Source organism: Roseivirga sp. (assembly GCF_034669765.1).
In the GTDB taxonomy this organism is placed as follows: domain Bacteria; phylum Bacteroidota; class Bacteroidia; order Cytophagales; family Cyclobacteriaceae; genus Roseivirga.
On record NZ_JAXMOQ010000010.1, the window covers coordinates 1 to 57671 of the forward strand.

The following is a 57671-nucleotide window of genomic DNA, read 5'->3' on the forward strand; positions in this document are numbered from 1 at the left end:
ACCTGATAATACATCTTGTACAACCTGCCATTTGAACTCTTCTGAGTAATAATCTGGCTTCTTGAGAATCCTGTTTTTAGTTGACTTTTCCATAAGATTATAGTCAACCTATTTCAGGACGATACAATGAACTCGGAACTTGCTTCCTGCCCCGAGGCTTCGGGGTCCTATTAACCGATCACTGATCCAATAATAACCAATGACTAATCATTTACGGCAATTGCCTTATTGAATGGCGTAGGCAAGCAAACTAAGTTTGGTTAATTATTTCTAAACTAATCACATCATTATGAAACGACATTTATTCTTCTTCGCACTCCTGCTTTTTATTGGCACTTCCGAGGTATTGGCCCAAGAGGTTCAGGAGTATAAGACAAAAATTTTAGGTCCTGCCAATTTAAACTATAGAAAAAGCCCTAAGCGGGTTGTTATTGCAGACTTTCAAGTGAATTACCAGACGGCATTGACCCTTGAAGATGAAAAGAAAGGTGGTAAAATGTTCAGGGGTGGCTTGAAGGGAGATGCCAAAGCAGCTTTAACTTTAGTGCTAGAAGGTTTAGATCAGGAAGCATTGCAAAAGCTTACCGATCAACTCTATGAAGATTATGTGAAGGAGTTGCAAGCGCAAGGCTATGAGATAGCACCCATTGAAGAAGTATGGGATCATAAAGCCTACAAAACTAGCCGTGACAAAAGGTGGGAATTAAAAGCTGGTAACGGGCCAGAGCGTGGTGAAAGATTTGGTATGTTACTCACCAGACCATCCACCCAAAAGTTTGTGGTTTCTCAAAAGGAATTTGATAAAACCAAAGCAGGTATTGCTACACTGGCGGATTATGAAACCAGTACGGAAAGAAAGATGGGCTCACAGAAGAACGATTTTATCTTCAACAAAGTGGTGGTAGTTGTCAATTCATTTGAAGACGGCCAAGGAGAAGGTTCTAAAGCCCTAGGTAGATTAGCAGGGACAGCGCAAGTGAAAGCTGAAACCAATTTTAAGGTCAGTGAATTCAGTGTGATCAAGTACAACATTGGAGAAGTAATGCCTAGAGGAGGAATTGAGGTTTCTGATGTTTTAGAGAAACAAAAATTCGATGCTTTTCAAAGGGCGGATATAGATAAACGTGGTACCGATTATGGGAATATTATGACGGTATGGAGCGTAGAAAACAGAGAGGATTCTGACTACATTACTGTTAAATGCGACCCTAAAAAATTTATTAAAGGGGCTCAGTTGGGAGTGAATGCCTTCTTGAAAAGTGCAGTGCAAGAGTTGGTAGACAAATCAAATTAAAATACTTTTTATGGTGATGTGCAAAAGCTCGTTGGGTTCTCAATTTATTTGGAGCTCACGGGCATTTGCCATTTATCTTTCATTACACAATTTGCGCTTTATTTAAGAAGGTGTATTTTTAGAACGATCATTTAATGCATATCAATATGGGCTATAATTTTTATTGGATGTCTTTTTTAAAGTCATTTTTAAGTCCATTTCTGGTCTTGTTTTTTCTTTTGTTGTTTCCAAATTCAGCTTTTTCTCAAACCAGTATTCAAGAAGAAATTCAGACACTTAAATCTTCGCTTCAGGATAAAAAAGAGGGAGACAAGGTGATTGCCCTAAAAGACATTGCCATGAAGTTTAGGTCTATCAGTTTAGATAGTGCCAAGTTTTATACGGATGAAGCTTTTAAGCAAGCTGAAGCCATGAATAGTGAGTTCTATAAGGCGAGGATTTGGATGGTCTATGGCATTTTAAGCTTTGATGCTGGCTTATTAGAGGATGCACAAGATTATTATCAAAAAGCATTGCCCGTCTTAGAAGCAGCTGATGATGCCTATTTGTTGGGGTCGGTTTATACCAACTTATCCAATCTTTATGGTAGAATTACTGAATTTGATAAAGCAGTAGCATCTCAATTAAAAGCACTTGAATATTTTCAAGTGGCCAAAGATACGGTTTGGATCGCTGGATCATTTTTGAATCTTGGCATTCGCTACTCGCAAATCAATCAAGAGGATTCAGCTCTAGCTTATTATTTAAAGGCCATGGAGCTCTATGAAAAACTTGGCAACCCATACTACCAAGCGACTTGTGCCAATGCCATTGCCTCGGTTTATGAACTAAAAAAGGAATATGATAAGGCGATAACTTACGCTCACCAATCAATAAAAGGTTTTGAAGCCATAGGGGCGGAGCTAGATCAGGCCTTTCCTTTAAGTACTTTGGCCATAGCTTACCGTGCTAAAGGAGATCTGATTCAATCCGAGAAATATTTTCTTCGCTCTTTGGAAATACATGAAAAACGTAATGAACGAACAGTACTGCTTTTTTTAAAAAATGACATTGCCAATGTTCAATTAGCACTTAATAAGGTCAAACAAGCAAAAGCTTTGGCCATTCAAACTTACGCAGAAGCGGATGCACTTAGTTTTAAGCCAGCCCAAGAGGTATTGGCCAAAACCCTCTCTCTTATATATAAACAAGAAGGAAACTTCAAGGAGGCCTATAAATATATTGTGATCAGTAACGAACTTAATGCCAGTTTAGAGATTGATGAACGGGCCAAAGAAGTGCTTAATCTTCGAGAAAAATATGAAACCGAACAGAAAGAGAATGAGATTCTTCGCCAGCAAAACGAGCTAGTGGAAAGTGAATTGACCTTGCAAAAGAGAAATGATTTATTGCTTGCAGGCGGAGGTTTAGTGGTTTTGATTCTTGTGGTGGCTTTTGCTTTGTTGAGAGAGCAGAGAATGAAAGCCGAGCGGATTAAAAATGAAATGGCATTAGAGCAGGCACTTGTCGAAGTAAAAGCCCAAGAAAACCTGAAGGAGCAACGTATTCGCATTGCACGCGATTTGCACGATAATATTGGTTCTCAATTGACATACATCACTTCGATTACCGATACGGCAATGCGCAATATTGATAAAGGAGAGGTCTTTATGGCCGAGAAACTAACTCAAATGAAGCAGTTTACCTTAGTAACCATTGCTGAATTGCGCGATACCATTTGGGCAATGAATAAAGATGAAATCAGTTTAGAAGATATTCAGGAGCGCACCAATCAATTGGCCGCTACAATTCACGATGCCACTGATGATGAAATCAGTGTTCGAACCATAAGTGATTCTAGCGACAAGATGCTCAGCGCTTTTGTGGGGATGAACCTTTTCAGGATTATCCAAGAATCAATCAACAATGCCGTCAAGCATTCTGGAACTTCAGAAGTGCTGGTGACTTTTAAAGACACTGAAAATAAGGTGGGAATCGTGGTGGAAGATTTCGGGAAAGGTTTTGATACCAAATTGCAATCTGCCGGCAACGGACTTTATATCATGAAGAGTAGGGCCGAAAAAGCTGGGGTAACATTTGAGCTAAGTAGTGAAATAGGTAAGGGAACCAAAGTGGAGTTGACTGTGGAAGCCTAAACATGTGGAAATTAAGAGTCCATTAAGACAATAGGAGTTATGAAAATAAGATTGGCCATAGTAGACGATAATACCTTTTTAGCGAGGGCTATTAATGAGAAACTGTCTCCTTTTAAGGATTTAGACATTAAGTACACTGTACATAATGGGAGTGAATTTTTGGCCAAGCTTGAGAAGAATCATAACCTAGATTTGGTGTTGATGGATATTGAAATGCCAGTACTCAATGGCATTGAAACAGTAAATATTGTCAAACAGAAATATCCTCATATTAAGGTACTTATGCTCACCGTTTTCGATAATGATGAAAATATTTTTAACGCCATTCGTGGGGGAGCCGATGGTTATTTATTGAAGGAAATTGAAGGAGATAAACTCCACAAATCCATTATAGAAACCATGGAGGGTGGCGCAGCCATGAGTCCATCCATTGCCGTAAAAACACTGAAACTACTTCGTTATCCCGAAAAACAGGAATCACTCCGAATCGAAGAAGATATTGTCGACCTAAGCGGGCGTGAACAAGAAGTATTAGAGCAGTTGGCAGAAGGGCTTAGCTATACTGTAATTGCTAATAACCTATTCCTATCTCCCAGTACAGTAAGAAAGCACATCGAAAACATCTACAAAAAACTACAAGTGCACAACAAGCTAGAGGCTGTTCAAAAGGCCAGAAGACAAAGCTTGATTTGAGCCTTATATCAATTAATAATGGATAACTGCTAATCCATTCCCCATCTGCATAAGACGTTCGATTTTTTTGTAAAGAATTTAAGTCCCCGTTTTGGATAGGCTACCTTCTATAATTACGCAATATTGAGAAGTGAAATTCCATGACAACTGACACCTGTTAGTATGACGCATATCATACAAAATGCAATCTTATTTGACCTAATTTGTTTACAAGCTTTAAAAAAAAACATGCAGGCTTCAATTCCAGTAATAGATTCGGACAATACCAGTGGCGCTGGCTGGTAAGAAGCACAAGGATCAATATGAAAACAAAGACTAAGAGAAGATCAAGATAAAATCAAAAAGAAGAAACTATGAAAATTCAATTTAATACAGACAAGACCATTCAAGGAGACGAAAGACATGAGGGGTATTTTACTGATCAAATCGCAAAAGAGCTCGATAGATTTCAGTCTCATATTACTAGAATAGAAGTTCATATCTCTGATGAAAATGGCAAAAAAGAAGGAATAAAAGACATTCGATGTTTATTGGAAGCTCGCATCGAAGGCAGGCAACCAATTGCTGTCTCAGATCAGGCAAATACTATTGAACAGGCAGTATCGGGCGCTATTCATAAATTAAAGGCCTCTTTAGGTACAATACTCGGACGTTTACAAAATCACTAATCTTATGGACTATTTCAATTCAAGAACTTTTGCAGGAACAACGGTAACAGACATTCGACCTAAAGTGGAGGATGCCTTAAAATCAGAAGGGTTTGGCATACTCACAGAAATTAATATTCAAGCTACCATGAAGAAAAAATTGGATAAGGATTATTTGCCTCATCTTATTTTGGGCGCCTGCAATCCTGTGTTTGCAGATAAAGTACTTTCTGTAGACCAACATATCAGTTTGATGCTACCCTGTAATGTAACTATTCGTGAGGTAGAAAATGGAGAGGTAGAAGTCGCAATTGTTAATCCACTGGAAGCGATGAAGGCCATTAATAACCCTAAGGTTGAAGCCTACGCTAAGGAAGTAAGCGAAAAGTTAAATAGTGCTTTATTGAGTATTTAATTAAGTATTTAGACAAGATAGGCATGAATATTAAAGATCTACTCCCGCATACAAAAGCCGTCTCAACAGAAGTGCTTTTAAGGTCGGAACATGCAACTGCCACAGCTATTCAGATTTTGGAAGGCAAACAATTAAAAGAACACATAACCCAAGTGCCAGCGCTTTTGATCTGTGTTCTCGGGAAGGTGGTATTTGAAAACGAAAAGGGGTTGAAAGAAATATTAGTACCAGGCGACTATATTAGGATTGAGCCCATGATTAAGCATTGGGTAACTGCTATTACCAATAGCCAGCTGATACTTTTCAAATAATACGGCTAATTCGAATCGGGGTATAGATATAGTCAAATTTTAAATTAACAAATCATATGTCCGAGTCCATAGATGATTATTTAGATAACCATTTCATCAACAGAAGTAATTGGCTCAGAGCGGCAGTGCTTGGTGCAAATGATGGAATTTTATCCACAGCAAGTCTCGCCATAGGGGTTGCAGCCGCCAGTGATTTCAGAGAACCGGTGGTGTTGGCAACGTTAGCAGGCTTGGTGGCAGGAGCCTTATCAATGGCTGCCGGTGAATACGTTTCTGTGAGCTCCCAAACTGACATTGAAACAGCTGATGTTGAGCGAGAGAAAATAGAATTAGCAGAAATGCCCGAAATTGAGCTTCAACGTTTAGCCGAAATTTATGTGAGTCGAGGTTTGAAAAGTGAAACTGCCTTGGTTGTCGCCAAGGAACTTACAGCGCATGACGCCCTAGGCGCTCACGTTAGAGATGAATTGGGTATAAACGACATTAGCCAAGCTAAGCCTATTCAAGCAGCATTAGCCTCGGGTACGGCATTTACTGTGGGAGGTGTACTTCCTCTTATCGTCACGCTATTTTTGCCTTTAAAAAGTATGGAGTATTCTCTTTACGGATTTGCGCTTTTCTTCTTAATTATTTTGGGTGCCTTGGCGGCTAAAACGGGAGGTTCAAGCATTGTTAAAGCAATTGCAAGAATCACTTTTTGGGGAACTGTGGCCATGGGCTTAACCGCAGTGGTGGGCTATCTATTTGGCGTTAACCTAAGTTGAAAGTCAATTAAAAATCAATCTTGATCTACTATCAACAGGAAGGGAAATAAAAAACGCGAGGAAGCCTCGCGTTAGTGATCAAACCTTAATAGTGATGAAACTATCCGATAAGGAATGTTATAGGTAAGCTAAATAGTACATCTACAGCTTTTCCATTTTGAAGTCCTGGTGTCCAATCTGGCATCATATTCACAACACGGAGCGCTTCTTCCATAAACATCACATCTACATCTGAATAGGTGTGGTTGGATACTTTAACTTCGGTAACCTTGCCGCTTTCTGACACTACGAAATTCACAAAAACAGTTCCTTCCATTTCTTCCTTTTCTGCAACAGAAGGAAATTTCAGATTCTCTTTCATGAATTTTTTCATTGCTTTTTCTCCCCCAACGTATTGTGGGCTAACTTCCGCCATGTAATAGATTTGCTTTCCATTGGCGTTCTCATAGTACTTTGCTTCTAAAATTAATGCTGCAAGCTCTGCTTTTCGCAGTTCTGCCAAGTCAGCGCGTTCTTTCTCCACTAGTGCATGTCGTTCTGCGATGGTCATTGAAGTTTCAACGGTCTCAGTATTCTTGCTCTCTGTTCCGCAAGACTGTACAAATACAAAGGTCAAAGCCAAAGCACATATGCTTAGATATTTTTTCATGTTTCAATATTTTAGTTAAAGATTTAATTAACTCCTGGTTAAAGAGGAGGGTAAATAAGAAGGGAAGGGACTTCCATATACTATAGAGTGAAATCTACAGCTCCAGTATTTTAGGTAAAGTAAAAAGCCATCCGACAATGAGCAGGATGGCTTTTTGTATCAATTAATTATCGTTTTGTAACCGCATTCGAGTCAAGAATTACAGCAGTTTGTGCCAATAAACGTCCGTTTATGGTAGCGCCTGTTTGCATTGTAATGCCTGTCATCGATAAGATTACTCCTTCAAAATGTGAGGTGGTTCCTAAAGTTACTGAACCAGCTACTTGCCAGAAAATGTTCTTCGCTTGTGCTCCGCCAGTCAAAGTGATTCTCTTTGCAGAACTCATGATCATGTCACCAGCAATTTGGAAGATCCAAACATCATCGGCACTACCCGTTAGCGTTACATCAGAAGCCATATTAACGGTGTTGGTCCATTTGTAAAGGCCTGCTTCCAAAGTCATTCCACCAATACTTCCGGTGCCTAACTCTAAGAAATCAGGCGTTGGGCGACCAGCAGCATCATTATAGGCTGTAATCATATTTTCAACAGCCGTAGTAAGATTAGTATTGGTAGGAGGCACCATATCGGCTGCATATACTTTCCCCGTTACTTGAGGAGTAGTAGCATAACCAGTGGCATCCGTTAACCCGAAACCAGTAATAAACGAAGTGGCTGCTGGACTAAGTCCCAAATCGCCTTTTATGTCTGAAGTAGGAGAGTTATTGATGGCTGTTTTAGCTAAAATAACGTAGTTAGCGGAAGCACCAAGGTTTACTGTTTTCAAACCAGTTTTTACGCCAGTAGTAAAGCTCCATACCTTATTATTAGTGATTGAATTTCCAGCCAAATCTTTTACATCAGTATTTACGGTAGCCGTATACACCAAGCCTGCACTTAGGGTGTTGATGGGGATAAATCGGGCGGTGCTATCAGTGTATTCAACCGATCCTAGCACTGGTGTTGTTCCCTGTTTTAGTGTAAATGAAGTAGAAGTGAATGAAGATAAACTCATTTCTTCATTAAAAGAGATAGAGATCACCTTGTTTAGGGCCACGTTAGTCGCATTGTCTTGCGGAGCCGTTGATGTTATATTGGGTGAAGTCTCATCCCCTGGTGTTGGTTCATCGTCATTGCTACAGCCCAGAAACAACATAAATGGAAGCATAGCTAAGATTTGTATTCTTTTTAAAAATTTCATTTCAGTATTCTTTAGTGATATTGTTAATTATGAGCAAAGGTGAGGCGCTTTAAAACCCCAAACGCTACATACAAAAAGTTAAGACTTACATATATCACATTGATCTGAACAAAATGGAGAATGCTGTTTCTGAGGTTTAATGGGCTTTTTTGGAATAATTGACGGTAAGACGAAAGTCTGGATAAAATGAAACCCCAGTCTGTTTTAACCCAATAACTTGTACTGACGCGCTTTATGCCTATGTCATTTGAATTTCTGTCTCGTCTAAGAAGCTTAGGAGAGCAAGATATTGTTCAAGCTTTTTAAAATGATCAGTTGTGGCAAAGGATGTTATCCCTAGTTGAAAATCATCGTTCAGGTAAATATCTAGCGTGTTTTATGTTTTACCTATTATCAATAGTAGACCTATAAATAATAAAACGACCCATCCCGGATGTTTTCCTTTAGTAGCAACAAGAACCAAAATTGAAGAAGTTAACATGGTGTATCTGGCAGAAGTGATTAAAAAGTCTGTGAGTTCAGTGACTTGTCTGTTTTTTTCAATGGCTATTTTCACTAGTAATGCTCCGATACACCAGCCGAAAAGAGAAGTTAAATGCCAAGTGGCCCAGATGATTCGTAAATGTCTTTCTTTTAATCCAGTACCCGTTTTGGATGGGATTAACTGGCCTTTGTTCCGTTTTTCTTTGAAAATCAGGTATTCGCCAAGTATTGAGTGACCAAGCCCCAATACAAAACATAGAATTCCAGCAACTAAAAAATATGTATTCATAAATCAATTTAACCGTCTCTATTTTGGGCTTGTGATGTTTTTTCTGTTGAGAAATTATACTTCTTTTTTCTCTGTATGTAATACAACTCTAAGTAACTATTACCTCCACTAGAGATATAGTCCTCAGTTAAATATCCTGAGAAGAAATTGGGGTTTGATCCAAAGGCATCGAAAATGAAGCCTCCTGAAACCTCTCAACCGAATAACAGGCGTTCCTGATTGGTTCTAAACCCTTTATCTAAGGTGGGAATTAACTCTTGCTCTAAAAATTGATTGAATTTTTCAGATTCGTTAAAGTACCAGTTTCTTTGAGTGCTTGTATTTTCTATCTCTACTATGATTAAGTCTGGCGTAATTTTATAACGAGAGAAATGTGTTTGCAAAGCAGCCCCCTGAGAGAAGAACCATTTACCATCTAATATATACAACACCAGGTATGTTGCTTTTGAGTTCGTGTAATTTTCAAGCAAACTGATAGCTAGTTTTACAGTGTCATTTAATATTACCGATTCAATGTTTGTATGAACATAATCAAAGCTTGAATGATTTTTTGTTTGGCTAACGAGTTCAGTACTGATGAATATTGAAGTTATTAGAAGCAGCTTTTTCATGTTTGTTCTATTTTCTAGATTCAGTTTACAGCCCCACCAGTAAGGTAGAATGCTGTCAGACTAATGGTGTTTATTATCATATGAGCAAGTATTACGGGCAAAAGTCTCTTTTTTGATATCAAATACATTGTTCCAAAAATGAGTGCTATAAAAGCTGTCGTAATTATACCGGCTAATCCTTGATAGCTATGCAGTATTCCAAAGAAAGTAGAATGTATAACTAGAGAGACAAACCAGCCTAGCTTATTTTTACCGAAAAAGTCGGATAAACGATTGAGTAAAAAGCCTCGCATAAGTAGCTCCTCTCCAAGCGCAGCTCCAATCCAAACTACGGTAACAAGGTATAAAATGAAGTAGACTGGTTTGCCAAGAAAGAATTGAAATCTATCGGCCACATCTGCAGGTTTTTCTAGTCCGTAATGTGAGAGGATAGGATCAAGAACAAATCCCATGACCAGAAAAACGACTATTACGGCCAATAAAGCCAATCCAATATTGATAGCCCAATCACGTATACCTTTTGGAAGAATCAGACCGTAATTCCGCCATTTTTCTTTGGGCCGTTTCATAATAATAGAGGCAACAATTATCCCACTCCAAATGCCAATTGAGCCAGCTCCATTAATTCCAAAATAGTCGGAAACTGACTTGACTGTAATCATGATCATTAACACGAGAATGATTTCTAGTAAGGTTTTGATGTTGAATAAACTTTTGGGTGCTGGGGTCATTGATTTTTGATTTACTGCGTTAGTACCGGAAGGATTAAATGATTTGTGACGAATTATTTTCTGTTTGCTGTTAGGCGTTCTTTTCCATTGAAATAAACAAAGCTATTCTTCGCCATATTGAAAGTCAGGTGTTTGCTCGGGAACTGCCCTTTTAAATGAAACTGAGTTTGAGATAGGGGAACGATTTCAAATATATAGGCTCCTTCACTTCGTAAGATCAGTTTACCTTGCTCCAAGATAATCTCATCAACTTGCCCGTTTTCATACTGATAAAGGCCTTCGTAATGCTTCAGTTTGTTTTTTGAAATAGGAACGTCAGAGATTAAATCAACTGAAATTGTTTTGTTAATGGTTCTTATTATTGACTGACTTAGAGCATTTTTGCCATCGTTGAAAATCGTGCTCAGATGAATGATTTGCTGATCATTAGCAATTTCTTCAGGTGTCTTATTGGCCTCATGGAGCTCAGTAATTCTATTGATCCAGTTTTGAGAGTTTTCTTTATAAACCGTTAGGTCGTTTTTGTTGGAACTAAGATGGCCATGAGCTGAAATTATGGTTGTTTTTGGGTTTCCAAGGGATAGCGCTTTATCTAAAATCTCAATATGACCTTCGCTGCCACCACCATAGTAAAAATGCGGAAACGAGTTGGTCATAAAGGTATCCCCCATAAATACGGCATTACTGTTTTTAAAGTAGATCAAAGCATCGTCAAAGGTATGAGCAGTAATGTGAAGCAGTTCGATAGTTTCATTTCCCATGTCCAAGGTAAAAGTGTCGTTGAAAGTGAGGGCGTGTTTTGCTTGTGAGTATTTGGCATTCTCATGCGATATTATGGTAGCGCCTAATTCAGCAAAAAAGGCGTTTGCTCCACTGTGATCAGGATGACTATGTGTATTAAGAATGTATTTGATTGGCTTTTCTGAGAGCTGCCGTATTGCCTGTAGTAAGTTTTGATGGTTATTAATACCAGACATTGGGTCAACCAAAAGCAACTCATTTTCGCCTATGAAAACTCCGGTGTTTGTGTTGTAATTGGGCGACTTTAAAACATAAAGGTGATCTGTTATCTTTTCTTGAATAAAGTCTCCCTGAAGCGTCTGTTGATTGGCTTTTGGCTTGTTACAGGCTGTATCCAGTAGTATTATAAAAAATAAAAGGTACTTCATGTTTTCTTTCTTTTATAGTTAATAGGAAGAAGTGGATAGGTCTAGAGTTTAATTTATTTCCCAATCATAATCTCGTATTCACTTGGTATTTCAATTCCAGTAAAGCCGTTCGTTAGGCCGTAGAGTATGGTTATTGATAATAATATTCCGAAACTCAAAATGATGATGGATTGACTAGATGATTTCATTCCAAAAGGAGAATGCTTAAATTTTTGGGCGTGAATTGCAGCGATGTGACCAAAAAAGGAAATGATGGCCAATCCGTAATAGGGAAGGAAGAAAAGGTTAAACGGAAAGGTATTCAAGCCTGCAACTCCAAAATAGATATTCGTGTCGAGTTCTAACACCAATCTTCCTACAAACACAGCAGCAAGGTGAAATACGAAGAAAACAGCCAAGTATAAGCCACTCCATAATTGCAGCTTCTCCCAAAGGCCATTCACAATTCTCCTCTTTTTTAAAAACAGTTTTAAGCCAGAAATGACTTGTACAAGTACGGACAGTAATAAAATGGTTTCCGCAAAAGCATTTCTATATACCAAACGGAAACTGTCCATAAGCTCTATGTGCTTTTCAACTCCAAAGAGACTATAAATATGATTGATGAGGTGGAAAACAATAAAAACTGTAATTGTTAGTCCTGATATGAAATGTATTCGCCTTGTCATTTTTCAAATGTCAGACTAAATACCCGTGCGGCATTTGATTTAAATCAAATTCGACTATGCGATTTACGGATTCGGCTTAAAGTTTCAAGTGTAATTCCGATATAGGAGGCAATATGCGTTAACGGTATTCTTTGGGTAATGTCTGTGCGAAGCGATAAGATGTTTTGATACCTCTGTTCTGCAGACTGAAACTGGATTGCAACGATTCTTTCTTGTTGCTGTAGCATTGTTTTAATGGCGACATTTTTAGTGAGTCTTTCAAAATCGTGATGTTCGTTGCTTAACCCTTCAGCGTTTTCTCTTGATATTTCTAGTAGAACGGAGTCTTCCAACACTTCTATATAATGAGGGCTTGGAACACCTAGAAAGAAGCTTTGAATGGAGCTTATAAAATCACCTTCGAATGCAAACCAGTCGGAAATGTCTTTTCCGTCATTTAGATAATAAGCTCTTGCACAGCCTTTTACAATATAAAACGACTTATCGGAGTATTGTTTTTCTTTTACTAAGATGGTGTTTTTTTTAGGTGTTATCAGCCTTGATTTATTCAATAAATCACCTTTGCATGCTTGAGTCAAAGGGGAATAGGAATTACATATGTTGTTAATAATTTCTACTTTATTCATAGCGTATAGACTATTTTAAATAAAAAGCCAATCAAACCCCTCTGTGGGTGATAGATTGATTTCTAAAACTAGTATTTGTTTTCAATTCATTTAGACTTCAGACGATGCCAAATACAATTTATAGTCATTATAATTGCGAAAATTTGGTAAAACATAAGGGTCGCAATAAGGCAAGTGAAATGAAATACCCTAATCAATGGATTGAATGATTTTTTGATTGTAAATTCGGCTACGGCATGATTTGCTAACTTAGAAGCCAAATCACGATTAAAATTTTTTGAGATGAAAAGAAGATCCTTACTTCAGAAACTCGCAGTTGGCGCAATTTCACTACCCTTCATTGGTCGCTCCTTAGACGAATACTTGCCCAAAGAAAGTATCGCTGAGTGGAAAGGAGAGTTCAACCAGAGTAAAATTCAGGATGAAGCCTTTTGGAAAGCCTTTAAGAAAACCCATTATGATGTCACCGACAAGTGGATCAATCTTGAGAACGGTTATTTTGGGGTGCAGCCAAAAATGGTCGTTGACGCCTATGTGGAGTCCATTAAAAAAGTAAATAGGGAAAGTTCTGGCTATGCCCGTAAAAGCTTTAATCAGGATATGACGGCTGTGATGAACACGCTGGCCAAGTTTTCTGGAGCAGAACGAGAAGAATTGCTAATTACCAGAAATGCTACGGAGGCTTTGAACATTCTCATTCAAGGTATTGATTTTCAACCGGGTGATGAAGTGATTTTCAACGAACAGGACTACCCAAGCATGATTGAGGCCTTTGAAATGCTTGAAAAAACAAAGGGTATTACAATCAAGCGTATAGAGCTGCCGATGATTCCGGAAAGTGATGCGCAAATCGTGAACCTCTACAAGGCGGCCATGACGAACAAAACACGCTGTATTCTAGTCACGCACCTGATTCATTTAACAGGTCAGGTGATGCCCGTAAAAGCCATTGCGGATATGGCCCGACCGAAAGGAGTGGAGGTCATTGTAGATGCTGCGCACAGTTTCGCGCATCTCGACTTTAAAATTCCAGATTTGGGTTGTGATTTTGTGGGTGTCAACCTGCACAAATGGTTTAGTGCGCCCGTAGGAATGGGGCTCATGTATGTGAAGAAAAACAGAATTAAAGACCTAAGTCCGATGTTTGGGGATGTAGGCCAGCGCGAAGACAATATTAACAAATTAGGCCACTTCGGAACGCTGTCATTCCCCACTTTGCTTACAGTTCCCAAGGCAGCGGAATTTAATAATATGGTGACCATCCCCGTGAAAGAAGCCCGACTTCGGTACTTACAAAACTACTGGACCAAGGAGATAGGAGGGATTGCGAATGCGGAATTACTAACTCCTATGGAAGCCAAAAGAAGCTGCGCCATTGCCACCTTTAAGCTTCACAACCTAGATGCCGATGATGTAATCAAAAAGCTCTATGACGACTTTGGCGTATTTACTGTTAAGCGAAACTTACCAGAGAATGAAGAAGCTATCCGTGTAACCCCAAACCTATATAGCTCAACTTCTGATGTAGACCGACTACTGGAAGGTATTCAGCAGTTAAGTAAGGTGTAACAGGGTTTAACTGCAAAGTGAACAAAGTGTATACCATACCTCAATCGCTCGGTTGTACCGAGTGATGGTTAGCGTTTTGATCTTCCATTTTACACAGTCACTCGGCAAAGCCAAGCGACTGTGGAGCACACCAGTAGTCCACTTGAAGTCACCCTGCTCCGAAGCTTCGGAGTGTTTCAGGATCGGTTTGCTATTACGGTCTAAAAGCAAAATTGGGTAGCTTGTTGGTGAATAACACCAACAAGGGCAGAACAATTGTAGGGCTTCTGCAATCGCACCCAATTCTTTTCAAAAAAAAGAGTTGCCATTTCGGAAATGCATTTTACCTTTGGGGCAATGTTACATAGCAGCGCACATCATTACTACTATTATTACCCGAACGATCGGAACGGCAGCGCTATGTGAATTGTATAGAAACAATTAATCAAACATATAAGACCCGATTCCGCAAGAATCGGGTTTTTTGTTTTTAACCCATTCCAGCGGAGTCTTTAAAAAGGAAAGAATGAAACAGATTTACGAGAATTACACAGCAGAAGATCAGAAAGTGTGGGGCATCCTCTTCGACCGACAGTTTCCGAGTTTACCCAAAGCAGCAACCGTTGAATTTACCAAGGGTTTAAAGCAGGTAAACTTCACGAATGAAGGCATTCCAAACTTTGAGAAAACCAATGAGATACTTCGTGGGTTAACAGGTTGGGAAATTTATGCAGTGCCCGGAATTGTGGAAGATGGTCTTTTCTTTGAGCTGATGGCCAATAAGAAATTCCCTGCTACTACTTGGGTAAGAAAAATGAGTCAGTTGGACTATTTGGAAGAGCCTGATATGTTTCACGATGTATTTGCGCACATTCCGCTGTTGGCCAATCAGGCTTTTGTAGACTTCCTTCAGGCCATCAGTCAGTTTGGTCACGAATGGATTGAGGACGAATGGGCAATTCATTTACTGTCAAGGATTTACTGGTATACCATTGAGTTTGGTTTGATCAGAGAGGAAGGTCAAGTGAAAATATACGGAGCAGGGATATTGTCATCTGCGGGCGAAACAAAATACTCGTTAAGCGATGAGCCCAACCACTATGAGTATGACGTAGATAAGATTTTGGACACACCTTACAGAAAAGATAAAATGCAGGAAAATTACTTTATTATTGAGTCTTACGAGCAATTGTATAAGTCATTGCCTGAGATTAAATCTAAAATTGAAGCGAAATTAAAACAAGGAAAAGAAGCGGTGGTTTAAGCCGCTTTTTTCATTCAAAAATATGAGTGTAGTTATTGTAGATTATAATGCGGGCAATGTGCAGTCGGTCACTTACGCTTTGGAGCGTTTGGGTGTTTCTCCAGTGCTGAGTGCCGATCCTGAGGTGATTCGTTCGGCAGACCGTGTCATTTTTCCAGGCGTGGGAGAAGCCAGTACTGCCATGCGATTTCTGAAGGAAAGAAAGCTGGACGAAGTAATTAAAGACTTAAAGCAACCCGTTTTTGGCGTTTGCTTAGGTTTGCAGCTGATGTGCGCTCATTCTGAGGAAAACAATACTGATTGCCTTGGGATTTTTGATGTGCAGGTAAAGAAGTTTGAGCCCACTTTAAAAGTGCCTCAGATGGGTTGGAATAACCTTGAGCACACCACTGGGCCATTATTTGAAGGAATAGAAGCCGATAGTTATGTGTATTACGTGCATAGCTATTATGCAGAAACAAGTCCGTATACCATCGCCACTACCGATTACGTGAATACGTTCAGTGCGGCTTTGAACAAGGATAACTTCTATGCTTTACAGGCGCACCCTGAAAAAAGTGGAAAAATAGGAGAGCGGATCCTTCAGAATTTTCTTGATATCTGAAAAGAGTATATCAGGGAAACAGTAAATCAGTAAAAAGGCAACCCTATCTCTGGATTTGAGTTTCCCCAAATACCAAATACCAAATACCAAATACCAAATACCAAATACCAAATACCAAATACCAAATACCAAATACCAAATACCAAATACTAGAAACTAAACAATGCACATCATACCAGCCATAGATATTATAGATGGAAAATGCGTTCGGCTAACGCAGGGCGATTACGCTCAAAAAACCGAATACGCTTCCGATCCACTTATTGTCGCTCAAAAATTTGAAGTAGCAGGCATCAAAAGACTTCATGTAGTGGATTTAGATGGCGCCAAAGCCAGCAAGATTGTAAATGAGCCTACGCTCAAGAGAATCGCGTCAAATACGAATCTGCATGTCGATTTTGGTGGTGGCGTAAAGTCTGATGAAGCGATTGATATGGCTTTTGCAGCTGGAGCAGCACAAATAACGGCTGGAAGTATTGCGGTAAAAGACAAGGCTTTGGTGTTGAGCTGGCTAAAGAAATATGGTGCCGATAAAATCATTCTCGGTGCCGATGTTCATCATAGCGAAGTGCGCATTAACGGTTGGCAAGAAGGTTCGGGAATGAATATTTTCGATTTTCTTGAAGATTATGTGGCCGCAGGAATAGAATACGTGATTTGTACCGATGTAAGCAAGGATGGTCTGCTACAAGGGCCTTCATTCGATTTGTATGATAACATTCTGAAGCGTTATCCGAAGCTAAAGCTGATTGCAAGTGGAGGAGTGGCTGAATTAGACGACCTCAAAAGGCTGAAGCAAGCCGGCATGTTCGGCACCATTGTAGGGAAGGCGTATTACGAAGGGCGAATTAGTCTGGAGGAACTGGCCTCATTTTGAATAAACAAAGAACTTAAAAACCAAAAGGTGTTAACAAAACGAATCATACCCTGTCTAGATATCAAAAACGGACGCACGGTGAAAGGAGTCAACTTTGTTGATTTACGCGATGCAGGCGACCCAGTGGAGCTTGCGGCTATATATGCAGCAGAAGGAGCCGATGAATTGGTGTTTTTGGACATTACCGCAACGGTAGAGAAACGAAAGACGCTGATAGAATTAGTGAAGCGTGTGGCAGCCGAAATCAATATTCCATTTACGGTAGGTGGCGGAATTTCTTCCATTGCCGATGTGTCGGCTTTGCTAAACGCAGGAGCGGATAAAATTTCGATTAACTCATCAGCTGTGATACGTCCCGAATTGGTCAGTGAACTAGCTGGCGAATTTGGAAGTCAGTGTGTGGTGGTGGCGATCGACTCTCGGTTTGTGGAAGGGGAACACATCGTTCATGTGAATGGTGGACGTACTGCTACCGAAAGAAGAACTTTACTTTGGGCGAAGGAAGTAGAGGAGCGAGGCGCGGGTGAAATACTGCTTACCTCAATGGACCATGACGGAACCAAAGCGGGGTTTGCGAATGAACTTACGGCCAAAGTTTCGGGCTCAGTGTCTATCCCTGTTATCGCTTCGGGCGGGGCGGGCAACCAAGAACACTTCCTCGATAGCTTCACCATCGGTCTTGCCGATGCTGCTTTGGCCGCTAGTATTTTCCACTTCAAAGAGGTGTCAATTCCAGATTTAAAAAATTATTTAAAGGGCTATAATATCCCAGTAAGAATAGAAAAATGAGAGTACTAAAAAATACAAACGAAGTAGACTTTTCAAAAGGGGATGGCTTGGTTCCTGTTATCATTCAAGACCAAGTTTCGAACAAAGTTTTGATGCTTGGTTATATGAATGCTGAAGCCTTAGAGAAAACCTTATCCGAAGGAAAGGTGACCTTCTTTAGTCGTTCTAAAAACAGACTATGGACAAAAGGAGAGACTTCTAATAATTACATTAATGCCAAAGAGGTTTTGATCGATTGCGATAGTGATACCTTATTAATTAAAGCAAAACCAGAAGGCCCAACTTGTCATACAGGAGATGATACATGTTTCCAAGAAAGTAACGAAATTGGCGTTGAGTTTTTAGACCAATTAACGCAAGTGATTAAAGAGCGCAGAACAAAATCACCTGAAGAATCGTATGTGTCTCATCTGTTTTCTAAGGGCATGAATAAGATCGCGCAGAAGGTAGGAGAGGAAGCCGTTGAGTTGGTGATTGAAGCAAAAGACAATGATGAGTCACTGTTTTTAAATGAAGGAGCGGACCTATTATTTCACTACATGGTGCTCTTAGAAGCTAAAGGCTACACTTTAAAAGATGTGACCTCAATACTTAAAGAAAGACATAAGTAGATAGTATTTAAAATATTGATTAATAAGAGTTAATGTTAAATTTTTAGACGAGTCGAAAAATGAAAAAGAATGTTTTTTTTACCTTGGTGCTATTCTCTTTGATGGCCAATGGAGTGTGGGCTCAAGAATCCAATGAAGGATCGGTGGGAGCGTTAATTACGGATCGGCCTACGCAGACTTACTCTTCATTTGTAGTACCAAAAGGTGTTTTTCAAATTGAATCTGGGATTGGGTATACAAGGATTGACTTTCCTGGGAATGCAGCTCTAAGTAACAAATTCATAATGGAGACTTTCACTTTGAATTTCCTTCAGACTAGATATGGGTTGAGTGACAAGGTGGAATTGAGATTGGCCCAGAATGTTTATGTAAACCGTGGGAAAGTCGGTGGTGATGTAGTCAGTAATGGGGATGTTCAATTTGCTCCAACTTGGATAGGTGCAAAGTTTCATATTTTAAAAGAAGATGGATTTGTTCCTCAAACTTCATTTTTAGCAGAGTATGTTACTGATGTTTTTGACGAAAATGGAGGGCAAGATTTGATGAATCTTCGACTGAATTTCTCCAATACCTTGAACGAAAAATTGACCTTGGGTTACGGTCTTGGTGGCTTCGTTCCTGTTAAAAACGGGACTTTTAATTTGGAATATTCTGTCGTGGGATCATATGCTTTTGAACCTGAATGGGCAGCCTTTCTTGAGCTTTATGGTACGTTCCGAAGTGGGTTCAGTAGCCATAATGTAGACATGGGTTTAAGCTATTTAGTGAATAACAATCTTCAATTGGATGTGTATACTGGATTCGATTTGACGAATAATCCCGGTGACACAGATTTTATTTTCGGACTAGGTTTTTCTACTCGGATTCTCAAAAAATAATGTTTCCTTGCGGCATGTCTAAACAAGCTGCCAAACGAATCATGATGATGAGGCCGAAACACTTCGGCTTTGATCCTTCTACTGCTCGTTCAAATTCTTTCCAAAATAAAGATGGGGCAAATGAAATTGCAGCCATTGAGAGTAAAGCTAAACTTGAATTCGAAGAGGCTGTGAGTAAACTTCGCTCAGAGGGAATTGATGTTATTGCCTTAGATGATTCGGACAGCCCAGTGAAACCCAATGCTGTTTTCCCTAACAACTGGGTTTCTTTTCATGACGATGGGAGAGTACTCCTCTATCCAATGATGACGGAGAGCAGAAGGTCGGAGAGGAGGGAAGAGGTATTGACTCAGCTCGCTGAAGAAGGGATTAAGGTTGAAGAGGTTATCGATCTTTCAGGATTTGAGGAGGAGGATAAATTTTTAGAGAGTACCGGCAGTATCATCCTCGATTATGACCACAAACTTCTGTATGCATGTATTTCCACAAGAACTCATCCAGTGGTATTAGATAAGTTTTGCGAATTAATGGGTTATGAAGCCATTGTTTTTGAGGCTTTTAATAAAACCGATGAGGCCATCTACCATACCAATGTGTTGATGTGCTTGGCTGCTAAGTATGCTGTAATTTGCCTGGATGCGATTCCTCTTATTCAACGCGAGGATGTAACAAGTGCTTTAGAGCGCACATATCACGAAGTGATTGAGATCACCATGGATCAAATGTATGCTTTTGCTGGTAATATGTTAGAAGTACTCAATACAGAAGGAGAGTCTGTACTGGTAATGTCCCAAACCGCATATGAATCACTCTCTGCCCTTCAAAAATCAAAGCTCTCCAGCTATTCGAAGTTGATTTCTATTTCAATTCCAACCATTGAAAAGTATGGTGGTGGGAGTATTCGATGCATGATGTGTAAGGTGGAATAATTCTGTTTTTTATTGTCTAAAAAACGAAAGAGGTTATTTTTGTATTTATGTTATCGGTTGATTATGTGATGTGAACGGTAGTTTTTCAATTTTATATTTGGTGTATCTCTGATTGACAATAGGTTCATTTTGTTGTTTAGATTATCTTTAGAATTAATTATAACTCTCTGATTATGAGTGTATATACATTGATTGTAATTCGTTTTACCTTACCTTTGTTGACTTAAAATAGGGGAAAGTGTATGCTGTTGATGGTTGGGTATGATGATGAGTTGAATCACGTGTTTGGAAAGATAGAGGGGGCTTTGACAAAGGAAATTGCATCTAGCTATCTATCTAAAGTGGCAGAAATTGCCCGAGAGAATAAGTGTCGTAAAGTAATTACAGATCTTCGGGAAGCAGAGTTGTTTGCTAACCAGAGGGAAATTGAAATCTTGAGTAAGGAACTAAAGGGAATTGGTATTGAATTTGGCCTTAAACGGGCAGTTATAATCTCTAAAAACATAAATGATTATAAAGTCTGGGAAAATTTTAACTTCCGCAATGGCTTTAAAGAGATACGTTTATTCTCTGACGAGGAAGTTGCTTTGGAATGGATGAAATTATAAAGGGCTAGATATTATTGAATAAAATAAAGGCCGTGTGAATCAGTTCACACGGCCTTTTTCATTAGTTCCCTTTTTTGGCAGGTGTTGGATATGGAGGAGGAGTGACTTTCTTCGATCCCTGTGTATTCAAGAGTTTTAACACTTCTTGCACCGCCCTTTCTAATTGCGGGTCGTTGCCTTGAGATAATGCTTTGGCATCCTGCCTTACAGCAATATCTGGTGCTACCCCTTTATTTTCGGCTACCCATTCATTTTTAATGGGGTCGAAAACAGCGTTGTCTGGCGCAGTAAGTGAACCACCATCTACTAAAGCATAATGCGTTGAAGATTTAACCAGTCCACCCCAAGTGGTCGCCCCAATCAATTGCCCTGCTTTTTGCTGGCGGAATACCCAAGGGAAGAAGTCCCCTCCAGAACCAGCCATTTCGTTGATCAATAACACTTTTGGTCCCAAAATACCTGCTGGTAGCTGAAATGGTCTACCATTTGGTACTTCATTGGTAAGTCCTGCTCGTAGTTCTCGCGTCATCAGATCCACCATATAATCATCGAGCAAACCACCGCCATTAAAACGTTCGTCAATTACAGCTCCTTCTTTGTGCTGCTGAGCGAAGTAATAACGATTAAAGGATACGTAACCAGGGCCGCTGGTGTTGGGGATCCACACATAAGCTAAACGGCCTTTTGAAAGCTCATCTACTTTACGTCTATTGTCTTCTACCCAAGCCCTCTGCCTTAATGCATTCTCACTACTGATGGGTTCAGCAATTTCTGTCCATGAATCTTCAAAGCTTGGTTTGTCATTGAAGTGCAATAGGGTTTGCTGGCCTAATGTACCGTCCAGAAATTCAAAAGGGTTTTCTGAAGTGGTCAGTTCTTTTCCATTAATTCCGACCAAATAATAGCCTTCTTTTACTTTCATGCCGGGCCTGTCTAATGGACTGGTAAGTCCAGGGTTCCAGCTTTCTGTGGTAAAGATTCTAGTGATCTTCCAGTAGTTTTTATCCGCTACGAGGTTAGCGCCAAGCAGCCCTACTTTAGAGCGATCAACAGAAGGAAAATCTCCACCGCCAACAAAACTGTGGCCTACTGACATTTCTCCATTGACTTGGTCTAAGATGTAATTCAAGTCGGTTCTGTGACGGATGTACGGAACAAGTGGAGCATATCTTTCATATACTTTTTGCCAATCACGACCGTGCATGTTTGGATCATAGAAATAGTCTCTTTCATAGCGCCAGGCTTCTTCAAACATCTGCTTCCATTCCTGTCCACGGTCGAGTTTCATTTGAAGATCTACTTTGACCGATTTTCCACCTTTTCCACTTGAACCAGACGGGCTGGTTACCTGCCAACTGCCATTCACCTGAACTAACATTTTTTTGCCGTCTGCCGAAATGGAGTATTGACCGACTCCTGTAAGGAATTCTTCAGATTCTCTTTTTTCTAGGGAGAATTTGTTGAGGGTTAAACTCCAACTTCCAGCTTTTCTTTCACTAATGAAAACGCTTCCTTTTGGACCAGCCATTGTTGATAAATAACCAGAAACAGGAAGAGGGAGGGCAATGGTACGTCTCTCAATGTTTTGAACATCAATTCTTAATGCCTCATCTTTCTTCTCATCAGTAACTTCCTTGTCCTTATCTTTCTCTTCTTCCTCTTTCTTTTTCACTTCTTCTTCATCGCTGCGCGGAACAAATGGAGATATGGCATCTTCTTGAAGTAGCATTACATAGGCCGCATATTGAGGGTCAGCAGACATTGAGCTGGTATTTGCCCAGCCGGAAGCTAGGGCCAAATCAGTACTGGCCAAGAAATACATATGTTTTCCATCTAAATCCCAAGCAGGAGAGAAGGAATCCGCCATTTCGTTGGTAACGGTTTTAATGCTTTTGTCAACTGATGACCATACCATGATTCTTCGAAGGTTATTAAAACCTGATTTGGCATAGGCCAGATACTTTGAATCAGGAGACCAAGTAATGCCCGTTGAACCTCGCTCTAAATTACTTCCGCCAACATCAGCAGTGATTATCGTTTTGCTTTCTAAGTCTAGCACTCTAATCCTTACATCATCGTCCACAAAAGCGATTTTTTTACCGTCAGGCGACCAAGTAGGTTCCCAAGCCATTTTTGATTCTCCAATGCTTATGCTTTCTGCTTCAGAAAGACCGTCTTGGTTGGCGAGCATTAATGCGTACCCTTTTCCGTTAGCGTCTGAAAACCAAGCAATTTGATCTCCATTAGGCGACCATATTGGTGCACGATCAGCTGTATTCGAACTTTGTGTAATATTTCGGGCATCACCAAATTCGGTAGGGACCGTAAAAATCTCACCTCTTGCTTCCATGATTACTCTTTTTCCCGAAGCAGAAAGTGAAACTGAACGAGCCCTTCTGCTAACATCTTCCCATTGGGTTTCGAACCAAGGAAAATCGCCAACCACATTAATGTTTAGTTGTGTTGTTTTTCCGCTGGTAGGGTTCAGCTTATGCAAATACCCCTCTCTCTCAATAATCAATTCATTGTCACCTTTGCTTAACCATTTAACATCGGTGTCTTTGAACTTGGTAATCTGTTTGAATTGACCAGAACGCGTTTCGTAAGCCCATACATTCATAATCCAGTCTCTGTCTGAAAGGAAGTAGATGGTTTCGCCCATCCATACAGGCAAAATGTCTATAGTCTTTTCGTTAGAAAGTAGCGTTTCGTTTTGGCTATTCAAATCAAGAATAATAAGGGGAGTGTTCTGTCCGCCCCGGTAATTTCTAAATTCACTTTCCCAACGGCTCATTCGATCTAGAATGATTTGTTTTCCATTCGGAGAGTAGTCTCCATTATTTCCCCACTGGGCACTTACTTGGGTAGAAGGGCCTCCGTCTTTAGGGATAGTCCATAAATGATTGATTGGAGTAGGAGCACTTTCTCTGGAACTCGCGTAAAGCACCTTTTTACCATCAGGTGTCCAGCCTCTCGCGATGGCTCCTGAAGGATGGAATGTAAGTCGTTTGGGCATACCACCGGTTACAGGGATGGTAAACACCGAGTTGCCTCCAGAGCGATTCGAGGTGAAGGCAATTAAGCTACCATCGGGTGAAAAGTGTGGGTCGCTTTCAACAGCGGGAGTACTGGTTAGGCGTACTAGGTTTTGACCATTGCTATCGGTAAGCCATAGGTCTCCTCCATAAATAAAAGCGATGTGCTGTTTACTCATGGTGGGTTGGCGTAGTAGTCTTGTTCCTTGTGCTTTTAGATTAAGGCCAGTGCAGCAGAGCAGCAAAAGCGCTAAAAAGTAATTTTTGAATTGTTTGATGTGTTGCATGATTGAGTTGACGGTTTTAGATTTTGATAAAAAATGGACATCGTGTTCCAATGGGTATTGAATGTTTAGATGACATTCCGTACCAAAAGGTAACAAATCTTTAGCGTTTTGAAGAATTTAGGGTAGGATGGAGTCTGATAAATCGTTCAAATGAACATACTTATAAGCCTCATGGAGTTGAGCTTACGTGAAAAAGGGATAAAAGGGAAGTGCTTAATTAGCGGGTTGACTTATAGTCGATTCTGAGCTCTCTGTCGTTCAATTGATCAGATGCACCTTTGAATACTTGCATTCCGCCTCTATAGTAACCCGTGTTTCTCTTGACTTCAATCAGGACACAATACTCAAGGTCACCCAAATCGAACTGATAAAATCCAGTCTTGTTTGGAATCACTGTTAACTTTGGATTGATGTCCATTTTCTCAAGCTTCTTCAGGTCATAAAACGTAGTTCCATTGCTTTGATAAGCAACTCCTTCTATGGCTTCTTTATGCGTGATGTCATAAAGCAGTATGTTATTTTGAACAGGGACTCCAACACTATCTTGACCGACAAACTCCTTCAAATGGCCATAAAAACCACTTATGATGGTAGCGTCATTGATCCTTTTAGACATTTTCACCTTAAAACTGAAGTCTATTGGTTTTTGGGGAACGCTTTCTTTTTTACAGCTTACTGCTACTGCGAAAATTAAAAGGGCTGAAAGGATAATCTTAATGCGCATTGAATACTGATTTTTGAGATCACGAAGTAAACAAAATTATTTGAGCAATCCGTTTTCTTTGTTTTAAGACTTGTTAAATCTTTCTCATGAATGTTGATAACCCCTATAAAGCAAAAGAGGTTGACCATTTATAGTCAACCTCTTTATTATTTTATTTAAAAACGATTCTTATTTATACCAGATGTCTTGAAGTACTCTGGTGTCTTTACTTTGTGTCTTTCCATTCATTTCAAGAATAACAGTAAATTCACCTGGCTGAGTCGGCTTAGTGATATATCTCGACTGAGCAACTCTTTCTTCTAGCTCTTCAGCACTCAAACCAAAACGTCCAAAACGCTGTCTCATTTGCTGCAATTGTTCTGCAGTTCTTTCGCTTGTGATTTCATCCATTCCCCAGATCATTTGATTTAATCCAGCCTTGGCATTAACCTCCGTTTTGTAAATCTCTCTTGTGCCTTTAAGAATTTTAATGGTTGCTTTGCCAGCGTTCTTGGCGTGGAAATTAATATGAACACCTGCTTGACGGCTTTCTCCATTAAAATTAATAGAAGGAGAGGTGTTGCCTAAACCACGTACCCACTGTACAGCAGGCTGCACATCGAATAAAGTAACGTCTGAATTAAACGCATCAGAAGTCAAACCTTGAAGCGGAGTAATATCTGCAATGAAAATACCTCTACCATGTGTAGCCACAACAAGTTCGTTCTCTCTTGGGTGAATCACCATGTCATAAGCAGGGTTAGTAGGGTAGTTATTACTGAGTTTCGCCCAGTTTTTACCGCCATCAACACTTGCATAAACAGAAAGCTCAGTACCTACAAATAACAAGTTAGGGTTTTTGTGGTCTTCACGAATTACGTTTACAGGCTCATTTGGAAGACCAGATGCTAATGAAGTCCATGTTTTTCCGTAGTCTGTTGTTTTATAAAGGTATGGGGTGAAAACATCTCTACGCATTCCGTTATAAGAAAGGTAAGCCGTACCCGGTGTATGAGCAGAAGCTTCAATTCTAGTTACCCAGTATTCAGGGTTGTTTGGAACGTTGGCGTTTAGGTTGGTCCATGTTTTGCCACCATCACGTGTTACGTGCACGTTTCCATCATCCGTCCCAGCCCAAAGTTCATTGACATCGATAGGTGATTCTTCTAAGGTAGTAATTGTACCGTACTGGATATTACCTGTTCCGTTTGCTTTAACTGGATCATTTTTAGACAAGTCACCGCTAATCTCTGTCCAGCTTTCGCCTCTAAAGTTAGATTTAACAACCTTGTTACCAGCATGATAAATAACATCGCTATCGTGTTGAGATACTAATATTGGAGCATTCCAGTTCCAACGCATGTTACGGTCACCACTATAACGAATGCCTTTGCTTTCACCAGTTTCCATATCAAGTCTAGAAAGCGGTCCGAATTGAGACTCGTTATACAGATATCTGTTTGTTGTTCTGTCTACCGCATTGTACATTCCATCTCCACCGCCAGTACGGTTCCAATCTTCTAAACCGATAGATCCGCTTCTTTTAGAACTAGGGCCTCTTACAGAACCGTTGTCTTGTAAACCGCCATATACATTGTATGGGTACTTCATATCTACATCTACTGCGTAGAACTGAGCCAATGGAATTTCGTCAGGGTGATACCAAGTTTTTCCTGCATCATAAGTAATTCCCATTCCGTGGTCATAACCTAAAAGCATATGCTCTGGGTCTGCTGGGTCAATCCACATGGCGTGGTTATCTCCACCAAACCTGAAAGGGGTCTCCCAAGTTTTTCCACCGTTTCTTGATTCCCACATTCCAATACCAATTACATAAACATGGTCTGGATCTTTAGGGTTAACTCTCACTTGCTGATAGTAATATGAAGGAGCACCACCAATATCTTCCCCATCAGGACTGATTTTCTTCCATGATTCTCCACCATCGTCAGAACGGTACATCTCGACTCCATCTACTGATTGGCCTCTTTCCAAAGGGATACCAATCTCTAACATTCTTCTTCTTTCTTCTGTAGAAATACCGTCAACGTTCACGTTTTCAATATTGGCATAAATAACTTTAGAGTTACTTGGTGCATAAGCCACACCAATTCTACCTAAGAAACCACCAGGAAGACCTTTTGAAAGTTTTTTCCAAGTTTTACCTCCATTGGTTGATTTGTATAATCCACTACCTTCACCACCTTCGTTAAAGGTCCAAGGGGTTCTGATTTTATCATAAGCAGCTGCAATTAGCGTGTTTGGATCGTTAGGGCTCATGGCCACGTCAACTACACCAATGAATTTTCCATCATCCTTTTTAACCTCAAGAACTTTTGTCCAGCTTTTACCACCATTGGTAGTTTTGTATAAGCCTCTTTCTGGGTTATCTGAATAAAGCTTACCCAATGCTGCAACATATACAACGTCTGAGTTTTTAGGATCAATAAGGATTCTTCCAATGTGATGAGATTCAGGAAGCCCCATGTTTGTCCATGTCTTTCCTGCATCTGTAGACTTATAAATACCATTTCCCCAGTATGAACTTCTAGAGTTGTTGGCTTCACCTGAACCTACCCAAACAACATCATTGTTGCGTTGGTCCACGGCAATGGCGCCTACTGAAATAATGTTTTCTTTGTCAAAAAGCGATTCCCATGAAATTCCGTTATTCACAGATTTCCACACACCACCCGATGCTGTTGCGGCATAGATGATTTTGGTTGATTTGTCTACTACTGCAAAGTCCACATATCGTCCACCTTGTCGGGTTGGGCCGATGTCTCTAAAGTGAATTCTGTCGGCTACGTTGGCCGGAATCTTTTGCGCTTGGGCAAACGGAGCTGCAAAGCACAATAAGACAAGCAAAAAGCTAGCGATCTTAATGTTTTTTGTAAATCTAAATTTCATAGTTATTGATTTGAATCCCGTTAAATTACTTCAATTTAGACCGTGGGCAAAAAACGGGTGCAAAGATTACATGAATGGTTTGATCTAGATAGAATTTAATAAAGTATCAATAGGTCTGGTAAGGTATCATTTGGTAAATATGTCTCATGGCCAAATAAACAATCAGATTAGCCCCGGTCTTTTAATCGGAAAACAAATTTCAACCCCGACCAAACCTCATCTACTGCACAAACCTTTACATCCACTAAACCGCTTTCTAAGCCAGTTTTTCGGACAATGCTATCGTCAACATCCGTTGGGACTTTCGATGCTTTTTTAGGCCAAGAGACCCAAATCATTCCAGTTGGTTTGAGTTTTGATTTTAAGTCTAGAATTTTGCCTTGAAGCTCTTGTTCAGATTTTGTGAAAAAATGAATGAAATCAACTTGATCTTCACTTTGAAGATCAATTAACTCAATGTTGTTGGGTAAACCCTCGAACAGATTCCTATAATAATCAGGTTGATTTAAAAGGATGATTTTGAAACCTTCTTTAATCCCTAATTTCTTGGCCAATGGAGTTCCAGAGTATCCGCTCATAACATGATAAATTTGGATAGGTTTTGATGCCGTATTATTGATATTGACTTATGAAAGTTGTTTTCGATTGCTAACACAGACTGTCATTGGTTAATTTAATCTTTTCTACTTAAAAGATGCTACACAATTACTTGTTATTTATTAGTGATTAGTCGACTTGAATATTATTTTTGCGCATGGCTGAACAGATACTTATTCTGGATTTCGGTTCTCAGTACACTCAACTAATCGCCCGTAGAGTAAGAGAACTCAATGTCTATTGCGAAATCCACCCTTTTAACAACATTCCACCCATTACAGACGACATTAAAGGAGTCATTCTCTCAGGAAGTCCTTGCTCTGTAAGAGATGCAGGGTCGCCTGATTTAGACCTTAGTCAGTTCAGAGGTAAATTGCCTTTATTAGGTGTTTGCTATGGTGCACAGCTTATGGCACAGAAGTTTGGCGGCAATGTATTGCCCTCTGAAATCAGAGAATATGGACGTGCTAAGCTGAACCATGTTGACATGCACTCTGATTTGATGAAAGAAATCAATTTGGGTTCGCAGGTTTGGATGTCGCATGGAGATACAATCTCTGACCTTCCAGCTGATTTTGTGGTTATAGCCAGCACACCAAGTGTTAAGGTGGCCGCTTATAAAATTCAGAATGAAGATACTTACGGCATTCAATTTCACCCTGAGGTAACGCATTCAACCGAAGGAAAGGAGTTACTAAGAAATTTTGTAGTTCACATTGCTGGTTGTAGTCAAGATTGGACCCCAGATGTATTCGTGGAATCTACCATTGCTGAACTCAAAGAAAAATTGGGCAACGATAAGGTGGTTTTAGGTCTTTCTGGAGGAGTAGATTCTTCTGTTGCCGCTGTGCTTATTCATAAGGCGATTGGTGCAAACCTGCATTGTATTTTCGTTGATAACGGACTACTGAGAAAGAATGAGTTTGAAAGCGTTTTGGAGTCCTACCAAGGTATGGGCTTGAACGTAAAAGGTGTGAATGCCAAAGATCAGTTTTACAAAGCACTCGAAGGAATTTCAGACCCTGAAGGAAAGCGAAAGGCCATTGGCCGCGTCTTCATTGAAGTATTTGATCAAGAAGCCCAGAAGATACAGGGCGTTAAATGGTTAGGTCAAGGCACTATTTACCCAGATATTATTGAATCGGTTTCGGTTAATGGCCCATCGGCTACAATAAAATCGCATCACAACGTTGGTGGTTTGCCCGATAAAATGAATTTGAAAGTGGTTGAGCCATTGAACACACTTTTCAAGGATGGTGTAAGACTTGTAGGTAAAACTTTGGAGATTGACCAAAGTATTTTGGGGAGACATCCTTTCCCCGGCCCAGGTTTAGGTATCCGTATTTTAGGCGATATTACCGCTCAAAAAGTGGCTATTCTTCAAGAAGTAGATTACATCTTTATCAATGGCTTGAAAGAAGCTGGTTTGTATGATGATGTATGGCAAGCAGGAGCAATGTTACTTCCGGTACAATCGGTTGGCGTTATGGGAGATGAGCGTACTTATGAAAAAGTAGTAGCACTTAGGGCCGTAAGCAGTGTGGATGGTATGACAGCCGACTGGTGTAATTTGCCGTATGAGTTCTTGCAGGATGTTTCGAATAAAATTATCAATCAAGTAAAAGGAGTAAATAGAGTGGTTTATGACATCAGTTCTAAACCGCCCGCTACAATAGAATGGGAGTAAACATGACGATAAAGACCCGCTGTTTTATAGTACTAATTTTCTTGCCCTTTGTTGGTCATTCATCTTTTGCTCAAGACATTAAAATAATGTTTGATGAAGCAAAAGCTTTGTTAGATAGGCAACAGTATGCCTTGGCAATGGGGAGGTTTAATCAAATCAGTGCTTTAGAACAGGATAATGATTTGGTCAGATATGCCAATTTTTACCATGCGATTTCAGCATATCATTCAGGTGATGCTACTATGGCGCAAGGGCTGTTTACCCAGATTGAAGAGAAATACCCTGATTGGTCCGAGTCTGCAAATGAGATTAACTTTTGGCAGGCAAAGATTGCCTTTGAAAACGGTGAGCTTGAAAATGGCTTGAATCATTTAGAAACGATTAATGATGACAATTTCAAGGAAGAAATTGCGGCACTGAAAATAGAGCACTTGACGAAAGAAAGGGACAGGGATCGACTAAAAACCTTGTTGCAAAATTATCCAGACCCAATTATTGCATCCAATTTATTGACATCCTTACTCACAGAGAATGTGATGGATCGAAATTTTGTCTTGATTGATAGTTTGATCACTACTTTCAAAATCACACCCAAAGTGAATATCGAAGGTGTGAATTTCTCCCCAAAAAAGGAAGTCTATAACATTGGTTTGTTCTTTCCATTTCAATACAATGGTGATTCTGCAAACCTAGTTCGTATGATGAACGATTGGCCAGTTCGATTTTTACAGGGGATGAAATTAGGCCTAGAGAAATTGGCAGAAGAGAATATCAATATCAATTTAATGACCTTCGATACCAAAACTAGTGCGACTACTACGCGGGCTATTTTGGCTGATCCAAAACTCAAAGAACTTGATTTGATTGTTGGTCCAGCATATCCGGGCCCTATTGGCGAAGTGGTAAGGTTTTCTAAAGAGCATAAAATCAATTTTATTAACCCTTTATCATCCAATGGCGAAATTTTGATCGATAACCCATTTGCTTTTTTATATTATCCTAGCAACGAATCTTTGGCCATTAGTGCTGCTGAGTACACTCGAAAGCACCTGACCAAAAACAAGAATGTGGCAATTTTCTATGCCAGTGAAGCGGATAAGCCAAGAGCACTGCTCTACAGAAAACTCATTGAAAAGGATTCTTTCAATGTAGTGATTGAACAAATGATTAGACCGAATGAATCGGTGAAAATTCAGCAAATGTTGGTAGAGAAAATCAAAGTAGATAAAGACTCTTCTGAGCGCGCTAGAATGATTGCTGAGATGGATTCTTTATTAGATGCTGGGGTTAAGAAGTGGGAAAAGTACTCGAAAGATGATTTTCTGAATGAAGAATTAGGGATCATGCCCGATAGTATTGGTCATGTCTTTATCGCTTCAGATATACCCTCGTTGTCTGCTAGTGTAATAAGTGGTATCGATGCCAGAGAGGATACAATCTATTATGTTGGTTCATCACGTTGGTTGAGTTCAGAGCAATCCATCTCTTTCCAGCAATTAGAGAGGGTAGAAGCTGTTTTTACGGGTTCAAATTGGATTGATTATGAAAAGCCTTCAGTAAAAGAGTTTAGAGAGCGCTTTTTACAGAAGTTTTCCGCTGTGCCTAAAAAGGAAGACAGACTTGGTGATGCCTACATCGGCTATGATATCATGGTTACTTATGGGAGGCTGTTGTCTCAATACGGGAAATACTTCCAGTTTGGACTAAAAACGAAGAAAATGGTGTCAGGCGAATTGACAGATAATTTCAGTTATCAACTGTCCAATGACAATAGATACACCCCGATTTTGAGGATGGTGGATTCTAAAGTAAAACAATCAAATAATTAATTTCAGATGCTCAATACTTCTCGCAGTCAAAAGCTATTTGACCAAGCTCAAAAATCTATTCCAGGTGGTGTAAACTCTCCTGTTCGTGCTTTTAAATCTGTAGGTGGAAATCCGCTATTTATTAAAAGGGCGAAAGGGGCATTTATGTACGATGAAGATGACAATGCCTTTATTGAGCTGATCAATTCTTGGGGGCCAATGCTCTTTGGTCATGCCAATGAGAAAATTGAAGCGGCTGTAATAGAAGCAGTTAAGACATCTCTTTCCTTTGGTGCGCCAACCAATGCTGAAATTGAAATGGCAGAAATGATTTGCAGCATGTTCCCTTCCATTGAAAAAGTGAGAATGGTAAACTCAGGCACCGAAGCAACAATGTCGGCTGTGCGTTTGGCAAGAGGGTTTACAGGCAGAGATAAGATTATAAAGTTTGAAGGCTGCTACCACGGTCATGGCGATTCATTTTTGATCGCAGCTGGCTCAGGAGCTATGACAATGGGGGCACCTGATAGTCCAGGTGTAACCAAAGGCACCGCTGCTGATACACTTACGCTTCCTTTTAATGACCTTGAAAAAGCAAAAGAATTGCTTTCCAAAGTAGGGAATGAAATTGCGGCTATTATTCTTGAGCCAGTAGCTGGCAATATGGGTTGTATTCTACCTAAGGAAGGCTATTTACAAGGCTTAAGAACGCTGTGCGACCAGTATGGCATTATACTCATTTTTGATGAAGTGATGACGGGCTTCCGTTTGTCAATGTCAGGTGCGCAGGGTGTTTTTGGTGTGCAGGCTGACTTAACCACCCTAGGGAAAATCATTGGAGGTGGAATGCCTGTGGGTGCCTATGGTGGCAAGAAGGAATTAATGGACTTTGTCTCTCCTGTAGGGCCAGTATATCAGGCTGGAACACTTTCAGGAAACCCTGTGGCCATGGCTGCTGGTTTGGCAATGCTTCGCCAAATTAAAAACGAAAATAGCTTGTATGAGCGTTTGGCCAATATTACTCAGCGAATAGAAGAGGGCTTCCAAAAGAATCTGGATACCCTTGGGCTGCCTTATACCATGAACCGAATAGGCTCTATGATCAGTATATTCTTTACGGATCAGAAAGTAACTGATTTTGTATCAGCTAAAACATGCGATACCGCCTTGTTTGGTAAATACTTTAGAGAAATGCTTAATAATGGTGTTTATTTAGCACCTTCTCAATTCGAAACCCTGTTTATTTCAGATTCGATTACAGAAGCATTAGCCGATAAGGTTATTGAGGCCAATTACAAATCCTTAAAAGCCATTCACTAGTAATACCAGAAGCTCATAAAGATTTCAAAACTGAAGAAAGTCTGTAGGAGAAGAAGGTAGATAAAACCTACAATGTTAAACTTGACAAGGGTTTTAAACCAGCCTTGCTTGTAAACATTTAAGAAGGAAACATACACATATGTACTTACACCAATAAAGGTAAATACTCCTACCGCAGTCTGCCAGCCAGTGTGGCCAACGAGTAGTTTAAAGATCACGAGTAAACTGATGCCATATATAAAATAAGCAAAGGAGTGTACATGAAGCGCATGTACTATATGTTTTATATAGAGGTGATTACGTCTTGCGTACACTACTTTAAGTACCAATGCAAAGAGTGGAATAAGTAAGAACATCATAATAGGAAGGTTGCCAAGGATAAAGCCTTTAAAACCTTCTTCATTTTTAAAAACCTTTCTTACCTGAGACTTGAGGTGCTGACCGTTTTCGCTGGTAGTTGTATCGGTGATGTTGAAAACTTTATAATTACCATTACCTCCCGTCAATGAATCCATAAAAGCATCATCACTGAGGTGTCTATCTCTTGCCCATCGGTTGGTTTTATCAAGGAAATGTTCGTTTTCATTGGTGGCAATAAGGTCCACCGCATTCAGCGCTACCTCAGTATTGTTAATAATAGCGGAATCATACTTACTAACCAGTGAATCATAAAGCGCATTGAAATTGCTGATGCCAGCAAACTGCCTTACAAGAGAATCATTTAAGGCCTCGATTTTTAACGAATCCGTTAGTATAGCAAAATCAGGGTCGTTGCGGAGTTCTTCTATGTCAGCGCTGGTTGGGAGACTGAAATTATCATTCCCTAAGGATCTTAGGTCAAAACTGAGGAGGTATGAGATCACAAAGAAGTAAAATACACTGAGTACCAGATAGAGTCTTACTGGGTGAATAAAATGCTTGATTTTCCCATCCTGAAATCTATTTGTCAATTTCCCTGGGCTGAATAAAAATGGCATTATGCTGTTAGCCATCTTAGAGTCAACGCCAAGGTAGTTGTCCAAAAACTCCCTAATAAGAATTGAAAAGGTAATATTATTGTCGGTATTGGACTGACCGCAAGTAGGGCAGAAGTTATAACTCTCGTCCAGTGGGCTATCGCAATTACTACAATGCGTACTTCTACGCTTTTTGGTTTTCATCAAAAAAAATGTTTTCAGGAAAGTTAAAGATAGTGGCTAAATACCATTCCCCAAACAGGGGGAAAGAAAAAGAGCCTGAAAATCTCCAGGCCCTTCTATTGAGTAGTGTATAGATGTGAGGTTTTTAGGTTCTGATTTAACTCAGCCTATTTCCCTTTTGTCAAAATAATTCTTTAAAGCACTATAAAATCAATTGAGAAAACTGTTTGATCCCATATCAGCTGGATAACGCCACCATTATCTGATTCTTCAACATTAATAGTAAAAGGTTCAGTGATTTCGTTTTGCTTACTAATCTTCATTGGAATACGCCCTAAATCTCGCTCTTGGTTATAGGATTGGCCATTTTGACCTGTTTGCTTGTTAATAATCAGGGTTCCGCCATTAGGCTCAGGAATGGTGAAGAAGGTATATTCACCAGCAGGTACGTTTAGATCCCCAATTTTAAGATCTTTTGAAGTCTTGAAATGGGTAGCTCTGTTGGCACCAGTTCTCCAAAGCTGTCCCCAAGGCACTATACCACCAAAAATTTCTCTTCCTCTTTTTTGAGGTGAGCCATAAGAGATATCAAATTCTGCACCCTTAAATTCAAAATGCCCTTCGGGGGCGCTAGATAATTCACCAAAGGTTTTTCCGTTTCTATCGGCTTCTGCAAAAGATGTCGCAACCTTGTCAATATCTACACTTTTAACCCTACGCACTTTTAGTTTCCTTGTGGTAAGTGCTGCATCTAATAATAGGATATCTCCATTCTCTTCAATATCCACACCCATAACGCCACGTGACGGATGACGAATAGTTAGACTATCAGGACCTTCTTTAGCTATAATAAAAGTAGAGAAGCTTCTGCCCGTCCAAAGCCTTTGGTTAATGCTGTCGCTTTGACTTTTAACAGCCTCGTTGAAAGCTAAGTCGAAAGGCCAATGTACCATATCTATAAAAGGAAGCATGTCTTTTTCAAATGCAACCGTTCTACTGGTCATGCCGTCTCTACCTTCAGATTCTACCACAAGGCTGTCTTGCTGTTTGGTCATTCTTTGCACCAAAGTTCCTGCTCCACCGAAGCCTTGAGCTGGATCGAAATCGATTACTTCGAGTGTAGCAAAGTCGCCATTAGCATAAGTCAGATCATATTTTCGCAAGGATATACTAGGTGAGCGTAAAACCACTTTGGCTGAAAAGAGATCACTTGATTTGGTAAACGATTCCACAGCTAAGGTGTCATTTCCCAATAAGGTAATGAATCCAGCTTCGTTTGATGTGTTAGGGGATTTACATGAGGCAACAACAGTGGCTACCAATAAGGCAAGGAATATCTTTTTCATAAGGCTTGTCTAGTTTCTAATATGAGAAAGATAAACTAAAGCACTAATGCTACAAACTGCCTTTATATCAGTGGTTAAGCTTTCGTTTTAACCTTGTTCCATGCTTTTATTTGCCAATAAATATTGCCCGTAGTGAGGTGATTCCCCTCGCTATCATGGGTTTTTACTTCGCAGTTTACCACAATTGATTCTTGCGTTTCTAAAGGTTTGATTACTTCGTTTTCAAGCCATTCTTCGGTTACAGAAAACTCAGCAAACGAATTCATCTTACCTTGATAATGGTAATTCATTTCCATTTTCTGCATAATAATTCGGTACTGCTTCGCATCTAAAGTGGAAAGTAAAACAATACCTGTAGTAAATTCCGATACGGTGGCCAAGCCGCAAGCATGCAAACCTTTAATGTGATTGAAATTCCTTCGTTTGTAGGGGAAAAGGGTTTTTACCGATTTATCGCCAATGGCTACAATCTTGATACCGTGGGGTTTATTGAAAGGAATCATTCGTGCAAGCCCGAAATTGAGTAGCGCTAAATGGCGTTTTGAGTTTTTTGCTTTTTCTAAGAGTTGGGCTGGATCGAACATGGTAGATATTTTTCAATTAATTTAGGCAAGTTTCTTTAAATACATAGGATATGCTCAGTTTTTGGGAAAGACAATCATTTATAAATTTCGATCATATAATTATAGGAGGGGGGATTGTTGGGCTTTCTACTGCCGTGGCCATCAAAGAGAAATTCCCGAATCAGTCCGTTGCAATTTTGGAACGAGGTACTTTTCCGACTGGTGCCAGTACTAAAAATGCTGGTTTTGCCTGTTTTGGTAGTCTTACTGAAATCATGAATGATTTGAAGGGGATGACAGAAACGGAAGTACAAGAACTCGTTGAATTCCGCTGGAAAGGCTTAGAACTTCTCCGTTCTCGTTTGGGGGATAATCATATTGGCTTCAAGAATTACGGTGGATACGAACTGCTCTTTCAGAAGGACTTATTGGCTTTGGATGCTGTTGAAAAAGTGAATCAATTATTAAGGCCACTTTTTAACAGAAAAGTCTATTCAGAAAGAAGTGACTTGATTAAAACTTTTGGGTTTAGCTCATCGCATATCAAAGCCTTGATTGAAAATCCGATGGAAGCGCAAATCGACACGGGTAAAATGATGAAGAGCCTCGAAGGTCTTGCTCAACAATTGGGCATTAAGCTATTCACCAATTGCGAAGTGCTCTCTTTTGAAGAAACCCCAGAAGGCGTAACCGTAAATACACCCGAATTAAGTTTTAATGCTAGAAAACTGGCCGTTTGTAGCAATGCTTTCACAAGAAAACTATTGCCTGAAACTGAGCTTAAACCGGGGCGTGGAGTGGTGCTAGTAACCAAACCAATTGCTGGTCTTCCTTTTAAAGGTACTTTCCATTATGAAGAAGGGTATTACTATTTCCGTAACTATGAAGACCGAATCATTTTTGGTGGAGGAAGAAACCTAGATATTGGAGGCGAGGAGAGTACCGAGTTTGAAGTGAGAGAATTGATTTTGGATAAACTGAAGTCTGACCTAAAAACCATCATTCTTCCCAATCAAAAATTTGAAGTAGATATGGCTTGGGCGGGCATTATGGCTTTTGGAAAAACCAAACAACCCATCGTTCAGAAACACAGCGAAAATATTGTGTTAGGCGTGAGGTTAGGAGGCATGGGAGTTGCCGTTGGAAGCAAAGTTGGGCAGCGTTTAGCATCTCTAATGCTTGAATAAAATAAATCTTCTTATCTTCAAATTCTGACTTCAAAAGAACTATGACGAATACTCACAGTAAGCCTACTCTTTTCCAGGCTTTTATCCCCATTATTTTTTTAGTAATAGCCCTTTTTATCAATGTTCGAATCTTTGGGGATTCGTCTCTTGATGGCTCAAATCAAATTATTTTAATCCTTTCTGCTGGCGTTGCTACTTTAGTTGCGCTCAAGCTGGGTTATAAATGGGAAACTATTCAAAACGGAATTGTAAAAAGTATCAGTTCAGCAATGGCCTCTATAATCATTCTACTTTTAATAGGTTGTTTGGCGGGAACTTGGCTTTTAAGCGGAATTGTACCGGCCATGATTTATTATGGTTTACAAATTCTTAACCCCACCATTTTTCTATTTGCCGCTTGTATCATTTGCTCCATTGTTTCTATGGCCACCGGTAGCTCTTGGACCACCGCAGCCACTGTCGGTATTGCTCTAATTGGTATTGGTCAAGCTTTGGGATTGAACGAAGGGATGGTTGCTGGAGCGATCTTGTCAGGTGCTTATTTCGGTGATAAAATGTCGCCTTTGTCTGATACCACCAATTTGGCGCCAGCCATGGCGGGAACAGATTTGTTTACCCATATCAGGTATATGACTTTAACTACTGTGCCGTCAATTGTTATTGCTTTAATTCTGTTTTTAATCTTAGGTTTTACCAGTTCTGGCAGCGGTGAGATTACTGAAACGGGAGAGATTTTAACGGCCATCACTTCACGATTCAATATTAATGGATGGTTGTTTTTAGTGCCTTTGGCCGTAATAGGGATGATTTTAAAGAAAGTGCCAGCGATTCCAGCCATTCTAATTGGAGCATTGTTAGGCGCTGTTTTTGCATTGATTTTTCAACCTGACGTTGTTACCTCGGTAGCGGGTTGGGAAGGGGCTAACTGGGAAGTGACCTTTGTAGGTATTATGAAGTCGCTTTACGGAGATATTAGTGTAGTTACTGGGAACGCCATGGTAGACGAATTATTAACTTCTGGGGGAATGGCAGGAATGCTTAACACTGTTTGGTTAATTATGTCGGCCATGATTTTCGGTGGGGTAATGGAAAGAACAGGTTTACTAAAGCGAATTGCAGCTGCAGTAATTTCAAAAGTAAGCTCAACGGGTTCTTTGGTGGCTGCAACAGCTGGAACGACCATATTCTTCAACGGTACAGCATCTGACCAATATTTGGCCATTGTGGTACCAGGCAGAATGTATGCTGATATTTATAAACAAAAAGGGCTGGCTCCAGAAAACCTGTCTAGAACTTTAGAAGATTCAGGAACGGTGACTTCGGTACTCATTCCTTGGAATACCTGTGGAGCCTATCATTCAAGTGTTTTAGGTGTGGCAACTGGTGCTTATTTGCCTTATGCGTTCTTCAATTTAATAAGCCCGTTAATGACTGTGGCCTTTGCTTACCTTAATATTAAAATAAGAAAAATAGATCCTTCAAAAGCTGAAGAGACCGAAGAAGCCCTAGCTGAAGAATGAGTTTTACCAAATCAATAACCAAGCAAGAAATTATGGAATTGCCACTTTCTGGCTATAAAGGGAAGGTGGTCATCGCAAGTACAGAGGAGTCCATTAAAAAAGCGATGGATGAAATCAATGAGTTCACAGCAGTTGGTTTCGATACTGAGGCAAGGCCTACTTTTAAGAAAGGGCAAGTCAGGTATATTTCATTAATCCAGATTGGTACACCAGAAAAGGTATATCTACTGAGAATTATGCATACAGGGCTTTTACCTTGTATTATTGATTTTATGGAAAACCCTGAAATCACTAAAATCGGAATTGGGTTGGACGATGATTTCAATCTTTTGAATAACCTCAAAACGTTCAATCATCAAGGCTTTTTAGACTTGAATAAGAAGTTCGTTGAGATTGGAGCTGAAAATATTGGCGCTAGAAATCTGGCCGGAATGATCATGGGGATTCGTATTTCAAAATCTGCCCAGACTTCTAACTGGGAGCTAGAGCAATTGACTGAAAAGCAAATTCGGTACGCTGCCACCGATGCTTGGATTTGCTTAGAAATTTACGAGAAGCTCTATACATGGGGTTTTGTAGAATAGATAATCTGTCAACAATCGTATTTAATAAATTGAAAATGAAAAGAACACTTATTTTGTTTTTGGGGCTTGCGTTGTCTGTATTTCAGGTAACTGCCCAGCAGTTAGACTCTTTTATTGAGGATTACTACACAATGGCCGATGCCGAATTCAATCAAGAATCTGCTTTCGAAACTGTGGATTATGTGCAGCAATATTGGCGATTGGCTGGAAACGAAGGTTTCAACAATAGTATTTACCATGTGGTAGAGAAGCTGAAAAAGGCGGGCTATGTGTTGGAAGAAAACGCAAAAGCAACTGATCGACTTACGTACAGAATTGAGAAGCGTGCAATGGAAAGACCTACTTGGGAACCCGTTTCGGGATCTTTGAAAATTGGAAATCAAGAGTTGCTCAACCTCAAAACCAATTTCAATATGATTGCTTCTTACTCTTATAGTACTGGTGGTGAAAAAGAATTTGAAGTTGTATATGTTGAAAAGGTTTCTGCGGAAAGTCTGGATGGAATGGATTTGAAGGGCAAGGTCGTAATGACTGAAGGCAGTCCGAGCCGTACTTTCAACGAGGCGGTTAAAAAACACGGGGCAGCAGGCGTAATTACATACGGTTTGCCAGCCTATAACCAACCGGAGAAACACCAAAATTCTATTTCGTTTACTGGAATTCCTAGAGATGAGGAAGCCAAAGCTTTTGGTGTGTTGCTTTCTTATAGAGCACATGAAATATTGAAAAAAGCAGTTTTAGCGGGTCAGACTAAAGTAAAGATCAACCTAGAAACGAAGATTTACGAATCAGAAGAATTGACACTGGTGGCCGAAGTAAAAGGAAGCGCATTACCGAATGAACGCTTTGTATTTAGTGCGCACGTGCAAGAGCCAGGCGCCAATGATAACGCAACTGGAGTAGGGGCTTTAGGTGAAGTGGCTTCTTCTACTGCCCGACTTTTAAAAGCAGGTAAAGTGAACCCTGAACGTACCATTACCTACCTTTTTGGTGATGAAATTGTATCAACACGTAGATATGTGCAAGAAGATGCTGAACGCGCAAAAGGTATTAAATGGGGAATGAGTTTGGACATGGTGGGAGAGAATACTGCCATCACTGGTGGTTCTTTCTTAATCGAAAAAATGCCTGATCCGGGAGCCATTTGGACCCGTGGAAAAGAGAAACATTCAGAGTGGGGTGGAAGACCATTAAAGAAGGAACAGTTGAAACCACACTACTTCAACGACCTAACCATTGGTGTTTTCGATATGATTGGGGAGGAGAAGAATTGGGAAGTGAACTACAACCCATTTGAAGGAGGTAGCGATCATACGCCATTCCTTCAAGCCAATATTCCAGGTTTATTGCTTTGGCATTTCACCGATCAATTCTACCATACGGATCAAGATAGAATCGATAAGGTATCGCCTGTGACTTTGAAGAATGTTGGGATTGGTGCTATGATCATCTCTTTTGTTTTAACCGAAAATAACGATCGCCTAGCACACGTAATGCTTTTGGAAGCTTCAATGGCGGCTACAATGCGTTTACAAGCAGAATTGAAACTGAGCCAAGACGCCCTTGCCAACGGAGGTGACCTTGCCGAACAGAAAGATATTATCAATACTTGGGCAGACTATTACAGAGATGTTTTTAATGCTACGCTGGATATTGAGCCTAAAGGCATGGCCGCATTCAAAGAGAACCTTCAAGCCACGCAAGATGCCTTAATGGGCTATCGCAACATGATTATGGGGCAATTGAAATAGATTTGTACTGTCTGAAAGAAACAAAAAAGCCTCGGTCTGAATTTTCAAACCGAGGCTTTTATATGATAATGCTTCTTAAGCTTCGCTTACAACGATCTTATTGATTTTATCACCCTCTTTGATTTCATCAACAATATCTATACCCTCTACCACTTTACCAAAGCAAGTATGGTTTCTGTCTAAGTGAGCTGTATTGTCTCTGCTGTGGCAAACAAAGAATTGAGAACCACCAGTGTTTCTACCCGCATGTGCCATAGAAAGCACTCCACGATCGTGGTACTGGTTGTCACCGTCTAACTCACAGTCGATTTTGTAACCAGGACCACCAGCGCCAGTACCATTAGGGCAACCGCCTTGAATTACGAAGTTTGGAAGTACACGATGGAAAGTAAGACCATCATAAAAGCCTTTTTTAGCCAAGTCAGTAAAATTCTTTACTGTGTTTGGGGCGTCCTTTTCAAAGAACTCAACTTTCATTACCCCTTTTTCGGTTTGTATTTCTGCTGTCATGAAATGTTATGATAAATTTGAACTGCAAAGCTAAGGGTTTCAGAACAAAACACGTTTCACCTTTTAAAAAGAATAAACATTATGCCGCTACTTTCCCGAAAACAAAAAGTGAAAATGATCAATTGGTACCCTCCATTTATGGGAGCAGGTATTAAACTCACTTATTTGTCTGATGATTTTATGAAGGCCGAAGTGCAATTGAAACTTCGTTGGTGGAACAAAAACCTTGTAGGAGTTCATTTTGGGGGTTCTTTGTTAGCGATGTGCGATCCGTTCTATATGCTTCTGTTAATGAACACCTTGGGTCGAGATTACATTGTATGGGACAAGGCCGCTTCCATTCGTTTTAAGAAGCCAGGAAGAGGAACCGTAAAATGTGTTTTTGAATTGACAGAGCCACTTTTGGCCCAAATACGGGAAGAAGTGACTTTGGCTGGTAAGAAAGATTATTTCTTCGATTTACAAATTATTGATGAGCAAGGTGAGGTGGTTTGCGAAGTACATAAAACGATTTACGTAAGGAAGAAATAGCTGAATTACTGCTCTGGTGTATAGTCAATCTGCACAATCTCAAAAACCCGATCTTCTTTTGCCAACTTTAATATGGCTTTCTCTCCAACCTTCTTGTTTGTCAATATTTGAGCAATGGGTGAAATGAATGAGATCTTTCCTTTAGCAATATCAGCCTCGTCTACACCCACAATTTGGTAGCGTTGGAGTTTGGTTTGGCTGCCAATTTTTAAAGTTACCCAAGCGCCAAACCGTACCTCATGTTTTGGCTGTTCTTCTAGTTCTATAAGCTTTGCGGTAGAAATTCTGTTGTTCAGCAATTGCAGTTTTGCATTGATATGATTGACCGCAATTCGCCTTTCATTTTCACTCGTAAGCTCTAGTTGGTCTTTCTCATCGATAAGCTTCTGTTTTTCTTCCAAAAGTTCATCCATACCTACCTGAGTAACATAATTTGTTACGCCTTCCGGTAAGTTGACTCTTGCGGGTACAAGAGGTATTTCTTCCTGATCGTCTTCTTTAACAAATCCTCTGCTCATATTTCAATTTACGAATTCCATAGATAGGGTTGCCATCCTGATTTTGAAGTTATGGAGTAATGCACTTGTTAAACTAACCGCAAAGTACGCGGAGAAGCATGGGGTTTATGTCTCGTCCTTACAGGACTTCTTTAAAGGCATGGTTCGGTTTCCGAAGGGTTGCACCCTTCGTTTTGTTATTACGCCCTTTCAGGGCTGGTTAAAGCGAGATTTCTTTGTTCAATAAATATTGACAGGCTAAATAATAGCAAGCCAAAAGCCCCAACGGGGCGAAATATCCTAGGAATGGGTGCAACCCATTCCTGATTCCATATAAAGTAAATTAAGCCCTGAAAGGGCGTAATAGTAGGCCCTTTATGCAAAACAGACCACCAAAAGCTAGCTATAAGTCACCCTGCTCCGAGACTTCGGAGCTTTCTTACTTGTGCCTTGTCTCCGAAACTTCGGAGAGAATGAAGATTTGAAAAGAGCTATTACCTATTAACCCAGGTGCATAAGGCTTCGGTAGTTTGCGAATTGGTCAGACCAATGGTTCAAGCTAAGTCAACCAGAAGCTCCCCAAAAAAGGGGCGTATCGAGCCTCCCACAAAGCCCTTAATAGTTATGATCTAGACAATCATATTGACATTATTTCACTGTGGACAGCTCTTTCTCTGTAAATACACGGAAGGCAAATTTATAACCCTCGTACCCTGCAAATGCATAGAAAAGAATATCCATTGCGCTAAAAGTCTCCGTCATTACGGGAATAAGAAAAGAGTAATCGAATCGCGTTAAAGTTTCAAAATACCCAAGCCCTTCTGCCTGTGCTACAAAGCCCATTACACTTAAGAAGTTGCCTACTGCGCAGCTAAGAATTGCAATGAGGCCTCCAGAGATGCCAAATATTTGATCCACTCCTTTACCAAAATATCTCATCGAAAACCCAACCCCAGCACCGATTGCAATGGCCATATAACCAATTTGATAATTGGTGGCTACCGTAATGACTCCCCATAAAATTGCACCAATTAGTCCCGCAATTGACCCACTGATAATGGCCATAGGTAAGTTTTGCTCAATTCGAAGTCTTTCATATGCATCTGTTGAGAGTTTGGCTCTTATGTCTTGGTTCTCTAAGGGTTCAGTATCATTTAACTCCACTTTGACTGTAGGATCGAGAATGAAATCAGGGCATTCATTGGTGAAAGTTGCCTTTTCACCCGTTAGATTACAGAGGAGTCCTTGCTGTACATCCATTTTACGATTGGAGCATTTTTTACAAAATGCCAACTGTTCATCTCTTCTCATACTTTTTGATTTAAGGTTATATGTGCCAACACATTGGTTAGGGGAATTTGCTTAAAACTACCTAAATAACCTACTGTTTTGTGATGATGTGATGATGGGGTAGTGTAATTCTATGTGCATGCCTGAATAAAAGGTTTTGAAAGGATATGATATTATTTATTCAATGGCAAAGACAACTCTAAGACTTACACGACCAACAGGAAGCTTAATCTATATTTATCAAAGTTCCCGAGACAGTGATCTTATCCCTGTCTCTGATCAATCTTTTTCAACAGTTCTAGTTGTAGCGCTTGACTTTCAAACAGTGTTTGTATTTGTTCTTCCATCAAAAGGTCAATTTTTTCGTTCAGCGCCTTAATTTCTAACTCAGCTTTTAAGTTAATGAGGTAGTCATTTTCACCGCGTTTCCTGTCTTTTTCCTCCTGTCTGTTTTGGCTCATCATAATCACCGGAGCTTGCAATGCCGCAATACATGAAAGAATAAGGTTCATCAAAATGAATGGATAGGGATCGAAATTATCACGGATGGGAGTCAGTGTATTAAAGAGAATCCAAACAATGAGTATAGCAAAGAATGTAATAATGAATGCCCAACTGCCGCCAAACTTGGCGACTTTATCTGAAATGCTTTGCCCTGTAGAGAGAATCTCTTTAGGTGGATTTAAAAGGTTAGTGGTAATTAAGGTTTCATCTTCGATTGCCTTTTTTACAATGCTCTGAAGCTTCCTGATGTGTTCTGATTTGGCGGTTAACAGGTTGGTGATGTCGTTGTCCATTTGATTTTTTAATAAATGTATCAAAATGGTTTTAGTAAATGTATGGCAGGGCGCGGACGTTCCTTATAGAGATATTCTATTCGGCTATTTTCTTGACTTCACCAGTGATAGAGCAAGCTAATTTCACAGTGTTAAATATCGTCCCGAATTTTTCAATATTCCTTTTGAGTAAATCAATATTCAAACTCTCGTCTTGACTGTAAACTCTCAATTCATAATTGATTTCGTCCATTCTTGGCGGCTTTTCTAGTCGTGTTGCGTTCACGGTTATTTCCGCATGGCTGTATTCAAACTTCATCATCACAGAAAAACGCTCTACATTTTTAAGAATGCAGGCGGAAAAGGAGCCCAAAAATAATTCAGCTGGGTTAGGTAAACTATCGGCTGATTCAGGAGTTATGCCAAAAGCGATTTCCGATTGTTTCACCTTTATCGAGGCCTTATTTTTTGAAGAAGAGTCTGCTTTGATTGAATACTTCATAAATGAGTGTTGTTGTTATCTCGCACCCCTAAAAACTTCAGAGATGAGATGTGTAAAAGGTAAGAAGACTTTATGGATTATTGCACACCGCTAAGAACAGTCATCCCTGTAGGTTCCGAGACTTCGGAATTTTCCCGAAACACAAATGGTTGGTGGCTTGTTGGTGAAAGTACGCTGAGTTATGCATCGTCCTTACAGGACTTCTGTAAAGGTATGGGTCGGTTTACGAAGGTTGCACCCTTCGTTTAGTTATTATGCCATTTCAGGGCTGGTTCAAGTGAAGTCCCTCAGTTTATAAAACAGGGATAAACTAAATAATAGCAAGCCAAAAGCCCCAACGGGGCGAAATATCCTAGGAATGGGTGCAACCCATTCCTAATTCAATATAAAGCAAATTAAGCCCTGAAAGGGCGTAATAGGTTTAGACGCTTCACTGCTCGATTATGATAAAATCCGAGCATCAAGCGCTTGCTATAAGTCACCCTGCTCCGAGACTTCGGAGGTCTTTTTCAGTAACACAGATAACCAGCTTGAATTACCAAACTAACCACAGAGAACGCAGCGAAACGCAAAGCGTTAATTTGAGGGATAGCGAGTACCCCGAAGCTTCACGGGCGGCATGACGCTCCGATTGGGCTTTTTTAAACAGTCATCCTCTCCGAAGTTTCGGAGACGAGGTACGAGGAAGAAAGCTCCGAAGCTTCGGAGCGTCTGCTACTCCGAATAAACAGCAGAACCCTAAACCCGCGCAACAGAAAGTAACTACTCCTTATCCCTTTTAAATAGGTTGAGAAACTTTCTAAGTAGGGTAGTAATTCTAGCCATATCCTTATTGATCGAGTCCTTTTCAAACTGACTTGTCATGCCTTTAAATTGCACCCAATGGGTTTTTAAGGTAGCTATATCAGATTTGATCGAATCTTTTTCGAACTGACTTACTTTCCCTTTGAGCTCATCCAATAAGCCAGACATTTGAATATGGATCTTCTTTGTTTGAGCAGAGTTCACCCATATGTCTTTTAATTCCTCCCAATCGAATTTTTGTTCTTTATTAGCCATCTTATTTTAATTTAGTAGTGATACAGTTGAGTAGTATTTTTCTGATTCTTTTCATTTTGACAGCAATGTGATTTGCTGTCAATCCAGTGATCTTCGCTATTTCTTTATACGACAGTTCATCCAAGGATAAAATGACAATAGACTGATCTACAGTATTCAATACATGGATACAGTCATGCAGCGCTTTATATTTTTCTTGGTGCTCAGTATCTGGAACAGAAGCCACAGGTTCAAATTGTATGGCCTCTAATTGGATCGTTTTTTCGTTGGCATTTGCCAGTTTGTCTTTCGCATTCATGCAGACATTTAAGGCAATTCTATAGATCCATGTGCTTACATTAGATCTCCCCTTAAACGTTGGAAAAGCCCGCCAAATGTGAAGTGTTACTTCCTGAAAAAGGTCCTCTGCTTCAATCGGAGCAACAGCATAGATCTTACAAATTCTATAAATTCTGACCTTGTTGTCCTCGAGGATTTGGTCAAAAGTGGGTTTTACCTTTCTCTGCATTTTATGTTTTTTTAGCACTCTACTCGGTTAGTGGGCTGGATTGAAAAAATATGACAGCAGAATTGTGATTTATTTTAAAAAGGGCTGTGGAAAAGGTAAGAAGACTTTATGGATTATTGCCCACCGCTAAGGACAGTAATCCCTGTAGGTTCCGAGGCTTCGGAATTTTCCCGAAACACAAATCGTTGGCGGCTTGTTGGTGAAAGTACGCTGAGTTATGTATCGTCCTTACAGGACTTCTGTAAAGGTGTGGGTCGGTTTACGAAGGGTTGCACCCTTCGTTTAGTTATTACGCCCTTTCAGGGCTGGTTGAAGTGAAGTCCCTCAGTTCATAAAACAGGGATAAGCTAAATAATAGCAAGCCAAAAGCCCCAACGGGGCGAAATACCGTAGGAATGGGTGCAACCCATTCCTGATTCAGTATAAGGTTAATTAAGCCCTGAAAGGGCGTAATAGGTTTAGAAGCTTCACAGCTCAATTATGATAAAAACTGAGCACCATTGCTTGCTATAAGTCACTCTACTTCGTAACCTCTTTAGCCCTTTTGAAATACTTATCCGCTTCAACCTTGTTGCCCAAAGCCAAATAAGCATTTCCTGTTCTTGTTAGAAGTGACTCCGAATCTGGGGAGTCTATCAGCAGAGACTTATATATTTCGATGGCCTTATTGTACGCTGCATGGGCTTCGTAATAATTCACAATGTCCAATGCTCGATTCCCTAAATCTCTGATGAATTCATCCGAAACAAAGGTGTTTGCAAAGCTTTCGAAATAGGGATAATCCTCCGCTCTAATGGCACTGCGGATAATGGTATACTTAGACCATGTGGGTAGTTCGGGTGGCGTTCCATAAATAAGCGCCCGCTGCTTGGTATGTGCATAAGCATATTCTAAGCCCCCATTGTCTATAAAGGTTTGAAGGTTGTTTACTTGAAATTCTGGGTAATACTTAAAGTATGTCCTAAGACTGTGGTAAAGTGTTGGGTAAGCAGTAGACTGATGTTCTTCATTGACAAGTTCAAAGTATGACCAGTCTAAGCCACTAATTTTTTTGCTGGAAAGCAGTGAGTCTAACTTATTGGTACCATGATTTACTTCGTATTCATTTGGGCTCACAGCGAAATAAAGGGCCTTGTTTGTAATTGAAATGCTATCCAAGGCAGCCACTTTATCTTTAATGGGGAAGGGGCTTGCGATGAAATAAGCATCAAATGGTATCGCCTTGTTGAGCATAATATCGAATCCGAGACTTCCTGCATATTGCCAACCAAAAAGGAGTTTTTCATCATTTACGCGAAAGCTTTTCTCAACATAGGGGATTAGCTCTTTCCCCATAAATCCAATGAAGTTATCCGTTCCATTGATATAATTGGCATAACGCTGACGGTAGGGGATGTTGATACCCACGATGATAAAATCAGGGGTTAAATCGAACTGCTTGAAAGTGTTACTTAAGCTCACGGCATAAGTGAAAAGCTGTTGACCATCTAGTAAATAGAGAACGGGGTAGTCTTTGTCTGTTTCGGAATAGCCTGGAGGAAGGTAGACTTGGATTTGCTTTGTTTCTTCTAAAATCTCAGAGTCGATAAAATGATTCGTCCCAACGATGTTATTTGTTTCTGCCTTTTGCGCTTGTAAATGTAGAACGGTGAATAGACTGATGATTACTATGATGGTTTTTTTCATGTCCACCCTAGTAACGGTCTCCTAACTTAAGGGTTACGGGCTTATGTTTCGTCCTTACAGGACTTCTGTAAGGGTATGGCTCGGTTTACTAAGGGTTGCACTCTTCGTTTAGTTATTAGGCCCTTTCAGAGTTGGTTAAAGTGAAGTCCCTCAGTTCATAAAACAGGGGTAAGCTAAATAATTGCAAGCCAAAAGCCTCAACGGGGCGAAATATCCTAGGAATGGGTGCAACCCATTCCTAATTCAATATAAGGTTAATTAAGCCCTGAAGGGGCGTAATAGGTTTAGACGCTTCACTGCTCGATTATGATAAAAGCAGAGCATCAAGCACTCACACTAAGTCACCCCGTAGGGGTCTTTTTCAGTAATACAGATTGCCAAAACTAACCGTCATTCTGAAATTTTAGCCCGATGATAATCGGGCTAAAATGAAAGAATCTGTCTGTGCAAGACAGCAGGACGCTTCGAAGCTTCGGAGCTTTCTTCCTCCTACCTTGTCTCCGAAACTTCGGAGAGAATGAAGCTCGGATTAGGCTTTTTCAGTAACACAAATGACTGTTACCCCAACGGATTATACTCAAACACCTTAAAATCAGGGTGGGTTAGGTCTATAAAGAAGTGATGGATCTTATCTTTCTTATCAAATTCGCCATTCTTATCAATGTCTTCTAAAGTGCGGAAGTACAAGCGTTTATTGACGATCAAAATCCTCCAATCTAGTAGTTCCTGAAGCTCAAGGGTCAGCTTCTTGAAATTCTGGCCACTCAAATGTGATATGTAAAGCGACTCAATATCATCATTCGTAAGTTTGCCATCATTGTTGGTGTCTCTATCCGTGACGGTCATGACCACCAGTTGTTGACCCGTTTTCTTATGTATGGATTCCAAAAACTGGAAGCTTCTGATTTTAAGCTGCTGCTCCGTAATAGGTCTGAAATTGGAAGAATCTAAATGCTGAATCATGATTTTACTCAAGCTGCCGGTATAGGAACTTCCACTTAAGTAGCCAGTTGAAAAGGAGAAGTCCCTTGAACTTCCCGACCCTAAATAAAGCTTGCTTCCTGCATTGCTCGAAACCTGAATTTCTCCAATGGGAAAGAGCAGGTAATCAGTGCTATCAAAATAGACAGGGAGGTCGCCTGTAAGCACTAAAGTGCTGTCTACGATAAGTGCTTGCTCGCCCACTTGTCCATTGTCATCCGTAGGATAAGCCACAGTTGGCTTAGTGCCACATGACCAAAATAGGAGCGAAACACTTAGGGCTAAAAGGATGGTTTTCATAAAGTGTAGTTACGTTTCAAACGGTAAGTAAGTTAATGCCTTTGTTATAATTATCACCAATCATTAAGCCAGCGACAGTGTTGTAGCAAAAGAGGGTACCAAGTGCCCAGGCTAAGTCACCATGCTCCGAGACTTCGGAGGTCTTTTTCAGTAATACAGATTGTTAGGCAGCTTGTTGGTGACGAACACCAACAAGGGCGGAAATGAAAGAATCTGTCTGTTCAAGGCCTCGGCTGTCAAGAACTGACACTACGAAGCTTCGGAGCTTTCTTCACCTTACGCTATGCTTCAGGTTCATCAGAATGACGCTCCGATTGGGCTTTTTCAGTAATTCAAATGGTTGGTGGCTTGTTGGTGAAGAACACCAACAAGGGCGGACCTTCAGCAAAACAAGAGGGCAGTAGGCGGGGCGTACATTTTTCTAAAACGTTACAGTCGGAAAGGGTAAAACCGAAAATCTATATTATTTTTAGAATTATGATAAACCGCTTTACCATGATTTCTACCAAAACACCGATACTCCTTCTGATGCTTACCTTCGTGACATTATTCTCTTGCGTACCGAAAGAAGAAAACACTACTGCCATTGACCCAGAGGCATATTGGGGCGAAAGCCCTTGGCCAGAAATCAGAAAACAGCGGATCAATCAATTGCTGCCACAAGCCATGGAAGCTGCCAATGTAGATTGCTGGTTGGTGGTGTGTAGAGAAAACAACAATGACCCAATTGCTGACCATGTTGGCGGTGAAAATGCAGGTGGAACCGCTGCCTTTTTATTTTATAGAGATGCCGATGGTTTTCATTCCAAAGTATTTTCTCCTTCAGGCGAAGCCACTGCTTTGGATGAAATGGACATACATGATGAAGTTGTGAAAGTGTCTGGAAGTTCGGCAATGGGCATGGCTGCCGATTTTATTAAAGAGAAAAATTTCAGCCGCGTAGCAGTTAACTCTTCGAGCAGCAACTCAATGGCCGATGGACTAACTTATACGCAGCGCATGAGCTTAGAGGGTTTACTAGGAGCCGAAAGCAAGAAACTCGTTTCGTCTACTGATTTAATCTATGAATGGCTTTCTATAAAACTGCCTGAAGAGGTAGAGGTACTTAAAAAGGCTGCAAAATTAACAGCCGAATGGGAAGTGGAGGCTTACGAACAAATCATTCCAGGAAAATCTACCGATGCCGATATTGCTAGATTTTTAAAGCAAAAAATGGCTGAATATGGAGTTGCGGATGGTTGGGCTGCCGACCAAAATCCAAATGTAAATTCGGGGCCAGATCGTGGGCATTCTCACGCTACCGACAAAGTGATTATGCCTGGCGATGTAATACAAATAGATTTCGGCATCAAGGTTTATAACCGCTGGGTAAGCGATATTCAGCGTTTTGCGTATGTATTGAAGGACGGGGAAGAAACGGCTCCAGAAGAAATTCAATTTTACTGGAACAGCAGCAAGGCAGGGAATAGAGCTGCATTTAATGCCATGAAACCCGGAGCTACAGGAGCAGAGGTGGATAGAGCGCAACGCCTGTTAATGCAAGAAGCTAAATCTGAAAATGTGCCATGGAGTACGGGGCATCCAGTGGGTTATGTAGCGCACGATGTCGGGCCAAGCTTAGGTGGTGGTATGTCAACCCGAGTACGGACTGTTTCTACTAAATTATTAAAAGAAGGGATGACCTTTGCCTTCGATGGTTTCCACGCTTGGAAGCGCGAGGATGGAACTGAAAAAACTATCTCTGTGGAAGAAATGGCAGTAATTACGGCCAATGGTGCAGCGTACATAATTGCCCCACAAGAGGAATTGATTTTGGTGAGAACAAAGAAGTAGGGTTAAACAAAACGGTTGTTGAAACCAACAGTCATTCTGAAATTTTCGGCCGATGATAATCGGGCTAAAATGGAAGCTCCGAAATTTCGGAGGTCTTTTTCAGTAACACAGATAACCAAAACTAACCGTCATTCTGATGACGAGGTACGAGGAAGAAAGAACCTGTCTGTTCAAGGCCTCGGCTGTCAAGAACTGACACTCCGAAGTTTCGGAGCTTTCTTCACCTTACGCTATGCTTCAGGTTCATTAGAATGACGCTCCGGTTGGGCTTTCTCAGTAATACAAATGGTTGGTGGCTTGTTGGTGAAGAACACCAACAAGGGCGGAAAACTTCAAATGCTTGAAAATCGCACGAATGTCCGCCCTTCTTGCCTTCGCGAAGCTTCAGCAAAGCAAGGGGGGCGGTTGGTGGGGGATTTGTACGGAATTACAATCTATGATGAGGGCTACTTAGAATTCTTGTCAAGCCATTCTTTGATTTGATCTAAGTTGAGTTCTCCAGTAGAAATTGAAATTACAAATTGATATTTGTCCTTTTGATTTGCATGTATATCGCGCTGTTCATTCATTAACAGAAGCCTGGCAAGCACATAACCAGTTCGTTTATTCCCATCAACAAAAGGATGATTCTTTACTATGCTTTCGATAATTGCCGCTGCTTTGTCGACTGGACTAGGATAAAGCTCTTGTCCATCAAAAGTTTGATAAGGACGGTTCAATGGGGAATCTAACAGTTCTTGGTCTCGAACTCCTTCAGAACCCCCAAACCGTCCAATTAAAATGGAATGTATTTCAAGAACTTCGCGCTCTGAGATCATTGGGCTAGTCTTTCAAGAAGCTCTTTGTCTTCCGTTAAGATGGTTCTTAGGTTTTGAGATAAGCTCACAGATTTGTCAGACTTGCCTTGAACAGACTTTAAATAGTCATAAACTTCTTGGAGTGTTTTTCTGGTGTATTGTCCAACAATTGGTTGATTGCTGTTTTTACTTCTTCTCTGCTCATGGTTCAATTTACGAAATTCATGGAAATATGGTTAACCAAATGCTGGGTTCATGGATTAAACCGAGCGCCAAAACTAACCGTCATTCTCTCCGAAGCTTCGGAGCGTCTGTTTATGGCTGAGCCTGTCAAGAACAGTCACCCTGTAAGGGTCTTTTTCAGAAACACAAAGGGTTTTGATTTGTGGCGCGTGAAAGGATTCCTGCGGAATGACGCTCCGATTGGGCTTTTTTCAGACTGTCAGCACACAAGGACAGGACTCCTAGTTTATAATCGTCACAGGTTCCGCCTATTGGTAGATGAATCGGAGAACCTACGACAGGGAGGGGATATACCTTGTCAAAGGTCAGTAATATGTGCGCCAGAAATTTTCTTAATTTTCTTCTCTCTTATTAACTGTGTCACGAATAAGGAAATGGATAATGTTATCCAAAGCCAATATTCGTATTCGAAAGCCCAGTAAATAAATGGGGGTATTATTATGAGCCATTCGACTATTAAAATCAGTTTGGTATTGTTGATTTTTAATAGAAATCCAATAATGTCTAGAATTGCAATCACTACAAAAAAGCCACCTAAAATTATCAATCCGTATGTGAGAAATAAAAATGGTATGCTCAGAAGACTTAAGAATAGGATATACGTCCATCCTTGATCAGAAGATCCTTCAAGACCAATGAGTTTGAAAAGAAGGAGACTTAGATAAGTTGTCACATAGAAACCAACTAAATGAACCCAATTTGTAGCTATGATTTTTAATAAGCGTTTTGGTCTGTCCAAGGCCTTGTTATTTTTACTTCAATCGTCCTAGTTTATAATCGTCACAGGTTCGGAGAGGCTATAATGGAGGGGGCGTTTTTAATCGTTGTTTGAATCATCTTCTGTTCGATTAGATTTTACAATTTGCTTGTCCGCATTTAGAACTTGTTCAGTATGTTGAATTTTATAAGTTTCCTTTGCTACATCAACCACTTTAATAGCTGAGAAATAGAGTAAAAAAATCATTACTCCGAAAACGGTCATTAGGTCAATTTCTTTAAATTCGGTAAAGAATATTTTATCTTCAAAAAACTGTTGTACGTAAAGTCCCTTTAGTAGGGTTAATGATGTTGTAATTACCGTTCCATAGGCAACACCTCCAAAGGCATTGTCAAAGAAAGAGCCAAATTTTTTGGTGAAAATAACTTCGCTTTTGACTTCTTTGTCTTTATGCCTCCAGTAGTGAAGAATGAAAATCAAAACAGTAATTGTCCAAACTATGAAGTAAGTAAATTGGGACTCTAAAATGTGTCGAATTACAGTTTTCGTGTTTTCCCAAAAAAAGAAAAAAGCAGCTGCTACAACTATAACCGCAACAGCAGTAAAAGCAATCAACTTAAAGTCGTATGTCTCTTTAGGTGAAGCCATCAGCTGTTATTGAATTTTTTAATTTTTGCACTTTCTTCTTCGTCTGTTCCTTTGCCAATTAATCCACCTAAAAACCCTCCAACCAATATCCCAACAGGGCCACCTAAAGCACCAACAAATCCCCCAACTACAGCTCCTGTCGCAGTACTATTACTATCATTTTCAGCCCAAACATCATAAATAGAAAAGAGCTGATTAGCTAAATAGAAATTTTCTCCACCAATCTGTTTTGTTAATGATTGTCTCGTGGGTGCAGAAAGGTTAAGATATACTTTCTGGTTATTATTCGGGTTAATTACGTATAGCTTCATTTTAATAGTTTTGCTATATCCTGAGCAATTGCATCTTCATTTTCTTTATTGGTTCCCCAATCTATTATTTGAATCCCAAGTGTTTCTGATATTATATGTAACTCGCTGTTTTTAATTTTAATCGTGATGTTATAACCATATGCGAATAGACTTCCTGGCATTTTTGCTTCAATTATCCCTTGTTCACAACTTTCGATTTCAATTTCACAGTCTAAATCCATCAATACTCTTTTACAAGTGTTAAAGGCTGTTCTGACGTCTGCTTTGAAACTAAAAATTTTCATTGATTTCGTATTTTATGAGTTCTTATCTTTTTGTAAAAAGTTTTATGTAAAAAATGAAGAAACTTTAGATTCATACTAGTCAAACTTTACTCTTCGTTTTTAAAAAGTCAAATCACGATTTAGCTGTACTTGGAATACATCATATCGAGGTTAGTTCTTATATAATTCCTTCAACTTCTTTAGTCCTTCGTATCGTTCTTTTACAATGGTTTCTCGGTCAGAAGTTTGCCATTCTCCATTTGAGAAAAAAGCAAGCATTTTTGTTAAATCCCATGACATAGTTTCGAATAGTCCTCTCATAATGGACAAGGTATCCTGAAGCTTAAATTCATCATCTCTTTCTTCATACCTGTCTAACATGTCAAACCCATGAATTACTTCTTTAATTAGGTTTTCAGATTTTTCTTGTCCCCAAGAAGTCATGTTATGTGGTAAACTGGTATTTCTTGCAATTACTTTTACTTTGGAGATTTTAAAAATAACTGTTTTTAAATAACGCTCTACTATGTTGACTAAATCAAGAATAAAATTTTTATGCTTTATATAGAATTCTCCAGATTTTTCATCAAACTCTATGTGTTCTTCAGTTTTTAGAATTTTAAATAACTCCTGATTACCGTTTTTCTTAGAGTCATTTTTAAAAAGATTCGAATCATTATGTGTGATAAGGTTTCTTATTTGTTGAACAATCTGAATTCTTTTCCAGTCTGATTCTAATTCTGAGAGTGGAATTTCGGCAACTTTTTCAAAGTAAATTCGACTTTTTTCGATGTAGTTTCTCCCAGCTAAATCAGATACAGAAATATTTGATAATCCTTTTCGATTATCAAATTCACAAAGCCTCTTCAGCCAATGTTCAAAAAAACCATAAATCGATAAGAGCATTGGGTTATAAGTGAATTTTGAAAACATTTTATCATACTTCCAATATTCATCAATTAGTATGTCGCCATATAGTTTTTCATCTTTTGTGCCTTTAATTTTCTCTAGGTCCTTTTCAATTCGATTGATTTTTGAATGTAATTCATTTGACGTCTCTTCAACAAAGTCTCTATACTCTTGAAGCTCAGATTTTATTTGCTGTTCAAGAATTCCAAATATTGTAGTTCCTTTAAATTTTCTTCTATCCATTCTTAAATTTAATTGACCACAACATGATTACACGCGGAAGTTGCCGAAAAACAAAATAATAACCTACTGCTTTGTGATAATGAGATGACGTAATTGTCTAATTCTTTGCCTAGTGGTAATGAAGATGTTTTTGTGTAGATGTGATCTGGTTTCTCCAACAAACAAAAAAAGCCCAACTCTTTCGAATTAGGCTTTGCGTATTTTATTTCCTTTTAAAATGGGGCTTATGCGAAATGGTATAAGAAGATCATTTCACCTGTAAAGGCAGGTTTTGGGTTGTCTTTGATTTCAAGTTTTACATTCAGCTGACATTTGGTAATGCCTCGTAAATCGGCCAAAGAAGTGAGTTTCACCCTTAGTCTTACTTCAGAATCTGCCACTACGGGCTGATTGAATTTAAGTTTTTCGATACCGTAGTTAATCATCATTTTGATGTTCTGGATATCGGCAATTTCTTCCCATAAATGCGGAAGAATAGATAAAGTTAAATAACCATGGGCAATGGTGTTGCCAAAACCGCCTTCAGACTTGGCCCTTTCAGGGTCGGTATGAATCCATTGGTGGTCTAGTGTGGCATCGGCAAAAACATTGATTCTCTCTTGGTCAATTTTAAGGTATTCCGAAACACCCAGTTCCTTACCAATGTGTTCTGCAAATTCTGCGTGGCTTGCTATAACTAACTTTTCCATATTGTGTTTCAATATTGCTCAAATTTACTCGATTTAGCGATTAAAATTTGTTCTATTTTAACAATTCTAAAAGTCAATTGTCAATTGATATCCAGTTTTTTTGACATTTTCTTCGGCTTCTTCTTGCTCAAAATTGGAACAAGTAACGCCCAGTAAGCGTACGCCTTCAGGAAAATCTTCCCAAGTAATTTGCTCAAGTAAATTGAAAGTCAGTTGTTTAAGTATTTCGCCAGTAGTAATATTCTCGGTTTGGGTAATGCTGCGGGTAATCTGGCTAAAATCTTTGAATTTTATTTTAAGAGTCAGGGTCTTGCCAAATTTGTCGGCTTTCTCTAGTCTTTTATAAACGGTTTGAAGAATAGGCCCCAAAGCCATTTTCATGTCTTCGATTTCTATCAAATCTTGATCAAAAGTGTTTTCAGCTCCCAACGATTTCCTGATCCTATTGGGGTTTACTGGGCGCTGGTCTTTTCCCCGAACAATGTCGTAATAGAAGGGGCCTGCTTTGCCAAATTTAAGCCTCAGCGCTTCCTTGGTCCATTGCTTTAAGTCCAGTCCCGTGTGGATGCCCAAGCTGTGCATTTTCTTGGCGGTTACTTTACCCACGCCAAAGAACTTATCTACTTCCAATTGCTCTAAAAAGGAGACGGCTTTTTCGGGACCTATCAAGGTAATGCCGTTGGGTTTTTGGTAGTCGCTGGCAATTTTAGCCAAAAACTTATTGATGGAAATACCTGCCGAGGCGGTTAAACCAGTTTTCTCAAAAATCTGTTTCCGAATGGCTTTGGCAATCAGGGTGGCCGAAGCAATGCCCTTTTTGTTTTCAGTTACATCCAAAAAGGCTTCGTCTAAAGAGAGCGGTTCTACCAAATCGGTGTATTCCAGAAAAATGCTGCGGATGACAGCAGAGACTTCCTTGTACCTTTCGAACCGAGGCGGGGTGAAAATGATATGTGGGCATTTTTGATAGGCTGTTTTAGAAGGCATGGCCGAGCGCACTCCGTATTTACGGGCCTCATAGCTGGCCGCAGCCACAACGCCCCGCTCTTTACTGCCACCAACCGCCACAGGTTTGCCTCTAAACTCGGGGTTATCCAGCTGTTCTA

Annotated in this window: 58 protein-coding genes (1 of these 58 running past the window's edge); 26 read left to right on the forward strand and 32 right to left on the reverse strand. The window is 39.9% G+C overall.

Annotated elements, in window-relative coordinates:
- The first annotated feature begins 289 nt into the window (after positions 1–289).
- The 7 genes from VOI17_RS16800 (at position 290) to VOI17_RS16830 (ending at position 6259) form a co-directional block, all read left to right on the forward strand.
- Positions 290–1294, forward strand: coding sequence for a hypothetical protein (locus VOI17_RS16800; RefSeq protein WP_323758388.1), 1005 nt, complete (start codon positions 290–292; stop codon positions 1292–1294).
- 146 nt (positions 1295–1440) lie between these two features.
- Positions 1441–3429 carry a sensor histidine kinase gene (locus tag VOI17_RS16805; RefSeq protein ID WP_323758389.1) on the forward strand — a complete coding sequence of 663 codons (1989 nt, stop codon included), beginning with the start codon at positions 1441–1443 and terminating at the stop codon, positions 3427–3429.
- A gap of 39 nt (positions 3430–3468) precedes the next feature.
- On the forward strand, positions 3469–4122 hold the full coding sequence (locus VOI17_RS16810; RefSeq protein ID WP_323758390.1) for a response regulator transcription factor: 654 nt from the start codon (positions 3469–3471) through the stop codon (positions 4120–4122).
- Between the two features lie 353 nt (positions 4123–4475).
- A complete protein-coding gene (locus VOI17_RS16815) occupies positions 4476–4790 on the forward strand; it encodes an HPF/RaiA family ribosome-associated protein (RefSeq protein WP_323758391.1) in 315 nt (104 codons plus the stop codon).
- Between the two features lie 4 nt (positions 4791–4794).
- Complete coding sequence (locus VOI17_RS16820; RefSeq protein ID WP_323758392.1) at positions 4795–5184, forward strand: DUF302 domain-containing protein; 390 nt, start codon at positions 4795–4797, stop codon at positions 5182–5184.
- A 23-nt stretch (positions 5185–5207) separates the two neighbouring features.
- Complete coding sequence (locus VOI17_RS16825; protein ID WP_323758393.1) at positions 5208–5495, forward strand: hypothetical protein; 288 nt, start codon at positions 5208–5210, stop codon at positions 5493–5495.
- Positions 5496–5551: 56 nt separating this feature from the next.
- The gene (locus VOI17_RS16830; RefSeq protein WP_323758394.1) at positions 5552–6259 is read left to right on the forward strand and encodes a VIT family protein; all 708 of its coding nucleotides are present in this window, start codon (positions 5552–5554) and stop codon (positions 6257–6259) included.
- Between the two features lie 100 nt (positions 6260–6359).
- On the opposite strand, the gene VOI17_RS16835 is transcribed toward VOI17_RS16830, so the two are convergent.
- The 8 genes from VOI17_RS16835 to VOI17_RS16870 form a co-directional block, all read right to left on the reverse strand.
- Complete coding sequence (locus tag VOI17_RS16835) at positions 6360–6908, reverse strand: energy transducer TonB (RefSeq protein WP_323758395.1); 549 nt, start codon at positions 6906–6908, stop codon at positions 6360–6362.
- Between the two features lie 167 nt (positions 6909–7075).
- The gene (locus tag VOI17_RS16840; protein WP_323758396.1) at positions 7076–8149 is read right to left on the reverse strand and encodes an ice-binding family protein; all 1074 of its coding nucleotides are present in this window, start codon (positions 8147–8149) and stop codon (positions 7076–7078) included.
- Between the two features lie 376 nt (positions 8150–8525).
- Positions 8526–8921 carry a hypothetical protein gene (locus tag VOI17_RS16845; RefSeq protein ID WP_323758397.1) on the reverse strand — a complete coding sequence of 132 codons (396 nt, stop codon included), beginning with the start codon at positions 8919–8921 and terminating at the stop codon, positions 8526–8528.
- A gap of 194 nt (positions 8922–9115) precedes the next feature.
- Positions 9116–9532, reverse strand: coding sequence for an alpha/beta hydrolase-fold protein (locus VOI17_RS16850; RefSeq protein WP_323758398.1), 417 nt, complete (start codon positions 9530–9532; stop codon positions 9116–9118).
- Positions 9533–9552: 20 nt separating this feature from the next.
- Complete coding sequence (locus tag VOI17_RS16855) at positions 9553–10263, reverse strand: type II CAAX endopeptidase family protein (protein WP_323758399.1); 711 nt, start codon at positions 10261–10263, stop codon at positions 9553–9555.
- A 53-nt stretch (positions 10264–10316) separates the two neighbouring features.
- A complete protein-coding gene (locus VOI17_RS16860; RefSeq protein WP_323758400.1) occupies positions 10317–11432 on the reverse strand; it encodes an MBL fold metallo-hydrolase in 1116 nt (371 codons plus the stop codon).
- Between the two features lie 53 nt (positions 11433–11485).
- Positions 11486–12100 (reverse strand): hypothetical protein, encoded by a 615-nt coding sequence (locus tag VOI17_RS16865; protein ID WP_323758401.1) that lies wholly within the window; start codon positions 12098–12100, stop codon positions 11486–11488.
- Between the two features lie 44 nt (positions 12101–12144).
- Positions 12145–12726 (reverse strand): Crp/Fnr family transcriptional regulator, encoded by a 582-nt coding sequence (locus VOI17_RS16870; protein ID WP_323758402.1) that lies wholly within the window; start codon positions 12724–12726, stop codon positions 12145–12147.
- Positions 12727–13008: 282 nt separating this feature from the next.
- On the opposite strand from VOI17_RS16870, the gene VOI17_RS16875 reads away from it, so the two are divergent.
- The 9 genes from VOI17_RS16875 (at position 13009) to VOI17_RS16915 (ending at position 20834) form a co-directional block, all read left to right on the forward strand.
- Positions 13009–14295 (forward strand): aminotransferase class V-fold PLP-dependent enzyme, encoded by a 1287-nt coding sequence (locus VOI17_RS16875; RefSeq protein WP_323758403.1) that lies wholly within the window; start codon positions 13009–13011, stop codon positions 14293–14295.
- A 505-nt stretch (positions 14296–14800) separates the two neighbouring features.
- Positions 14801–15538, forward strand: coding sequence for a phenylalanine 4-monooxygenase (locus tag VOI17_RS16880; RefSeq protein ID WP_323758404.1), 738 nt, complete (start codon positions 14801–14803; stop codon positions 15536–15538).
- A gap of 22 nt (positions 15539–15560) precedes the next feature.
- Positions 15561–16142 (forward strand): imidazole glycerol phosphate synthase subunit HisH, encoded by a 582-nt coding sequence (hisH, locus tag VOI17_RS16885; protein ID WP_323758405.1) that lies wholly within the window; start codon positions 15561–15563, stop codon positions 16140–16142.
- Positions 16143–16305: 163 nt separating this feature from the next.
- On the forward strand, positions 16306–17019 hold the full coding sequence (hisA, locus tag VOI17_RS16890; protein WP_323758406.1) for a 1-(5-phosphoribosyl)-5-[(5-phosphoribosylamino)methylideneamino]imidazole-4-carboxamide isomerase: 714 nt from the start codon (positions 16306–16308) through the stop codon (positions 17017–17019).
- A gap of 27 nt (positions 17020–17046) precedes the next feature.
- Positions 17047–17808 (forward strand): imidazole glycerol phosphate synthase subunit HisF, encoded by a 762-nt coding sequence (gene hisF, locus VOI17_RS16895; protein WP_323758407.1) that lies wholly within the window; start codon positions 17047–17049, stop codon positions 17806–17808.
- Positions 17805–18419 (forward strand): bifunctional phosphoribosyl-AMP cyclohydrolase/phosphoribosyl-ATP diphosphatase HisIE, encoded by a 615-nt coding sequence (gene hisIE, locus VOI17_RS16900; RefSeq protein WP_323758408.1) that lies wholly within the window; start codon positions 17805–17807, stop codon positions 18417–18419. Before hisF ends, hisIE begins: the two co-directional genes overlap by 4 nt.
- Before the next feature lie 59 nt (positions 18420–18478).
- Positions 18479–19297 carry a transporter gene (locus VOI17_RS16905; protein WP_323758409.1) on the forward strand — a complete coding sequence of 273 codons (819 nt, stop codon included), beginning with the start codon at positions 18479–18481 and terminating at the stop codon, positions 19295–19297.
- Positions 19298–19311: 14 nt separating this feature from the next.
- Complete coding sequence (gene ctlX / locus VOI17_RS16910) at positions 19312–20226, forward strand: citrulline utilization hydrolase CtlX (RefSeq protein WP_323758410.1); 915 nt, start codon at positions 19312–19314, stop codon at positions 20224–20226.
- 242 nt (positions 20227–20468) lie between these two features.
- Positions 20469–20834 (forward strand): hypothetical protein, encoded by a 366-nt coding sequence (locus VOI17_RS16915; protein WP_323758411.1) that lies wholly within the window; start codon positions 20469–20471, stop codon positions 20832–20834.
- A 61-nt stretch (positions 20835–20895) separates the two neighbouring features.
- On the opposite strand, the gene VOI17_RS16920 is transcribed toward VOI17_RS16915, so the two are convergent.
- The 4 genes from VOI17_RS16920 to VOI17_RS16935 all read right to left on the reverse strand — a co-directional run bounded on the left by VOI17_RS16920 (position 20896) and on the right by VOI17_RS16935 (position 28347).
- Complete coding sequence (locus VOI17_RS16920) at positions 20896–24156, reverse strand: S41 family peptidase (RefSeq protein WP_323758412.1); 3261 nt, start codon at positions 24154–24156, stop codon at positions 20896–20898.
- Positions 24157–24373: 217 nt separating this feature from the next.
- Positions 24374–24880, reverse strand: a complete 507-nt coding sequence (locus VOI17_RS16925; RefSeq protein ID WP_323758413.1) for a hypothetical protein — start codon at positions 24878–24880, stop codon at positions 24374–24376.
- Between the two features lie 168 nt (positions 24881–25048).
- A complete protein-coding gene (locus VOI17_RS16930; RefSeq protein ID WP_323758414.1) occupies positions 25049–27769 on the reverse strand; it encodes a WD40/YVTN/BNR-like repeat-containing protein in 2721 nt (906 codons plus the stop codon).
- A 167-nt stretch (positions 27770–27936) separates the two neighbouring features.
- Positions 27937–28347, reverse strand: coding sequence for a DUF3052 family protein (locus VOI17_RS16935; RefSeq protein ID WP_323758415.1), 411 nt, complete (start codon positions 28345–28347; stop codon positions 27937–27939).
- A 176-nt stretch (positions 28348–28523) separates the two neighbouring features.
- On the opposite strand from VOI17_RS16935, the gene guaA reads away from it, so the two are divergent.
- From guaA to hemL, 3 genes are read left to right on the forward strand one after another with little or no spacing between them, the layout of a single operon-like run.
- The gene (gene guaA / locus VOI17_RS16940) at positions 28524–30053 is read left to right on the forward strand and encodes a glutamine-hydrolyzing GMP synthase (RefSeq protein WP_323758416.1); all 1530 of its coding nucleotides are present in this window, start codon (positions 28524–28526) and stop codon (positions 30051–30053) included.
- 2 nt (positions 30054–30055) lie between these two features.
- Positions 30056–31882, forward strand: coding sequence for an ABC transporter substrate-binding protein (locus VOI17_RS16945; protein ID WP_323758417.1), 1827 nt, complete (start codon positions 30056–30058; stop codon positions 31880–31882).
- 6 nt (positions 31883–31888) lie between these two features.
- Entirely contained in the window at positions 31889–33181 is a 1293-nt protein-coding gene (gene hemL, locus VOI17_RS16950) for a glutamate-1-semialdehyde 2,1-aminomutase (RefSeq protein ID WP_323758418.1), read from the forward strand.
- Here hemL and VOI17_RS16955 read toward each other — a convergent pair.
- The 3 genes from VOI17_RS16955 to VOI17_RS16965 all read right to left on the reverse strand — a co-directional run bounded on the left by VOI17_RS16955 (position 33178) and on the right by VOI17_RS16965 (position 36250).
- Positions 33178–34341 carry a DUF3667 domain-containing protein gene (locus tag VOI17_RS16955; protein ID WP_323758419.1) on the reverse strand — a complete coding sequence of 388 codons (1164 nt, stop codon included), beginning with the start codon at positions 34339–34341 and terminating at the stop codon, positions 33178–33180. The genes hemL and VOI17_RS16955 overlap by 4 nt on opposite strands.
- Before the next feature lie 173 nt (positions 34342–34514).
- Positions 34515–35666 (reverse strand): DUF2911 domain-containing protein, encoded by a 1152-nt coding sequence (locus VOI17_RS16960; protein ID WP_323758420.1) that lies wholly within the window; start codon positions 35664–35666, stop codon positions 34515–34517.
- Between the two features lie 74 nt (positions 35667–35740).
- Positions 35741–36250: a DUF4442 domain-containing protein gene (locus VOI17_RS16965; RefSeq protein ID WP_323758421.1), complete on the reverse strand. Its 510-nt coding sequence runs from the start codon at positions 36248–36250 to the stop codon at positions 35741–35743.
- Between the two features lie 50 nt (positions 36251–36300).
- On the opposite strand from VOI17_RS16965, the gene VOI17_RS16970 reads away from it, so the two are divergent.
- From VOI17_RS16970 to VOI17_RS16985, 4 genes are read left to right on the forward strand one after another with little or no spacing between them, the layout of a single operon-like run.
- A complete protein-coding gene (locus VOI17_RS16970; protein ID WP_323758422.1) occupies positions 36301–37416 on the forward strand; it encodes an FAD-dependent oxidoreductase in 1116 nt (371 codons plus the stop codon).
- Positions 37417–37457: 41 nt separating this feature from the next.
- Positions 37458–38936, forward strand: coding sequence for a Na+/H+ antiporter NhaC (gene nhaC, locus VOI17_RS16975; RefSeq protein WP_323758423.1), 1479 nt, complete (start codon positions 37458–37460; stop codon positions 38934–38936).
- The gene (locus VOI17_RS16980; RefSeq protein WP_323758424.1) at positions 38933–39520 is read left to right on the forward strand and encodes a 3'-5' exonuclease; all 588 of its coding nucleotides are present in this window, start codon (positions 38933–38935) and stop codon (positions 39518–39520) included. Before nhaC ends, VOI17_RS16980 begins: the two co-directional genes overlap by 4 nt.
- 35 nt (positions 39521–39555) lie before the next feature.
- Positions 39556–41271, forward strand: coding sequence for a M28 family peptidase (locus tag VOI17_RS16985; RefSeq protein ID WP_323758425.1), 1716 nt, complete (start codon positions 39556–39558; stop codon positions 41269–41271).
- Positions 41272–41346: 75 nt separating this feature from the next.
- Here VOI17_RS16985 and VOI17_RS16990 read toward each other — a convergent pair whose 3' ends face one another.
- Positions 41347–41781 carry a peptidylprolyl isomerase gene (locus tag VOI17_RS16990; RefSeq protein WP_323758426.1) on the reverse strand — a complete coding sequence of 145 codons (435 nt, stop codon included), beginning with the start codon at positions 41779–41781 and terminating at the stop codon, positions 41347–41349.
- 114 nt (positions 41782–41895) lie between these two features.
- Here VOI17_RS16990 and VOI17_RS16995 point away from each other — a divergent pair, with 114 nt between their 5' ends.
- Complete coding sequence (locus VOI17_RS16995; protein WP_323758427.1) at positions 41896–42312, forward strand: DUF4442 domain-containing protein; 417 nt, start codon at positions 41896–41898, stop codon at positions 42310–42312.
- Positions 42313–42317: 5 nt separating this feature from the next.
- Here the strand turns inward: VOI17_RS16995 and VOI17_RS17000 are convergent, their stop codons facing one another.
- The 8 genes from VOI17_RS17000 to VOI17_RS17035 form a co-directional block, all read right to left on the reverse strand.
- Positions 42318–42830 carry a GreA/GreB family elongation factor gene (locus tag VOI17_RS17000; RefSeq protein ID WP_323758428.1) on the reverse strand — a complete coding sequence of 171 codons (513 nt, stop codon included), beginning with the start codon at positions 42828–42830 and terminating at the stop codon, positions 42318–42320.
- A 627-nt stretch (positions 42831–43457) separates the two neighbouring features.
- Positions 43458–44120, reverse strand: a complete 663-nt coding sequence (locus VOI17_RS17005) for a hypothetical protein (RefSeq protein WP_323758429.1) — start codon at positions 44118–44120, stop codon at positions 43458–43460.
- A gap of 242 nt (positions 44121–44362) precedes the next feature.
- Positions 44363–44896: a DUF1003 domain-containing protein gene (locus VOI17_RS17010; protein WP_068414190.1), complete on the reverse strand. Its 534-nt coding sequence runs from the start codon at positions 44894–44896 to the stop codon at positions 44363–44365.
- A 76-nt stretch (positions 44897–44972) separates the two neighbouring features.
- The gene (locus VOI17_RS17015) at positions 44973–45377 is read right to left on the reverse strand and encodes an OsmC family protein (RefSeq protein ID WP_323758430.1); all 405 of its coding nucleotides are present in this window, start codon (positions 45375–45377) and stop codon (positions 44973–44975) included.
- A 762-nt stretch (positions 45378–46139) separates the two neighbouring features.
- Positions 46140–46436: a hypothetical protein gene (locus VOI17_RS17020; protein ID WP_323758431.1), complete on the reverse strand. Its 297-nt coding sequence runs from the start codon at positions 46434–46436 to the stop codon at positions 46140–46142.
- Position 46437: 1 nt separating this feature from the next.
- The gene (locus VOI17_RS17025) at positions 46438–46944 is read right to left on the reverse strand and encodes a sigma-70 family RNA polymerase sigma factor (protein ID WP_323758432.1); all 507 of its coding nucleotides are present in this window, start codon (positions 46942–46944) and stop codon (positions 46438–46440) included.
- Between the two features lie 519 nt (positions 46945–47463).
- A complete protein-coding gene (locus tag VOI17_RS17030) occupies positions 47464–48630 on the reverse strand; it encodes an alpha/beta hydrolase-fold protein (protein ID WP_323758433.1) in 1167 nt (388 codons plus the stop codon).
- A 558-nt stretch (positions 48631–49188) separates the two neighbouring features.
- Positions 49189–49911, reverse strand: coding sequence for a hypothetical protein (locus VOI17_RS17035; RefSeq protein WP_323758434.1), 723 nt, complete (start codon positions 49909–49911; stop codon positions 49189–49191).
- A 495-nt stretch (positions 49912–50406) separates the two neighbouring features.
- On the opposite strand from VOI17_RS17035, the gene VOI17_RS17040 reads away from it, so the two are divergent.
- Positions 50407–51744, forward strand: coding sequence for a M24 family metallopeptidase (locus VOI17_RS17040; RefSeq protein ID WP_323758435.1), 1338 nt, complete (start codon positions 50407–50409; stop codon positions 51742–51744).
- Between the two features lie 18 nt (positions 51745–51762).
- The gene (locus VOI17_RS17045) at positions 51763–51999 is read left to right on the forward strand and encodes a hypothetical protein (protein WP_323758436.1); all 237 of its coding nucleotides are present in this window, start codon (positions 51763–51765) and stop codon (positions 51997–51999) included.
- Between the two features lie 191 nt (positions 52000–52190).
- Here VOI17_RS17045 and VOI17_RS17050 read toward each other — a convergent pair whose 3' ends face one another.
- The 8 genes from VOI17_RS17050 to dinB form a co-directional block, all read right to left on the reverse strand.
- Positions 52191–52562 carry a Fic family protein gene (locus tag VOI17_RS17050; RefSeq protein WP_323758437.1) on the reverse strand — a complete coding sequence of 124 codons (372 nt, stop codon included), beginning with the start codon at positions 52560–52562 and terminating at the stop codon, positions 52191–52193.
- Complete coding sequence (locus tag VOI17_RS17055) at positions 52559–52753, reverse strand: hypothetical protein (protein ID WP_323758438.1); 195 nt, start codon at positions 52751–52753, stop codon at positions 52559–52561. Before VOI17_RS17055 ends, VOI17_RS17050 begins: the two co-directional genes overlap by 4 nt.
- Before the next feature lie 848 nt (positions 52754–53601).
- A complete protein-coding gene (locus tag VOI17_RS17060; RefSeq protein ID WP_323758439.1) occupies positions 53602–54150 on the reverse strand; it encodes a hypothetical protein in 549 nt (182 codons plus the stop codon).
- Positions 54150–54461: a DUF456 domain-containing protein gene (locus VOI17_RS17065; protein ID WP_323758440.1), complete on the reverse strand. Its 312-nt coding sequence runs from the start codon at positions 54459–54461 to the stop codon at positions 54150–54152. Before VOI17_RS17065 ends, VOI17_RS17060 begins: the two co-directional genes overlap by 1 nt.
- Complete coding sequence (locus VOI17_RS17070; RefSeq protein WP_323758441.1) at positions 54458–54745, reverse strand: hypothetical protein; 288 nt, start codon at positions 54743–54745, stop codon at positions 54458–54460. The genes VOI17_RS17065 and VOI17_RS17070 overlap by 4 nt, the downstream gene beginning before the upstream one ends.
- Before the next feature lie 150 nt (positions 54746–54895).
- Positions 54896–55876 (reverse strand): hypothetical protein, encoded by a 981-nt coding sequence (locus VOI17_RS17075; RefSeq protein WP_323758442.1) that lies wholly within the window; start codon positions 55874–55876, stop codon positions 54896–54898.
- Positions 55877–56100: 224 nt separating this feature from the next.
- Positions 56101–56565 carry a MaoC family dehydratase gene (locus VOI17_RS17080; protein WP_323758443.1) on the reverse strand — a complete coding sequence of 155 codons (465 nt, stop codon included), beginning with the start codon at positions 56563–56565 and terminating at the stop codon, positions 56101–56103.
- 66 nt (positions 56566–56631) lie between these two features.
- Positions 56632–57671, reverse strand: partial view of a DNA polymerase IV gene (dinB, locus tag VOI17_RS17085; RefSeq protein WP_323758444.1) — the 3' portion only. The gene runs 70 nt beyond the window's last position; only the last 1040 of its 1110 coding nucleotides appear in the window; its start codon lies off the right edge, out of view; it ends in the stop codon at positions 56632–56634.

Bases quoted from the DNA above. Each gene is read 5' to 3' on its own strand.
- VOI17_RS16830 (WP_323758394.1), top strand. From the start codon at position 5,552: ATGTCCGAGTCCATAGATGATTATTTAGATAACCATTTCATCAACAGA.
- VOI17_RS16960 (WP_323758420.1), bottom strand. From the start codon at position 35,666: ATGAAAAAGATATTCCTTGCCTTATTGGTAGCCACTGTTGTTGCCTCA.
- VOI17_RS16845 (WP_323758397.1), bottom strand. From the start codon at position 8,921: ATGAATACATATTTTTTAGTTGCTGGAATTCTATGTTTTGTATTGGGG.
- VOI17_RS16985 (WP_323758425.1), top strand. From the start codon at position 39,556: ATGAAAAGAACACTTATTTTGTTTTTGGGGCTTGCGTTGTCTGTATTT.
- VOI17_RS17070 (WP_323758441.1), bottom strand. From the start codon at position 54,745: ATGAAAATTTTTAGTTTCAAAGCAGACGTCAGAACAGCCTTTAACACT.
- VOI17_RS16835 (WP_323758395.1), bottom strand. From the start codon at position 6,908: ATGAAAAAATATCTAAGCATATGTGCTTTGGCTTTGACCTTTGTATTT.
- VOI17_RS16855 (WP_323758399.1), bottom strand. From the start codon at position 10,263: ATGACCCCAGCACCCAAAAGTTTATTCAACATCAAAACCTTACTAGAA.
- VOI17_RS16880 (WP_323758404.1), top strand. From the start codon at position 14,801: ATGAAACAGATTTACGAGAATTACACAGCAGAAGATCAGAAAGTGTGG.
- VOI17_RS16925 (WP_323758413.1), bottom strand. From the start codon at position 24,880: ATGCGCATTAAGATTATCCTTTCAGCCCTTTTAATTTTCGCAGTAGCA.
- VOI17_RS16850 (WP_323758398.1), bottom strand. From the start codon at position 9,532: ATGAAAAAGCTGCTTCTAATAACTTCAATATTCATCAGTACTGAACTC.
- VOI17_RS17060 (WP_323758439.1), bottom strand. From the start codon at position 54,150: ATGGCTTCACCTAAAGAGACATACGACTTTAAGTTGATTGCTTTTACT.
- VOI17_RS16840 (WP_323758396.1), bottom strand. From the start codon at position 8,149: ATGAAATTTTTAAAAAGAATACAAATCTTAGCTATGCTTCCATTTATG.
- VOI17_RS17040 (WP_323758435.1), top strand. From the start codon at position 50,407: ATGATTTCTACCAAAACACCGATACTCCTTCTGATGCTTACCTTCGTG.
- VOI17_RS16865 (WP_323758401.1), bottom strand. From the start codon at position 12,100: ATGACAAGGCGAATACATTTCATATCAGGACTAACAATTACAGTTTTT.
- VOI17_RS17075 (WP_323758442.1), bottom strand. From the start codon at position 55,876: ATGGATAGAAGAAAATTTAAAGGAACTACAATATTTGGAATTCTTGAA.
- hemL (WP_323758418.1), top strand. From the start codon at position 31,889: ATGCTCAATACTTCTCGCAGTCAAAAGCTATTTGACCAAGCTCAAAAA.
- VOI17_RS16825 (WP_323758393.1), top strand. From the start codon at position 5,208: ATGAATATTAAAGATCTACTCCCGCATACAAAAGCCGTCTCAACAGAA.
- VOI17_RS17030 (WP_323758433.1), bottom strand. From the start codon at position 48,630: ATGAAAAAAACCATCATAGTAATCATCAGTCTATTCACCGTTCTACAT.
- VOI17_RS16945 (WP_323758417.1), top strand. From the start codon at position 30,056: ATGACGATAAAGACCCGCTGTTTTATAGTACTAATTTTCTTGCCCTTT.
- VOI17_RS16820 (WP_323758392.1), top strand. From the start codon at position 4,795: ATGGACTATTTCAATTCAAGAACTTTTGCAGGAACAACGGTAACAGAC.
- VOI17_RS16905 (WP_323758409.1), top strand. From the start codon at position 18,479: ATGAAAAAGAATGTTTTTTTTACCTTGGTGCTATTCTCTTTGATGGCC.
- VOI17_RS17035 (WP_323758434.1), bottom strand. From the start codon at position 49,911: ATGAAAACCATCCTTTTAGCCCTAAGTGTTTCGCTCCTATTTTGGTCA.
- hisA (WP_323758406.1), top strand. From the start codon at position 16,306: ATGCACATCATACCAGCCATAGATATTATAGATGGAAAATGCGTTCGG.
- VOI17_RS17080 (WP_323758443.1), bottom strand. From the start codon at position 56,565: ATGGAAAAGTTAGTTATAGCAAGCCACGCAGAATTTGCAGAACACATT.
- ctlX (WP_323758410.1), top strand. From the start codon at position 19,312: ATGTCTAAACAAGCTGCCAAACGAATCATGATGATGAGGCCGAAACAC.
- VOI17_RS16995 (WP_323758427.1), top strand. From the start codon at position 41,896: ATGATCAATTGGTACCCTCCATTTATGGGAGCAGGTATTAAACTCACT.
- guaA (WP_323758416.1), top strand. From the start codon at position 28,524: ATGGCTGAACAGATACTTATTCTGGATTTCGGTTCTCAGTACACTCAA.
- VOI17_RS16805 (WP_323758389.1), top strand. From the start codon at position 1,441: ATGGGCTATAATTTTTATTGGATGTCTTTTTTAAAGTCATTTTTAAGT.
- VOI17_RS17000 (WP_323758428.1), bottom strand. From the start codon at position 42,830: ATGAGCAGAGGATTTGTTAAAGAAGACGATCAGGAAGAAATACCTCTT.
- VOI17_RS16870 (WP_323758402.1), bottom strand. From the start codon at position 12,726: ATGAATAAAGTAGAAATTATTAACAACATATGTAATTCCTATTCCCCT.
- VOI17_RS16815 (WP_323758391.1), top strand. From the start codon at position 4,476: ATGAAAATTCAATTTAATACAGACAAGACCATTCAAGGAGACGAAAGA.
- VOI17_RS16920 (WP_323758412.1), bottom strand. From the start codon at position 24,156: ATGCAACACATCAAACAATTCAAAAATTACTTTTTAGCGCTTTTGCTG.
- hisIE (WP_323758408.1), top strand. From the start codon at position 17,805: ATGAGAGTACTAAAAAATACAAACGAAGTAGACTTTTCAAAAGGGGAT.
- VOI17_RS17015 (WP_323758430.1), bottom strand. From the start codon at position 45,377: ATGAAGTATTCAATCAAAGCAGACTCTTCTTCAAAAAATAAGGCCTCG.
- VOI17_RS17010 (WP_068414190.1), bottom strand. From the start codon at position 44,896: ATGGACAACGACATCACCAACCTGTTAACCGCCAAATCAGAACACATC.
- VOI17_RS16980 (WP_323758424.1), top strand. From the start codon at position 38,933: ATGAGTTTTACCAAATCAATAACCAAGCAAGAAATTATGGAATTGCCA.
- VOI17_RS17050 (WP_323758437.1), bottom strand. From the start codon at position 52,562: ATGATCTCAGAGCGCGAAGTTCTTGAAATACATTCCATTTTAATTGGA.
- nhaC (WP_323758423.1), top strand. From the start codon at position 37,458: ATGACGAATACTCACAGTAAGCCTACTCTTTTCCAGGCTTTTATCCCC.
- hisH (WP_323758405.1), top strand. From the start codon at position 15,561: ATGAGTGTAGTTATTGTAGATTATAATGCGGGCAATGTGCAGTCGGTC.
- VOI17_RS16990 (WP_323758426.1), bottom strand. From the start codon at position 41,781: ATGACAGCAGAAATACAAACCGAAAAAGGGGTAATGAAAGTTGAGTTC.
- VOI17_RS16970 (WP_323758422.1), top strand. From the start codon at position 36,301: ATGCTCAGTTTTTGGGAAAGACAATCATTTATAAATTTCGATCATATA.
- VOI17_RS17065 (WP_323758440.1), bottom strand. From the start codon at position 54,461: ATGAAGCTATACGTAATTAACCCGAATAATAACCAGAAAGTATATCTT.
- VOI17_RS16810 (WP_323758390.1), top strand. From the start codon at position 3,469: ATGAAAATAAGATTGGCCATAGTAGACGATAATACCTTTTTAGCGAGG.
- VOI17_RS16965 (WP_323758421.1), bottom strand. From the start codon at position 36,250: ATGTTCGATCCAGCCCAACTCTTAGAAAAAGCAAAAAACTCAAAACGC.
- VOI17_RS16860 (WP_323758400.1), bottom strand. From the start codon at position 11,432: ATGAAGTACCTTTTATTTTTTATAATACTACTGGATACAGCCTGTAAC.
- VOI17_RS16930 (WP_323758414.1), bottom strand. From the start codon at position 27,769: ATGAAATTTAGATTTACAAAAAACATTAAGATCGCTAGCTTTTTGCTT.
- VOI17_RS16875 (WP_323758403.1), top strand. From the start codon at position 13,009: ATGAAAAGAAGATCCTTACTTCAGAAACTCGCAGTTGGCGCAATTTCA.
- VOI17_RS17025 (WP_323758432.1), bottom strand. From the start codon at position 46,944: ATGCAGAGAAAGGTAAAACCCACTTTTGACCAAATCCTCGAGGACAAC.
- VOI17_RS16800 (WP_323758388.1), top strand. From the start codon at position 290: ATGAAACGACATTTATTCTTCTTCGCACTCCTGCTTTTTATTGGCACT.
- VOI17_RS16955 (WP_323758419.1), bottom strand. From the start codon at position 34,341: ATGAAAACCAAAAAGCGTAGAAGTACGCATTGTAGTAATTGCGATAGC.
- VOI17_RS17005 (WP_323758429.1), bottom strand. From the start codon at position 44,120: ATGAGAAGAGATGAACAGTTGGCATTTTGTAAAAAATGCTCCAATCGT.
- VOI17_RS16935 (WP_323758415.1), bottom strand. From the start codon at position 28,347: ATGAGCGGATACTCTGGAACTCCATTGGCCAAGAAATTAGGGATTAAA.
- VOI17_RS17020 (WP_323758431.1), bottom strand. From the start codon at position 46,436: ATGGCTAATAAAGAACAAAAATTCGATTGGGAGGAATTAAAAGACATA.
- VOI17_RS16915 (WP_323758411.1), top strand. From the start codon at position 20,469: ATGCTGTTGATGGTTGGGTATGATGATGAGTTGAATCACGTGTTTGGA.